Origin of the sequence: [Clostridium] saccharolyticum WM1, assembly GCF_000144625.1 — a bacterium.
Taxonomy (GTDB): Bacteria; Bacillota; Clostridia; order Lachnospirales; family Lachnospiraceae; genus Lacrimispora; species Lacrimispora saccharolytica.
The window spans coordinates 3,455,737-3,512,356 of sequence record NC_014376.1 but is presented as its reverse complement, the minus strand read 5'-3'; the positions used below and the strand labels follow the sequence as shown (position 1 = coordinate 3,512,356).

The window sequence follows — 56,620 nt, the reverse complement described above, 5'->3', positions numbered from 1 at the left end:
GGCAAAGATATATGGCTCTGTAATGAACTGCAGGATTCCGTAAGCAACCCCGGTCATGATCCCGGCCCTAACGCCGTAAACATAGCCGATCAGGCAGATGAACAGCATGGAAAAAAGTGTGATGGAGCCTCCGAAAGGAAGAGCGGCAAATTTGATAAAGGATGTTACCATAGCCAGAGCCATGGCGCCTGAACAGTAAACAAGCTGGCGGGTCTGCAGCTTATTGGATTTGGATGATGATCTGCCAAAAAGAGGAAGAGTGAATAAAATGGCGGCAAATAAAACGATCATCAGCAGGTATCCGGCCGGCTGTAATAAGTACTCTTCGTTTTCCGCAGAGTAAGTAAGAAAAAATGACATAAAAAAACCTCCTTTGTGTGCGCAGGAGGGGACTACTGATGCTTCCTTACGCCGGCATTATCCGGTTCAAGTAGTGAGGGTTCGGTTTCTACCAATCTCAGCCAAAGGCTCCCCTAGCGTGTGTGAATTTCTATAATTTTTCTGTGAGTATAGCGCAAAAACCAAGGCTTGTCAAGCTGTATCAGGTTACTTTTAATTCTGTCCCGGAGTTTTCATTTTGCAAAAGGAACGTAGTTCTGAAATGCAGATGCTTCTGAATGGATGAACTGTGATCCAGTTGTTAATTCAGTATAAAAATGCAAATAAAGCACAACCTAGGGAAAGAAGTAAGGTTGGATAACGGGTGTTTTGACCTTGGGTTTTAGAATCAGGCGGATATGGCCGCATATCGGCCTGATTCATGAGATACAATATAGAAATATGGAGGTTGTTTGAATGACAGGCTTTATCATAGCTCTTATATCCGGGGCACTTATGAGCATTCAGGGGGTGTTTAATACAGGCGTAACAAAGCAGACCAGCATGTGGGTTTCCACAGGCTGGGTGCAGCTCACCGCATTTTTAACCTGTATCATCCTGTGGTATTTTTCCGGCAGGGAAAACGTTTCCGGTCTTTTTGACGTACAGCCCAAATATCTGCTGCTGGGCGGCATTATGGGTGCCTTCATCACCTATACGGTAGTAAGGAGTATGGCGGCCCTGGGGCCCGCCAAAGCGGCCCTGATCATAGTGGTTTCTCAGATCATTGTGGCTTATGCTGTGGAGCTGTTCGGTTTATTTGGTGTTGAAAAGGTGGGATTTGAATGGAAAAAACTCATCGGTGCAGTTGTTGCTATCATCGGAATCATGATATTTAATTAATTTGGAAATAGTGCTTGTATTTACCTATTTCTTTAGGTAGAATAGTAACATAGGCTGAAGATGGTATCCTTTTTTGGAGATTTTTGTAAGAGGAGGGATATCATGAAGTACCAAAAAGTAAAAATCGCCCTTATTGCTTTGTGTATTTTGGCGGCGGGCTTGTGCTATGGCATGAACAGTAGCCGGGAGGACAGAACCCCCGGGATCTCTTTGTCAGAGGCATCGGCTTTCCCTTACGGAGAGAATGCCGCAGGAATTCCCGCAGCAGATGATGGCAGTCCGGCAGATGGCAATCCGTCAGGAATCGGTGTCCAGGCAGCAGGCGGTGCCGAAGTTTCCGGTGGGGCCGGCCAGTCGGCATCAGAGGCGGCAGAGGACAGCTTGGAAAGTGCAGGAGAGATTATTGCCCTGCCTTTCTATGTACATATCTGCGGAGAGGTGGTTTCTCCCGGTGTTTATGAGCTTCAGGAAGGAAGCCGGGTTTTTCAGGCGATTGAGAAGGCTGGGGGATTCACAGACCAGGCCGAGGCAGAATATTTAAATATGGCAGAGCGGGTTTTTGATGGCATGAAGATCCAGGTCCTTAATAAGGAAGAAGCGGAGGCTGCAAGGACCCGGGGAGAGCTTTCTTTGCCGGCAGCTGCTTCCTCAAAGGCGCTGAAAACCAAAGTGAATTTAAATACGGCTACCAAAGAAGAACTGATGACCCTGCGGGGAATCGGAGAAGCCAAGGCTGACGATATCCTTAAATATCGGGAAAGCCGGGGCGGATTTCAGAAAATCGAGGATATTATGAAGATATCCGGCATCAAGGATGCAGCGTTTCAAAAAATTAAAGAGGACATATCGGTTTAAAATAGAGGACAGAGGTGTAGTATGGCAAGCGTTTTAGTAGTGGATGATGAAAAACTCATCGTAAAGGGAATGAGATTCAGTCTGGAACAGGACGGTATGGAAGTGGACTGTGCCTATGACGGAGAGGAAGCCATTAATCTGGCAAAGCAAAAAGAGTATGATGTAGTTCTTTTGGATGTCATGCTTCCCAAATATGACGGGTATGAAGTGTGCCAGGCCATCCGGGAATTCTCCGAGATGCCCATCATCATGCTGACGGCTAAGGGCAATGATATGGATAAGATCCTGGGTCTGGAATACGGCGCCGACGATTATATTACAAAGCCGTTTAATATTCTTGAGGTAAAGGCCAGGATCAAGGCCATTATGCGACGGAATTCCAAGAAGAATAAACGGGACAGCCAGGATGACAGCCAGGTGGTGATAGCCGGGGATTTAAAGCTGGACCGGGACAGCAGGAGAGTTTTTATTGCTGAGAAAGAGATTAATTTGACTGCAAAGGAGTTTGATCTTTTAGAGCTTCTTACCTGCAATCCAGGCAAGGTTTACAGCAGGGAGCAGCTGCTTACTTATGTATGGGGAAATAAGGCGATGGATACGGGGGATGTCCGGACGGTAGACGTTCATGTTCGGCGTCTTCGCGAGAAGATCGAACCAAGTCCCAGCGATCCCAAATATGTGCATACCAAGTGGGGCGTAGGATATTATTTCTGCAAGCAATGAAGCAGATGCGGGAATGTCTGTATCTGGTGAATGCTGCGGGGCTTTGCCCCTTGCATCCAGTAAAAAGAGGAGGATTTCAGACGGGTAACCGGAGAAATCCGCCTTTTCTTTAAATTTTGGGAAAAGAGAAATTTAAAAGACGGAGAAATGATGGAATGGAATACAGCATCAGAAGCGTAAGAAAAGAAGACATAGACCGGGTGGCCGAGGTGGAGGCTCTCTGCTTTCCGAAGGAAGAGGCAGCAGGACGGCAAGCCTTAGAACAGAGGATCAATCATTTTCCGGAAAGCTTTCTTTTGGCAGAACTTGCCGATGGGACGATCATTGGATTTATTAATGGATGCGTGACTGACGGGAATACTATTTGTGACGAGATGTTTGAAAGTCCGGATTTCCATGATCCGAAAGGGGCTTATCAAAGCGTATTTGGACTTGATGTGATAAAAGAGTGGAGAGGCCGGGGAGTTGCTGCCGCACTTATGGAGTGCCTGATAGAAGAAGCAGAGAACAGCGGCAGAAAAGGAATGATCCTGACCTGCAAGGACAGGCTGATTCCATATTATGAGAAATTCGGATACCGGAATATGGGAATGTCCGGATCTGTGCACGGAGGGGCCGTCTGGTACGACATGCGGCTTGATTTTACAGATACAGGGAAGTGAGGCACCGTCAGCATGAAACGAAGTCCCCAGGGAGAGCGGTGGAGGCGGCTTGACAATACGGCAAAAATATTTCCGGTCATAGCCAGCGAAAATTTAAGCAATGTTTTCCGTATTTCCGCGGTTTTAAAGAAAGAAGTGGATCCGGGCACCCTGCAGCGGGCACTGGAAGAGATCCTTCCCCAGTTTGAAGGATTTTCAGTGAGGCTGCGCAGGGGATTTTTCTGGTATTATTTTGAAAACAATAAACGGATGCCGGTGATCGAACGGGAGACTACCTATCCATGCAAATATATTGATCCTCACAGCAACCAGCTTTTTCTGTTCCGGGTCACTTATTTTGGAAGGCGGATCAATCTGGAGGTATTTCATGCGGTTACTGACGGCCTGGGAGCGGTAAGCTTTTTGAAGGCCCTGGTTTACCGGTATCTGGATCTTGAGCAAAATTCAAGGACAGGCCATCAGGCGGCTCAGAAAATATCTTCCAATATTTCCATGAATGTAGAGGACAGCTATGTCCGCCATTATAAAAAGACTGTAAAGCGTAAATACAGTTCCAGAAAAGCCTATCATCTGACAGGAGAGACTCTTCCTCTTGATGAGGAGAATGTTCTACACGGATATGTGGACTTAAAAATGCTGAAGACGGTGTCCAAAAGCTGCGGGGTCAGCATCACTAGATTTCTGGCGGCATCACTGATCTGGGCGATTTATCAGGAATATCTTGGTGGCAAGCCCTGTGAAAAATCCATCGGTATCAGCATTCCCATTAATTTAAGGACCTTTTTCAGCTCAGAAACAACTGCTAATTTTTTTGCAGTGACCCTTATAGACTTCCTCTCCACCAGCGAGGAACATACCTTTTCAGAGGTGCTGGAGGCGGTGAGCCGCCAGATGGATTTAAAGATCACAAAGGAAAAGATGGAGCAAATCATTTCTTATAATGTTTCCAGTGAAAAGAAGTGGTATCTGCGGATCGCCCCTCTTTTTTTAAAATGGTGTGCGTTAAACCTGGTTTTCCGAAAGAATGATAAGGCATACACTATGACTCTGTCAAACATCGGTCCAATTGAAATAGAAGAGGACTATAAAAAGGAGATCGAGAGATTTTCCATGATGATCGGTGTTTCCAAAAGACAGCCTATGAAATGTGCAGTCTGTGCCTACGAAAAAGAGGTGATTGTGACTTTTACCTCCGTATTTCAGGACACCAGGCTTCAGGACCGTTTCTTCGGCTTTCTGAAAGAATTGGAGATTCCTGTAAACTTAGAAAGCAACGGTATTCCGGACGACAGGGATGATCTTGGCATGTATCCCCAGATCCGTTATGACAGGAAGCGGCTTAAGAAACTGGTATTTACTTTTTATGGATTGCTGTTTTTTGTGGGAGCTGTTCTGGGGGTCATTAATTTTGCCACCTATTCCGGTTCTCTGTGGTCTGTGATTGCCATTGTGCTTATGGCCTATACGGCTCTTACCGTGGAATATTCCATCCTGCGCCATGCCAATCTGGCATCAAAGGTTCTTTTACAGACGGTGGGGGCCCAGGCACTTTTAGTGGCTTTGGATCATTCTACAGGTTATAATGGCTGGTCCGTAAACTACGGGATTCCAAGCACCATTCTGTTTGCGGATCTTTCGGTGGTCTTTTTGATTCTGGTGAACCGGATGAACTGGCAGAGTTATTTTATGTATCAGATTGCTGTTACGGTATTCAGCTTTATCCCTTTGATTTTATGGGCGGCCGGGCTTCTTACCAGACCGGCTCTGGCTTTTATTACTGTGATCGTGACGGTAATCATTTTAGCCGTTACCATTGTACTTGGGGACAGAAGTGTGAAAACGGAATTGAAAAGGCGGTTTCATGTATAAAAGGCGCCGGAACAAGGAGGGTGTTGTTGATGCGTCGGGGAAAAGTAAGTGTGCGGGGAAATCTTGTGAGGGATATGATGCAGAATGTAATGGAAACTTCGTTAAAACAGCCGATCCGCACCGGAGAGCTGAGAAGAAACCCGGTGGAGCCTGCATGGGTCTGTCCGGCTGGGTATGAATATGAGATCATAGAACTGGAGCATTTAAAAATGGAGTATCTCCGTCCTGTGGGAGTGGTCACGGACCGGGTGATCCTGCAGCTTCACGGCGGCGGTTACATCGGGCCTATGAAAAACATTTACCGGAGGTTTGCAGTCCGGTATTCCAAGCGAAGCTACGGCGGGGATGTGCTTACCCTTGACTACCGGGTGGCACCGGAGCATCCCTTTCCGGCGGCTTTGGAGGATGCAGTTGCAGCTTATCAGTGGCTTCTTGAGGAAAAGGGATATCGTCCGGAGCATATTGTGGTGGCCGGAGATTCTGCAGGAGGCGGATTGGGGCTGGCCCTGGGGCTGTACCTGAAGGATCATGGAATCGCCCTTCCCGGAGGATTTATTACCATGTCCCCATGGACGGACCTGACCAACAGCGGGGAAAGCTATGTGTCCAATTATGAGATTGACCCTCTGTTTGGAAATTCCACCAATAACATGCTGTACAATTCAGACTACATTGGCGGCCAGGACCCGGGCCTTCCTTACATTTCTCCGGTATTCGGGGAATATGAGGGATTTCCTCCCGTTCTCATGCAGGTAGGAAGCTACGAGGTGCTTTTAAGCGATACCCTGACTGTGGCAGATAAGCTGAAAAAAGCCGGAGTCAAGCGGCGGGTTTCTGTCTATGAGGGAATGTTTCATGTATTTCAGATGGGACTTGACTTAATCCCTGAGAGCCGGGAGGCCTGGGATGAGGTGGAATTATTTTTACGGATCCTCTTTCATATCAACGTAAAGCCCGATGGGAAAGTAGTGCGGAAGGTGAAGACAGAGCACACAAAGCCGGCAAGGGATATGGTGAAGCTTTTGATTGCCATGATGAAGAAAGAACTGGACACATCAAGGAGATACCAATGAAGATCACTCTGGTAACGGTAGGAAAAATAAAGGAAAAGTTTTATACAGATGCCATCGGGGAATACAGCAAAAGACTGAGCCGTTACTGCAAGCTGGAGATTATCCAGGTGCCCGATGAAAAGACGCCGGACTCAGCCGGTGAAGCAGTGGAAAGGCAGATCAGGGAGAAGGAAGGAGAAAGGATCCTTTCTTCCATTAAGGATGGGGCCTATATGATCGCCTTGGCCATTGATGGGGAAAACCTAGATTCGGTTCAGCTTTCAGAGAAAATAAACGGATTGGGAATCGGAGGGGTGAGCCAGATCGTGTTTGTCATCGGCGGGTCTTTGGGGCTTTCTGATGCAGTTTTAAAGAGAGCGGATTACAGGCTGAGCTTTTCTAAAATGACCTTTCCTCATCAGCTGATGCGGGTGATTTTATTGGAGCAGGTATACCGCAGCTACCGCATTATAAATGGAGAGCCATACCATAAGTGACCGCAAAACCTTGTTTCATGCAAGAAAGGATACAAGGTTTTTCTTTGTTTTACACAGATAAACTTGAAAGTTACCTGACAGTCGGTAATAATAAGAACAGTAATCAAAAGGATTGAGAAAGGAAAGGGTATATGAGCCAGAAACTTCTTCCCCCCATTCTTCCTGGGGCAATGGATGTTGTATTGGAAGATTTAGAGGAATTATTCCTCAGAAAAGACCAGGAGGAAGCGGTAACAGACGTTCTCATCAGAAATCTCCATATAACGGAGGAAGATCTTTCCCATATGCGTTTTTCCGCCGTCATATTTGAAAACTGCATATTTCAGGATTGTACCTTTGAAAAAGGGGAGTTTTCAGATGTGGTGTTTAATGCCTGCGACATATCCAACTGCAGTTTTGAGGACAGCTATTTTAACCGGGCGGAATTCCGCTCTTCCAAGGGCATGGGGGCAAAGTTCTGCGGAAATACCATGCTCCATACCGTGGTTCTTGACTGTAATTTCAGCTATGCCAATTTTGATTCTTCCAGGCTGGAACACATCCGGTTTTCCGATTGCCGGATCCAGGGCGGTTCCCTGACCCAATGCCGCTGCAAGGCGGTGGAATGGAACCGGGTAAATCTGGAAAATGCCAGTTTCTTTAAAACCATGATGAAGGGAATGGATTTTACCAGCAGTACCATACAGGGACTGACCATATCTGACGGCTGCGGGGAGGTCAGGGGCGCTGTGGTGGATTTATATCAGGCAGCTGAGCTGGCGAAATATCTGGGCATTGTCATAAAAAGCTGACCATGCAAATCTCTGATACGTTTCTGGATCAAACATGAGGTTTTACAATAAAGCTTCATATGATAGTATGATTATAATTAAGTTGCAAGATAAGCGTTGATAAAAGGAGGCGAGCTTTCTTATGATGGAACCCTCAAAGACTGCATAGCACGGGTTATGCAGTTAGAATAAATGAGAAATTGTATAGCCTCTGCTATTCCTGACAGTAAAAATATGTTTGGGAGGCAGCGATGCGCTATCAGAAAGCCAATGAAATTTTGCCGGAAGAGCTGGTGGAATTAATTCAGAATTATATAGACGGGGAATATGTATATATTCCCAGAAAACAGGAAAATAAACGAACCTGGGGACAGCAGACAGGAGCCAGAGAGGAAAGAAGACTGCGGGACCGATCCATTTATGCAGATTATGTTTCCGGTATATGCGTGAAGCTTTTGGCAGAGCGTTATTACCTGTCCGAGAAAAGCATTCAAAGGATCGTGCTTCAGGAAAAGAAAAGTAAGGAAAAACAATAGGGCGGTGCATCAGATTGAAAATGGTGCTCCGCCTTTTCTTTGTTTCATAAGAGAGGATGAGGTGGGATAACGGAAGATGGCGTGTTACAGTTGTCGAAAGAAACAATTGTAAAAATGGAGAAAAAATATGAATCACAATTTAAGAAAACAATGGATCGTTACGCCAAACCAGCTTCCCGCCATTATAAGAAGATGCCCCAAATGCGGGAAAAAGACGGAATTTATAAACAGCGGAAAATTCAGAGTCAATGCCAATGGCCGTCTCATAGATGTTTGGCTGATCTACCGGTGCGGACAATGTGAGACCTCCTGGAACATGACCGTATGGGAACGAGCGGAGGCAGGCAGGCTGGAGAAAAAGGAGTATGATGGATTCATGAAAAATGATCCGGATCTGGCAGCAAAATACGGGAATGACAGGGAGTTATTTGCCAAGAATAAGGCGGAAGCTGCCGCTTCAAAGGGAGAGTATCACGTGGTAACCGTAGATACTGCCATTCCCTGCGGAGAGGCTTACGCCACGGAAATTGACTTAAGAATCCCTTTTGGATTTGAATTGAGGGCAGATGTATTTTTAAGGAAGCAGTTGTCCGTGTCCAGAAGCAGAATAAAGAAATGGTGTGAGGACGGGCTGATTTTAAGCGGAGGCCAGGCCTTGTCTCCCAAAGGAAAAATGAAGGATGGGATGCTTTTACAGGTGAAAAAAGGGAGCCTTTTTCTGGTTGATTCTATTTTAAACCGGTCCCTTTCACCATAATTACAGTCATAAAAATGGTATATCCAATCAAAACTGCTCCTGCAGAGCCAAACATGATTCTGAAGTGCCAGGACAAGAAGAGAGCAGCCAAGGAAAAGCCGGCTGATGGTGTAGATCCGCCATTGTCTGCCGGGAAATTTGTATTTTTAAATAATTTCAGGAAAAGTACTTGACAAAAAGGAATCCTTATTATATTATAAGGATAGATATTGATAATGATTACTATTATTGAAATTAATTATCAATAAGGAGAACCGGTTATTATTAATCCGGTTTGCCATGTACCAAAGCTTCCATGCAGTTCATCTGCTGGTATCCCGGTGGTTTCACCTCCGGGGAAAGGATATGTACCGTTTCCGCCCATAGATGGAGCGGAGATTCTCATAAGTTAATCGGAATAAAAATATAATAAATCATAGGAGGGAAATCATTATGTCATTAATCGGATCAGAAGTAAAACCATTCAAAGCCCAGGCTTATCATAACGGAAAGTTTGTAGAAGTAACAGAAGGAGATTTTAAGGGGAAGTGGAGCATCATTTGTTTTTATCCTGCGGATTTTACATTTGTTTGCCCGACGGAGCTGGAAGATTTACAGAACAATTATGAGACATTTAAGAAACTGGGAGCGGAAGTTTATTCCGTTTCTACCGATACACATTTTACCCATAAGGCATGGCACGACCATTCAGAGACCATCCGTAAACTGACCTATGTGATGATTGGAGATCCATCTCATACCTTATCCCGTAATTTTGACGTATTGATTGAAGCAGAAGGACTTGCAGACCGCGGAACTTTCCTTGTTGACCCCGATGGAATCATTCAGTCCGTGGAGATCAATGCAGGAAACATCGGCCGGGATGCAAATATTCTTATTGATAAGATCAAGGCGGCCCAGTACGTAAGAAATAACCCCGGCGAAGTTTGCCCGGCGAAATGGAAAGAGGGCGGAGCCACACTGAAACCAAGTCTTGACCTGGTAGGAAAAATTTAAGGAGAGAAGATTATGATGCTGGATGCTGAAATTAAAAAACAACTGACTGAGTATCTCCAGCTTCTGGAAAATGATGTACTGATTAAAATCAGTGCAGGATCTGACCGTGTATCAAAGGACATGATGGATCTGATCCATGAACTGACCGGCCTCTCTCCAAGGATAAAGACGGAGGAGGGTAAGCTTCCCAGAACCCCCAGCTTTAGCATTAACCGTATGGGGGAAGACACGGGAGTGACGTTTGCAGGAATTCCTCTGGGTCATGAATTTACTTCTCTGGTGCTGGCTCTTTTGCAGGTAAGCGGAAGAGCCCCCAAGGTGGAAGGGTATTTAATCGACCAGGTGAAACGCATACAGGGGGAGCATCATTTTGAAACCTACATCAGCTTAAGCTGCCATAATTGCCCGGAGGTGGTGCAGGCTCTTAACTTAATGAGCATTTTAAATCCCGGTATCACCCATACCATGATTGACGGCGCTGCTTTTAAAGATGAGGCGGAACGTAAAAATGTCATGGCCGTTCCTACGGTATACTTAAACGGCGAGGTTTTTGGCAGCGGGCGCATGACCCTGGAAGAGATATTGGGGAAATTAGGAAGTGCCCCTGATATATCAGAATTTGAGAAGAAAGAGCCTTTTGATATACTGGTCATCGGAGGGGGCCCTGCAGGAGCCAGTGCAGCCATTTATGCGGCGCGCAAAGGCATTCGCACCGGTATTGTTGCCGAACGCTTCGGCGGTCAGGTAAGAGAGACGCTGGGGATCGAGAATCTCATCAGTGTGGCATATACCGAAGGTCCTGAATTTGCAGAAATCCTGGAGCAGCATGTAAAAAATTATGAAGTGGATATTATGGATTCCCAGCGTGCCGTACGCCTGGAAAGAAAAGAACTCCTTGAGGTAGAGCTGGAAAACGGTGCTGTCTTAAAAAGCAAGGCAGTGATCCTATCTACAGGCGCCCGGTGGAGATATGTGGGTGTACCGGGAGAGGCGGAATTTAAGAATAAGGGAGTTGCTTATTGTCCTCATTGTGACGGCCCCCTTTATAAAGGAAAGCAAGTGGCAGTCATCGGAGGCGGCAATTCCGGCATTGAAGCGGCAATTGATCTTGCTGGGATCGCCGGCCATGTGACAGTTCTTGAATTTATGCCTGAGCTGAAGGCGGATTCCATTCTCCAGAAGCGTCTTTACCGTCTGCCCAATGTGACAGTGATAAAGAACGTTCAGACAAAAGAAATTACCGGCACAGACAAGGTTAACGGCATTTCCTATATGGATCGTGAAACAGGAGAAGTCCATCACCAGGAGCTGCAGGGTGTGTTCGTTCAGATCGGCCTTACGGCCAATACGGACTGGCTGGGAGAAACCGTTGCACGCAGTCCCATGGGAGAGATTATTGTGGATCACCGCAATGCCACCAATGTACCCGGAGTTTTTGCGGCAGGAGACTGCACGGACAGTGCTTATAAACAGATCGTTATTGCCATGGGATCCGGAGCCAGCGCAGCTTTAAGTGCTTTTGACTATTTAATAAGAAATTGATATCAGATGCTGTTTCCTGCCGGCCAGTCCGTGGGAAACAGCATCTTTTTGAGAAAAAGCTGCATTCCCAAACCTTGACATGTCCTGTCTGTAACAGTATAATTTAACTATGCTGCTGGAACATGACTGGAGTGATGATTATGCAATATGGTGCACTGGAGCAGATGCTCATAAACTCAATCAAAGAAGTACAGATTAAATTAGGATATGAAAAAGAACCGATCCGTTTCTACTATCCCCTGCATGCACTGATGAACATACTGAAGATCTCCGAAGGTTCTGACGAAGAAATAAAAGCCGCAATGGAAGGTTTTAAGAAATCCGTAAAAGAACGCCTGGGAGACATCAGAATCACTAAAAGCCAGGAACGTTTTTGCTTTGAGATTCCCCCGGAAGGTGTAGAATACGTATATTATCATGGAAAGGATAGCGGTTTTTTAAAAGAATTCATTGAAACCGTAGAAAATCCTCATACTACTTTTGAGGATATATGGAAGGTTTTTAATAAATATGGGGATGGAAAGGTTACTTGCCTGAAATCTCAGGAAGAAGATTTTGATTACATTATATTTTTTGAAGATCCTTCCCTGGATAATTACCGGTATTATATCAAATTTCATGAAAATCATGTCACATACCACAGATTCTTATCCGAGGATGCAGCGGATATGGGCATATAACGATAATCGATCAGGAGAAAAACAATGCAGAGAAAAAAGTGGATCGTAACCATGCTTACAGGTCTGGCATTTATGGCCTCTCATCAATTAACTGCAAAAGCGGATACAGCCCCTGAACTGACCGTTCCTCTTGTGGCCCCTCCGCCCCTGGAGTGGCAGACCGGTCCCGGGGCCGGTCCGGGAAAGGAATTTTCCCAGACAGCACCGGAATTTCAATCAGGATCAGGTGAACAGGTAGTGGCTTATGCAAAGCAGTTTCTTGGAAACCCTTATGTATACGGAGGGACAAGCCTTACATCAGGTGCTGACTGCTCCGGGTTTGTAATGAGCGTTTATAAACAATTTGGGATAAACCTGCCCAGGACCTCTGAGGCCCAGGGTAAAGCAGGCATAGATGCGGGCGGAATAGAAAATGCCCAGCCAGGGGATCTGATCGTATACATAGGCCATATCGGCATTTACACAGGACAGAACCAGCTCATTCATGCAAGCGGACCAGAGGACGGGATTAAGATATCCACTGTGGATTTTAGACCTGTGGTTTCAGTAAGAAGAATCATAGGGAATTAAATAAGGTTATCTTTGAGCTTATCAGGGTGTTTCATGAAACTCATCCGGGATAAGCTCTTTTTCGTATATGGATTTTTCTTTTATCAAATGGGTTTTATTCACATCTAGGAATAAGTTCTGTTTCTTGTAATCCCCATGAATATCCGGTTATAAGCTGTTTTAGAAGCCAGAAGTTTTTCAGTCATAATTTGTCCCACCTCACATATATTGAGGTAAGAGGAGGGATGAAGGTGGAAAGGAAAGACGAGCTTATCAATATATTTTCCAGGAGCATAAGAGATATTTTAAACCGGGTGACTGTTGATTTTGATGAGGTTCAGGAAATCAGGCTCCGGGTTGCTGCTCCTCTTTTAATGGTATACCGGAATGAGGAGTATTATGTGACTCCCAGAGGTTCCCTGAGCATGGAAGGAAAGGACGCCTATACAGTCTCTAAAAATGAGCTTAAGGAAACCATGGAGTACATGAGCAACTATTCCCTGTATGCCTTTGAAGAAGAGATGAAGCAGGGGTTTATTACCATTCAGGGAGGCCACCGGATCGGTATCGCCGGAAAGACCATTTTAGATGAATCCGGGATTAAAGCCATGAAATACATATCCTTTATCAATGTCCGGCTGTCTCATCAGGTCAAGGGCTGCGCTTCCCAGGTTCTGCCTTATTTATATGAGGAAGGGAGAGAGATCTATCACACGCTGATCATTTCCCCTCCAAGATGCGGGAAGACCACCCTGTTAAGAGATATGATCCGTCAGGTTTCCAATGGTACTGAGGATCATACAGGCCTTACCGTGGGGGTGGTTGACGAACGTTCTGAAATTGGGGCCTGTTATCAGGGGGTCCCTCAGAATGAACTGGGAATCCGTACCGATATTTTAGACTGCTGCCCGAAAGCAAAAGGGATGATGATGCTCATCCGGACCATGTCTCCCAGAGTGATCGCTGTGGATGAGATCGGAAGCCGGGAAGATTTAGAGGCAATGGAATACGTGATGAACTGCGGCTGTAAGCTGATCGCCACGGTACATGGTAATTCCATTGACGATTTAAAGCAGAAGCCGGTCTTAAGAAAGCTGGTGGAGGAGCGGATTTTTGAACGATATATCGTTTTAAATAATCTGGGAAGAATCGGGAACATCGATCAGATTTATGACTCCAGAGGAACTCAGCTCTACAAAGCCCAGGTTCATCAAATGGGAATTCAGTGGGACAGGCGGGAGTGTGTTGCTTATGGATAATACGTGGCTGCGGATCGTGGGAGCTGTTCTGGTCATTTTATCAAGTTCCGGTCTTGGGTTTTTTATGGCGGCCCAATGGAACGAGCATTTAAAGACTGTGGAAAAGCTCCGGAAAATGATTTTTTTGCTGAAAGGCGAGATCGTATATGCCAATTCCCCTCTGCCGGAGGCCTTTGAACGTACCGGCAAAAAGGCGGTGGGAGAGCTGGGGGCTTTGTTTGAAAATGTGTCGGAGCGGCTTTCCGGACAACAGGGAGAATCCTTTTATACCATCTGGCAGGAGGAGATCGACAAGCTTCCCGGGGAGGTCTGTTTGTCCAAAGAGGACAAACAGAATTTAAAGGGTCTTGGAGAACATCTTGGTTACTTGGACATGGACATGCAGGAGCGGAACATCCTTTTGTACCTGGAACAGTTGGATCTGACCATTGGTTATTTGAGAAAACATAAGCAGGAAAGAAGCCGCCTTTATACCAGTCTGGGTATTATGGGCGGTTTATTCCTAACAATTGTTATGTATTAAGGAGGATAGCATGGGGGTCAATTTGATTTTTAAAATTGCAGCAGTTGGAATCCTGGTTTCCGTCATCTGCCAGGTATTAAAACACAGCGGACGGGAAGAACAGGCATTCTTAACAAGCCTTGCGGGGCTGATCCTGGTGCTGTTCTGGCTGGTGCCTTATATTTATCAGTTGTTTGAATCCATTAAAAATCTGTTTGCATTGTAGGTGAGCGTCTTACAGGCATACCCTTATGTCCTGGAAGGCAGGACAGGAAAGAGGAAAACATGACCGTAGTTACCATAGCCATAACAGGAATCGTGGCAGTGCTTTTAGCGGTTTCCTTAAAAGGAATGAAGGGGGAATATGGGACCTATCTGGTCATGGCGGCAGGCTTTTTTATCTTCTTTTACGGAATGGGAAAGCTTACCACCATTCTGGATACCATGAAGGAGATCCAGACCTATATTAAGATTAACAGCATTTATTTATCCACTCTGATCAAAATGATAGGAATTACCTATATTGCGGAATTTGCAGCCGGGATATGCAAGGATGCCGGATACGGTGCCGTGGGAACCCAGATCGAAATATTTGGAAAGCTGTCTGTTCTGGCTGTCAGCATGCCGATCCTCCTTGCACTTATTGAAACACTTCAGGTGTTTTTATCATGACGGGAGGGGGAAGGACCATGAAAAGAACCGCTTTTATGCTGCTGTGTCTTTTGATCGTGCTGTTTCTTTCTACGGACAGCCTTGGAGCAGAAAGCTCCTACGGGCAGGAAGCAGAGACTTCCGAAGCCAATCTGGACCTGGATCAGTATGATTTAACGGATATTCAGAATTTTCTGGACCAGGCTAAGGGAGAACAGGGCATGAAGCTTTCCTTTCAAGAACTGATGAAGGATCTGATGGCCGGAAATTTAAACCAGGTCATGGGACAGGCTGGAAAAGCCATGAAAGACTTATTGATGGGTGAGATAAAAAACAGCGGTCATATGATGGGACAGATTATGGTGCTTGGGATCATTGGGGCGGTGTTCTCTAACTTTTCCAGCGTGTTTACAGGAAGCCAGATATCGGAAACCGGATTTTTTGTCACCTATCTGCTGCTGTTCACTTATCTGGCAGCCAGCTTTTTTACCAGCGTTACCATTACAGGGAATGTGCTTGGGCAGGTCTTTGATTTTACCAGGGTACTGATGCCGGCCTATTTCCTGGCAGCGGCGTTTGCAGGGAGCAGCGCTTCTGCGGCGGCCTCCTACGAATTTACTTTATTTATCATTACTGCCGCCCAGTGGCTTTTAGGGCAGGTGCTTTTAGCCCTTATAAGAGTTTATGCTCTTTTGGTTATGGCAGGCCATATTGCAAAAGAGGACATGCTTTCAAAGCTGACTGAGCTTTTGGAACAGGTGGTTTCCTGGAGTTTAAAGACTCTGGTAGGGGTTGTGCTGGGATTTCATCTCATTCAGTCCATGGTACTGCCCTATGTGGATTCCATGAAAACAGGAGCGATCCAGAAGCTGATCGGAGCCATTCCGGGAGTTGGCCAGGGCGTAAATTCCGTCGCCCAGATGGTGCTGGGGTCAGGGGTGCTTATTAAGAATACCATAGGAGCAGCCGGCATTATCATACTTCTTATCCTATCTGTGATTCCGCTGATCAAGCTGGTGGTGCTGATGGTTTTATACCAGTGTGTTGCCGCTCTCCTTCAGCCGGTCTGTGATAAAAGGATCGTTACCTGTATTTCCGACATGGCAAAGGGCCACAGGATGCTGCTTTCCGTAGCAGCTTCAGGAGTGATTCTCTTTGTTGTAACCATAGCGCTAGTATGCGCTTCCACCAATGTGACCTATTTTACCGGGTGAATGACATGGAAGAATTGTTTAACTGGATACGCAACATAACCTATTACCTGATTTTCATAACGGTAGTGGGCAATCTCCTGCCGGATAAAAAGTATGAAAAATACATAAAGTTATTTGCCGGCATGGTACTGATCCTTTTGGTGTTAAAGCCCGTTACTGGAGGATTAAGGCTTGATGATACTCTGGCTTACTATTTTGAGGCCATCAGCCTTAAAAAGGAAGCTGGAGAGCTGACAGGCAAGCTGTCTGATATGGAAGGGAAAAGACTTGAAACCATGATCGCCAGATATGAGGAGGCAGTGGAAACGGATTTAAAATCCATGGCTGAGACAGATGGATTCGGCTGCAGGGGATCCACGGCAGAAATCGACCAGGATCAGAGAAGCAGTACCTTTGGCCATGTGGTGCGGGTGACCCTGGTCCTGGTGCCTGGCGGACCGGCGGAAGAAGCAAAGGACATTGCCGTTTCCGGAAGCAAGGCGGATCCGGTAAAGAAGGTACCGGATGTGGAAGAAGTGAAAATAACCGGATCAGAGCCAGAGAAACGTGACATGAAAGAACAGGAGGACGTGAGAAGGCTGAAGCAGGAAGAAAATTCACGGCTTTCTGGTCTTAGAAGGCGGATTGCAGAATATTATGATTTGGAGGAACAGGATATTGAAATTCAAATGGAAGATGGGAAAGGATAAATGGCTGATTTTATTGGCTGTTGGAATGATTATCCTGATCCTTACTTTTCCCTCCGGTTCGGGTATGGCTGCCAAGGTAGAACGGACAGCAGAAAGCAAAAACCAGACAGCTTTGCAGAAAGGGATTGTTACAGAGCCTGCGGATGGGGAAGCGGCTGCAGTGGCTGGAGCAGACCGGACCTACGAGGAACAGTTGGAGGCGAGGGTAAAGAAAATCCTAAAAACCGTGGATGGGGTCGGTCAGGTAGAGGTGATGATCGTGCTGAAATCTTCAGAGGAGAAGGTACTGCGTGTGGATAAGGACAGCTCGGATTCTTCCACCGAGGAAAAGGACAGCTCCGGGGGGACCAGAAAGATCAGCAGCGCAGAGCTGAAAGAGAGCACCATTCTGACCGGTTCAGGAGAAAATACATCTCCAATTGTGGAGAAGGAAATACGACCGGAAATCGAAGGAATCGTCATTAGTGCCCAGGGTGGAGGCAGCCCTACGGTAAAAGCTGAAATTTCCAGTGCCATGGAAGCATTATTTAACCTGCCCCCACATAAAATAAAAGTATTAAAGAGGGTGGAATAAAAAGGAGTGTCATGTATGAGAAGTTGGAAAACAAGCAATGAGCCCAAAGTCCCTAAAACCCCAAAGAAAATGGATATGAAGAAACTTTTCCGAAGAAACCAGATTATTATCACCACATTGGCCGTTATGATAGCTGCTGCTGGATATTTAAACTATGCCGGAAAGCAGGAGGCTGCTTCAGGGACGGACGTCTATGAAGCGGGAATGACTGATATTTCTGAGGAAGATATTTTAGCGGAAAACCAGTCCCTTACCGGAAGTGAAGCAGGCCAGGAGATCGCAAGCCTTGACCAGGATGCGGAAGATATCGATAAGCTGGCGGCAAGTGAAACACAGGCAGCTGCGGAAAGTGACGGATCCGTAGACCTGGCGGCAAATGAGACACAGGCGGCCCAGACCGGCCTTGACAACCCTGGGGAAGCAGTGCTTACCAGCGGAATGAACGTATCAGAATACATATCCAGCGTACAGTTAAACAGAGAGCAGGTAAGGGCAAAGAACAAGGAAACCTTAATGAACTTAATTAACAATCCAAACATTGAGGAAGCGGCAAAGCAGCAGGCCATCCAGGAAATGATCGAAATGACGGCAGTTTCAGAAAAAGAAAATGCAGCAGAGACCTTATTGCTTGCCAAAGGCTTTGCAGATCCGGTGGTCAGCATTTCCAGCGGGAAAGTGGATGTGGTTATTAATGCTTCCAGCATTACAGATCCTCAGCGGGCTCAGATTGAGGACATCGTAAAGCGGAAAACAGAAGTTGGGGCTGAGAGTATTGTGATCACCCTTATGAAATTGGAAGAGTAAAAAGCCACGGCAAATGTTACATTTCAGCCATGCCATTCATAACTTGGCGGATAGAATTTATTTTCGAAAGGTTACAGATATGCAGCCAAATTATTCATGCCGGGCATTCGCCTTATAGAAGCATTTTCGCAATTTCTGCTTAGTGAGCAAGCTCCCACGCACAAACTGTGCAAACGCTTCTGCATGACTAACTGTAACTTGCAAACTGTGGACAGTTTTGCTATAATGATTCCAGAACCCAGAAATAGGAGTACAGGAGGGAATTGCTGTGGCAGAAGTGGAAAGCAGAAATACTCACAAAGTATATGAAAAAGATAAAATAGGCGAAGTACAGATTGCAGATGATGTGGTAGCCATCATTGCAGGTCTTGCTGCAACCGAGGTAGAAGGTGTAGATTCCATGGCAGGCAACATCACCAATGAACTGGTGGCGAAGCTGGGCATGAAAAATTTATCCAAGGGCGTTAAAGTAGAGCTGACGGAAGAGCATGTGTCTGTAGACTTATCCTTAAACATCAAATACGGTTACAGCATACCTGCTGTCAGTGAGAAGGTCCAGGAAAAGGTACAGAATGCCATTGAAAACATGACAGGATTAACGGTTCTGGATGTAAACATTCGGATTGCCGGTGTTGCAATGGAAGAGAATAAATAGATTTTGATAAGTCTATCGCGGGGGGCGAACTGGGAAATGGTTCATACCCCCCGCTTTTCTTTGTGTATAAATGAGTAAAAATTTATTGTAATGAGATGGCACAGGATTTATAATGAACCCGGAATATATCAAAGGCTTCTTAAGGGACAGGTGTTTACATGTATGATGACTGATAGGGAGAAGTACCACTACTCATTAAAAGTAATGATTTTAATTGGTCTCGTAGTTTCAGTAATTATGGGAGTATTCGCTTTAAATATTTATTATTTCAGGGAGGTGGAAAAAAGCCTCATAGAACAGACCTACCAGGATTTGAAAAAGGAGAATAACGAAACGGTTGTCAGCCTTCAGAGAATGGTCCAGGAACGGTTTGGCATGCTGGAGGTATTTTCTGCATACTGTGATCTGCCGGAAGGACAGGAAATAGAAAAATGGCAGAAGGATTTAGAGCCGTTTGAAAGGGAAGGCTTGCGGTTCGGGGTTTCGGATAGCCGGGGAATCATGTATTATGGAAACCATGAACCAAGAGATGTTTCTTCACGCAGCGATTATCAAAGGGCATTAAGCGGAGAAAACAGCGTTTCCAGACTTCCTTCCCAGGAGTTTGACGGCCAGGGAGGAATTGTCCTGATGGTTCCAGTAATACGGGATGGTCATGTGAATGGAGTGGCCTGCATGGAGTATACCGGAGCAGATCTGGGGAAATATCTTAAAAGTACAGGATTCAGCAAATATGGGGCCAATCTGGTTTTTACAAAATCAGGAGAAATGGTGGTCCCCAGCCCTGGATTTGAAAAATATACTACAATTTATGAGATGCTGAAACCCATGGAATTCCGGAGCGGACAGTCCCTGGAGCAGATGGAACAGGCGGTGGGGAGCGGACGTTCCGGTTATGTAGCTTACGGCAGCAATGGCAGCAGGGAGCTGCTTTATTACCAGCCTGCGGGAATCGGGGACTGGATGGTAGCTTCCCTGGTGGAAACAGAAGGTTATAAGAGAACGCTTCACAAAATCTGGGGGCTGTCTGAAAGCTTTATTACAGGTACGACCTCCTTGCTTGTTTGCACTTTTTTATTTATTGTTTATATGCTTTATCTGCGGAAAAAGGAATCCAAACGGGCGCAAAAGGATTCTTTGACAGGTGTTTATACCAGAGAAACGGCCAGAAAGCTGGTGGAACAAGGGCTGAAAGGCGGGGGGAAGAAGCGGTTTTACGCCTGTATGTTCCTTGATATTGATGATTTTAAGAAGATCAATGACACCTTCGGACATCACAGGGGAGATTTGGTCTTAACCCAGGCAGGTCAGATCTTAAACGATTGTACAAGAGAAGAGGATGTGATCGTGCGCTTCGGCGGAGATGAATTCTGCATCTGGCTTTACGGTGCCAGCGGAAGGAAACAGCCGGAGGCCATTGCAAAACGGATTTTGAATGCGTTTCATTTATCAGGAACCATCCATGCAAGCATTGGAATCACCCTGGTAGGGGAAGAGGAAACGGAATACGATGCCATATTAAAACGGGCGGATCAGGCCTTGTACCAGGCAAAGAGAAAGGGCAAAAATCAGTATGCTGTCCAGCTTTAGTTTCCTCATTAGAACTTACCTCTCCTTGAAAGTCCTCAAAATTTCAGGTATAATGAAATTTAAATGTTTATAACTACAAAAGGAGAAAAGCATGAAAAAGCTTAGACTGGGAATTATTGGGAACGGTTATCTTGGAGGTATCATAGCCGGTGCATGGAAAGACGGTTTGCTGCCGGAGTATGAACTGGTGGGGATCGTGGGAAGGACAAAGGAGAAGTCAGATGCCCTGGCAGAGGAGATGGGATGCATTTCCTGCTCCGGGATTGATGAATTGCTGGAATTAAAGCCGGATTACATCGCAGAGGCAGCATCAGTCGCTTCGGTCAGGGATATGGCGGAAAAGGTCTTATGTAAGGGCTCTAACCTTATCGTACTGTCCATCGGGGCTTTTGCAGATAAAGAATTTTATGAAAAAGTGAAAGAAACGGCTCAAAAGCATAATACCAGAGTGTACATTGCCTCAGGAGCTGTAGGCGGCTTTGATGTGCTCCGAACGGTTACCCTCATGGGAGAGGCCACTGCCGGGATCGAGACCAGGAAGGGCCCCAAGTCCTTAAAGAATACCCCTCTGTTTGAGGAACGTCTGATGACTGACAAGGAACGTTCCGAGGTATTTGAGGGCAACGCAAAAGAGGCCATCGGGCTTCTTCCTACAAAGGTGAACGTTGCAGTAGCAACCTCTCTGGCTGCAGTGGGGCCGGAGAAAACAAAAGTGAACATTCACAGCGTACCGGGAATGGTGGGCGATGACCATAAAATTACAGCCGAAGTGGAAGGAGTGAAGGCAGTTGTGGATATTTATTCAAGTACCAGCGCCATTGCCGGCTGGAGCGTGGTAGCCGTGCTGCAGAATATTGTATCCCCGGTTGTGTTTTAAAGGAGGAAAAGAAGATGTTTGAAAAGTTGGTTGCCATTGAACCGGTTAGTCTGGTGGAAGAAGCAGAGAAGGAACTTTTCCGCTATGCAAAACAGGTGGTGATGTATGAAGATATTCCCGGGAATGAGGAGGAAATCATAAGAAGGATCGGGGATGCGGATGGGGTGCTATTAAGCTATACATCCAAAATAAGCCGGTTTGTCTTTGAAAGATGCCCAGGTATTCAGTATGTGGGGATGTGCTGCAGCCTGTATTCCAAGGAAAGTGCAAACGTGGATATTGCTTATGCAGAAGAGCACGGGATTACAGTTTTGGGGATCCGAGATTACGGCGATGCGGGCGTAGTGGAATATTCCATTTGTGAACTGGTTCGGTTTCTTCACGGATATGACAGACCCATGTGGAAGGACATGCCTGTGGAGATCACCGGATTAAGGACCGGGATCATTGGTATGGGTGTCTCCGGGGGTATGATTGCTGATGCCTTAAAATTTCTGGGTGCGGATGTTTCCTATTACAGCAGAAGCCGAAAGCCGGACCGGGAGGAAAAAGGAATAAAATACCTTCCCCTGGATGATCTTTTGGAGAACAGTGAGGTTGTGTTTACCTGTCTGAACAAGAACGTGATCCTTCTACATGAGGAGGAATTTCAGAAGCTTGGAAATGGAAAGATCCTCTTTAATACTTCCATTGGGCCGGCCTTTGAGCCGGAGGATTTGAAAAACTGGCTGGAGGCCGGAGACAACTTGTTTGCCTGCGATACGGCTGGAGCGATGGGAGATGCCGCCGGGGAGCTTTTCCTGCATCCAAAGGTATTCTGTGTCAATGCTTCAGCCGGCAGAACCAGACAGGCCTTTGGTCTTTTAAGTGAAAAGGTGCTCGATAATATCAGAAGGTTTTTGGAGAACAGGAAAGTTTCTATTGTATAAAAAACCCTGTTAAGGTATAATAATTCCAAATGTCCAGAAAATCACCAATAGGAGGACCATGGGAAATGACCAGAAGTAAAATGCGCGAACACTGCTTTAAAATGCTCTTTTGTGCGGATTTTTATCCGGCAGAGGAGAAAACCGGGCAGCTTATCCAATATTTTGAGGAACCGAAAGAGGATGACTTAAACGCCGACGGCGTAGAGGAGATCATCCATGATGTAGACATGAGTGAAGAAAATGCTGCTTATTTAAGGGAAAGGGCAGAGTCCGTAATGGCCAGGATCCCGGAACTGGATTTAAAGATTAACGAGGTCGCCGAAGGGTGGAAGACCAAGCGTATGGGGAAAGCGGAACTGACGATTCTCCGTCTGGCCCTTTATGAGATCTTATTTGATGAGGATGTGCCGGAAAAAGTAGCCATCAATGAAGCGGTAGAACTGGCTAAAAAGTACGGCGGGAATGAAGCTCCGGCTTTTATTAACGGAGTTCTGGCAAAGCTGGTGTAATTTATGGCAAGTGTGTATTCCGTTACCCAGGTCAATGCCTATATTAAAAATATGTTTGCCCAGGATTTTGCATTGAACCGGATTTCCATTAAAGGTGAGGTATCCAACTGCAAGTACCACACTTCCGGCCATATTTATTTTACCTTAAAGGATGGAACGTCTTCCATGGCAGCGGTGATGTTTGCCGGTCACAGGAAGGGTCTTGCTTTTAGGCTGGAGGAAGGGCAGCAGGTGGTGGCAAAGGGCAGCGTGGAGGTGTATGAGAGGGACGGAAGATATCAGCTCTATGCTCAGGAGATCACAAAAGAAGGAATCGGTGATTTGTTCGAACGGTTCCAAAAACTGCGTGATGAACTGGAAGAGATGGGGATGTTTTCCCCTGAATATAAGAAACCGATACCAAAGTATGCAAAAACCGTAGGAATCGTGACGGCTCCGACGGGAGCTGCCATTCGGGATATCATGAATATCTCGGCCAGACGCAACCCCTATGTGCAGCTTTATCTTTACCCGGCCCTGGTTCAGGGAGAGAATGCAAAGGAAAGCATTGGAAAGGGGATCCGGATCCTGGATCAGATGGGACTTGATGTCCTGATCGTAGGGCGGGGCGGCGGTTCCATTGAGGATTTATGGGCATTTAATGAGGAAGCTGTGGCAAGGGCTGTTTTTAACTGCACCACTCCGGTGATTTCTGCCGTGGGCCACGAAACCGATGTGACCATTACCGATTATGTGGCGGACATGCGTGCACCTACCCCTTCTGCGGCGGCCGAGCTTGCGGTATTTGATTATGGCCTGTTTCAGGAACAGACAGGACTCTATGGCAACACGCTGTTAAGGACCATGGAAAGAAAGCTGGAACGCTGCCGCTATCATGGGAACCAGTATGCCTTAAAACTGAAATTATTTGACCCGAAGCGCCGCATCCATGAGAGCCGGCAAAGGCTTGTGGACATCGAGGACAAGCTTAAAAGCCTGATTTTATCCAGGACTGCCGCAGAACGGTCAAGGGCAGAAGAAAGCAGGTTCCGTATGCAGCAGCTGATAGAAAAACAGGCGGTAAGGGACAGGCACAGGCTGGAGCTTCTCATCAGCCGTCTGGATGCACGGTCCCCTTTAAAAAGAATTGGGGGCGGGTACGGCTATGTGACCGATGAAAAAGACAAGAGGATTGATTCCGTTAAGCAGCTGCATACCGGAGACAGGATAGGAGTAAGACTTCGGGATGGCGGCATAGAGGCAGTGATTTCCAGTATTGCCCGGGCAAAATCCGGTTTGTCTGGCACCTTTCCTGGCGAAGAGGCCGGAGACCGGAAGGATAGTGAATAAGGAGAACCGGATTTATGGCGGCAAAAAAAGAAAAGACCATTGAAGAAACATTTGGAGAGCTGGAAGAGCTCATTAAGAAACTGGAAAGCGGAGAAAGCTCCCTGGAGGAATCCTTCCAGTATTATGAGACGGGCATGAAGCTGGTAAAGTTCTGCAATGAAAAAATAGATAAGGTAGAAAAAAAGATTATCGTCTTAGAGGAAAATGGTGAGGAACATGAACTTTAATGATATGTTGTCTGCCCGAACAAAGGAAGTAGGGCTTGTTGTGGAAACTTACCTTCCTCCGGTGGAGGGCTATCAGAGTACGGTACTGGCGGCGATGGATTACAGCGTCCGGGCAGGAGGAAAGAGACTTCGCCCCATGCTGATGGAGGAAACCTACCGCCTGTTCGGCGGCAATGGAAAAGAGATTGAGCCTTTTATGGCGGCGATGGAGATGATTCATACCTCCTCCCTGATCCACGATGACCTTCCCTGTATGGATAACGATACCCTGCGGCGGGGACTTCCTACAGCATGGGTGAAGTTCGGCTATGACATGGCGGTGCTGGCAGGAGATGGCCTGCTGATTTATTCCATGGAGACAGCAGCAAAAGCCCTTTCCATGACGGACAGGCCGGATCTGGTAGCCAGGTGCATGGGAATTTTAGCTGAAAAAACAGGAATCCATGGAATGATCGGCGGGCAGACCGTTGACGTGGAGCTGGCAGGAAAACCCATTCCAAAGGAAAAGCTTCATTTCATTTACCGGCTGAAAACAGGAGCGCTTTTAGAGGCATCCATGATGATCGGCGCCCTTCTGGGCGGAGCCGACGAAAGACAGCTGAAGCTGGTGGAGAACATGGCTTCCTGTCTGGGAATGGCATTTCAGATTCAGGATGATATCCTGGATTTAACCAGCAGTGCGGAAGTTCTTGGAAAGCCTGTCCACAGTGATGAAAAGAACCATAAAACCACCTATGTAACCCTGGAAGGAATAAAAAAGGCAAAGCAGGATGTGGAGATGATTTCAGAAGAGGCGATTTCCTGCCTCCATGAGCTTCCCGGACAGAATGAATTTCTGGAAGCGCTCATCCGGATGCTGGTGAACCGGGAAAAGTAAGACAAAGGATCTGATAAAATATGATACTGGAATTAATAAACGGGCCTGAGGATATTAAAAAGCTGTCAAAGCAGGAACTTGATATTTTAAGCCAGGAAATCCGTGACTTTTTGGTAGGAAAGATAAGTGTTACAGGCGGTCATCTTGCTTCCAACTTAGGAGTGGTGGAACTGACCATGGCCATCTATCTGGCCTTTGACCTTCCAAAGGATAAAGTTATCTGGGATGTAGGACATCAGTCCTATACCCATAAAATATTAAGCGGCAGAAGAGAGGAATTTGACGATCTGCGGCAATACGGAGGCATAAGCGGCTTTCCAAAGAGAAAGGAAAGTCCTTGTGATGCCTTTGATACCGGCCACAGCTCCACTTCCATTTCTGCCGGCCTGGGACTGGCCCAGGCAAGAGATGTTCTGGGAGAAGATCATTTTGTAGTATCCGTCATCGGAGACGGAGCCTTGACCGGCGGCATGGCCTATGAGGCTTTAAACAATGCAGCCAGAATGAATAAGAATTTTATCATCATTTTAAACGACAATAACATGTCCATCTCAGAAAATGTGGGAGGCATGTCTACCTATTTAAACAGCATCCGGACCGGAGAAGGATATCTGGACTTAAAAAGGCATGTGACCAATGTACTGTCCAGGATTCCGGGGATTGGCGAACAGATCATTGATAAGATCAGCAGGACGAAGAACGGAATCAAGCAGCTTCTCATTCCCGGTATGCTGTTTGAAAATATGGGGATCACCTACCTTGGTCCTGTGGACGGTCATAATGTAAAGGCATTGTCCAGAACCCTGCGGGAAGCAAAGAAGCTACCTCATACCGTTCTGGTCCATGTCATCACCCAGAAAGGCAAGGGGTATGCCCCGGCAGAGAGAAACCCCTCCAAGTTCCACGGAGTGGAGCCTTTTAATATAATTACCGGGGAACCGAAAAAGAAGAAAAAAGATCCCAGCTATACCGATGTGTTTTCCAAAGCCATCTGCCGTCTGGCGGAACAGGATAAAAGAATCGTGGCGGTTACGGCGGCCATGCCGGATGGAACAGGTTTAAAGAGGTTTTCCCGCCTGTACCCTGACCGCTTTTTTGACGTGGGTATTGCAGAGGAACATGCAGTGACCTCGGCGGCCGGAATGGCAGCAGGTGGCTTAAAGCCGGTTGTGGCTGTTTATTCCTCCTTTTTGCAGCGCAGCTTTGACCAGATCCTTCATGATGTTTGCATCCAGAACCTGCCTGTGGTATTTGCCATAGACCGAGCAGGCCTTGTAGGCAGCGACGGGGAGACTCATCAGGGGATTTTTGACTTATCCTATTTGACTGCAATTCCTAATATGAGCGTATTTGCACCGAAGAATTTATGGGAGCTTATGGATGGGCTGGAATTTGCCTTGTCCTACAACGGTCCGTTTGCATTGCGTTATCCAAGAGGAGGGGCCTATCAGGGCTTAAAGAATTTTCGGGCTCCCATTGAATACGGCAAGGGAGAGATGATTTACGAGGAATGTGATATTGCCCTTCTTGCGGTGGGAAGCATGGTGAGCACGGGAGAGCATGTAAGGCAGAAGCTGAAGGCAGAGGGCTGGAATTGTACCTTGGCCAATGGCCGCTTTGTAAAGCCCTTTGACAGAGAGCTGGTGGACCGGCTGGCAAAGAAGCACTGGCTGATTGTCATTATGGAGGAAAATGTCCTTCAGGGAGGATACGGACCTGGAGTTTCCACTTATATCCATGAGCATTACCCCCATGTAAAGATCATGAATATCGCCCTGCCTGATTCCTATGTGGAACATGGCAACGTATCCCTGCTTCGGAAAGGACTGGGAATTGACAGCGATTCCATCATATGGAGGCTGAAAAAAGAATATCTGGATATGGAACGCCAGAACGCGGAGTGGAAAAGATTGAAATAATGAGCGTTTTTCTTCGTTCATCAGAAACATATTATAAAGATAAAACAGGGGAAATGGAAAAGGAATGAAAGAACGTTTGGATGTGCTTTTAGTAAAGCTGGGACTGGCCGAATCCAGGGAAAAGGCAAAAGCGGTCATTATGTCCGGGATCGTCTACGTAGACGGGGAAAAGGAGGACAAGGCCGGCACCACATTTGAAGAAAATGCAAATATCGAAGTAAGGGGAAACACACTGCGGTATGTAAGCCGGGGAGGCTTAAAGCTTGAAAAGGCCATGACACAGTTTGGACTGAGCTTAGAAGGCAGGGTGTGCATGGATGTTGGTTCATCCACCGGTGGATTTACGGATTGCATGCTCCAGAACGGAGCAGCCAAGGTTTATGCGGTGGATGTGGGCCATGGCCAGCTTGCCTGGAAGCTGCGGAATGACAAACGGGTGGTTTGCATGGAAAAAACCAATATCCGTTATGTGACTCCTGAGGATCTGGCAGACCCGATTGAATTTTCCTCTATCGATGTTTCCTTTATTTCCCTGACAAAGGTATTAGGACCTGTTAAAGCCCTTCTCACGGATGAAGGAGAGGTGGTCTGCCTGATAAAGCCCCAGTTTGAGGCCGGCCGGGAAAAGGTGGGAAAAAAAGGCGTGGTAAGGGAAAAGTCCGTCCATCTGGAGGTGATCCGGATGGTGATTTCCCATGCAGCCAGCATTGGCTTTGAAGTGCTTCATCTGGAATATTCTCCGATAAAGGGGCCGGAAGGGAACATTGAATATCTTCTGCATTTAAAAAATCACCGTTTAGACGAAGCATGTCCGGAAAGAGACCCAGACCCGGAGAAAGTTGTAAAAGAGGCCCACGGGGCTTTGACAGGACGCGAGAGCGGCCAGTTACAAGCAAGCAGCGAAGCGGATTGCGATTGTTCTGGCAGGTAAGGAGATTTTATGAAGTATTTTTATGTGATCATGAACCCTGACAAAAAGGGTGCCAGAGAGACTGCAAACGCCATTCGCGATTACCTTACCGGTCATGGGGCAGTCTGCCTGATCGGAGGGGAAGGCCGGGATAAACGTCATGAAAAGAGCCATTATACGGATGCTGCCATGGTGCCGGAGGAAACGGAATGTCTCATTACCTTAGGGGGGGACGGAACCCTGATACAGGCGGCCAGAGATTTGGCAGGACGAAATATTCCCATGATGGGGATTAACCGGGGAACCCTTGGGTACCTGACCCAGGTATCCCGCACAGAGGACATCAATGACGCTCTTTCCGCCCTTCTTGCCAATGATTATAAGCTGGAAGAACGGATGATGCTGGAAGGCAGCATTTACCGGAAGGGAATGGCTGTCTGTCAGGATATTGCCTTAAACGAGATTGTCGTAGCCAGAAGTGACAATTTAAAGATGCTGCAGTTTAAGGTTTATGTAAACCAGGAGTACTTAAATGAATACCGGGCAGATGGACTCATAGCAGCAACGCCTACCGGTTCCACTGCCTACAATCTTTCCGCAGGAGGGCCGATCATTGTTCCGGATTCCAAAATGGTGGTCCTGACACCAATCTGTTCTCATGCTCTGGGGGCAAGGAGCATCGTCCTTTCCGCTGACGACTGGATCCAGATTGAGATGACTGGAAAAGGGGGCGTATGCCAGGCAGCGGTATTTGACGGAGATACTACCACGGAGCTTTATCCCGGCGATTGCATAGAGATTCGCCGGTCTGAGATTAAGACCATTCTGATAAAGCTGAAAAACATATCATTTTTAGATAACCTGCGCAACAAGATGGCTGGTATATAGGGAGGGGCACTATGAAACTGGAACGACACAGCAAAATTGTGGAACTCATCGGAAAATACGAGATCGAAACCCAGGAGGAGCTGGCGGATTATTTGAATCAGTCCGGCTTTGCAGTCACTCAGGCTACGGTTTCCAGAGACATCAGGGAATTGAAACTGACTAAGGTTCAGTCTGAGTCTGGTAAACAAAGGTATGTGGTGCTTCAGAACCAGGGCTCTTTCAGCGATAAATTCATCCGGATCCTTCGGGACGGCTATTTATCCATGGACATGGCACAGAACATTCTGGTTATAAAGACCGTATCCGGTATGGCCATGGCGGTGGCGGCAGCCCTTGATGCCCTTCATTTCAGTGAAATGGTGGGCTGCATTGCAGGGGATGACACCATCATGTGCGCCATTCGGAGCTCTGATGATACCATTCTCATGATGGACAAACTAAAAAAACTCATTACGGGATAAAGGAGGCCGCCATGCTTTCAGAATTACACGTAAGGAACTTAGCCCTGATCGAAAAGGCAGATGTGGAGTTTGGACAGGGCTTTAATGTGCTCACCGGCGAAACCGGAGCCGGTAAATCGATTATTATCGGTTCTGTTACCATTGCCCTGGGGGGCAAAACGCCAAAAGATATTATTCGAAAGGGCGCGGAATACGCCTACATTGAGCTGATCTTTTCGGTCAGGGATCTGGAGAAAGTCCGCCTGTTAAAGGAAATGGACGTTTATCCCGATGGAGACGGTACGGTGATTATTTCAAAAAAGATCATGCCCTCCAGAAGCTTGAGCAAAATCAATGACGAAACCGTGACCGCAGGGAAGCTGCGGGACATTACGGGTCTTCTCATCGATATTCATGGACAGCATGAACATCAGTCTTTACTCTACAAATCAAAACATCTTGAGATTCTGGACCGCTACCAGGAGAAAAAGTCCCATGAACTAAAAGAGAATATTGCAGTTACATATGGGGAATATGTCCGGTTAAAGGACCGCCTTTCCTCCTTCCGTCTTGATGAAGAGTCCAGGCTCAGGGAAATGGACTTTATCCGCTATGAGATAGAAGAGATTGAAAATGCCAGATTAAAGGAAGGGGAAAAGGAGGAACTGTCTTCCAGATACCGTCTGTTTTTGAATGCAAAAAAAATAACCGAAAGCCTTTCCATCGCCTATTCCGCTGTTGACTCGGATTTCATCAGCCGGGCTTTAAAAGAGGTGGAGTCAGTTGCTTCCTATGATGACAGGCTATCCACCATCAGGGACCAGCTTTTTGACGCGGACTCCATCTTAAGCGATATCAACCGGGAAATAACCTCATACATGGATGATCTGTCCTTTGATGAAGAGGAATACAGTCAGATGGAAGAGCGGCTTGATGTGATCCATAATCTGGAAGCAAAGTACGGGGGAAGCCTGGACCAGATTTTTACCAATCGAGAAGAAAAGCAGAATCGCCTGGAAGAGCTGGAGGATTATGACGGTGCAAAAAAAAGGACGGAGGAAGAGTTTTATAGAGTTTCGGACCGGCTGGAGCACCTTTCGGAGCGTTTATCCGAAATGAGAAAACATACGGCCAAGGAACTGACGGAAAAAATAAAGGAAGGGCTGAACGACTTAAATTTCATTGATGTGGAATTTTCCATGGAGTTTTCACGCCTTGGCCACTATACGGCAGGGGGCTTTGACGAAGCGGAATTTTTGATCTCCACCAACCCTGGAGAGCCGTTAAAGCCCTTGGGAATGGTGGCTTCCGGCGGAGAACTGTCCAGGATCATGCTGGCCATTAAAACGGTGCTGGCAGATACGGATGACATTCCAACTTTGATTTTTGATGAAATCGACACCGGAATCAGCGGACGTACGGCCCAGAAAGTGTCGGAAAAGCTGGCTTACATTGCCGGGAACCATCAGGTGATCTGCATCACTCATCTGCCCCAGATCGCAGCTATGGCAGACTGCCATTACGAGATTGCAAAAGCAGTGGAAGAAGGCCGGACGGCCACCTCCATACACCGGTTAACCGGGGAAGAGGTGATAGAGGAGCTTGCAAGGCTTTTAGGAGGTGCCGAAATCACCCAGGCGGTGAGAGCCAATGCAAGGGAAATGAAGCGGCTGGCAAAAGAAGGCAGATAAACTGGCAAAGGGTGCGTGTTTTCAGCGATTCCGGCAGCTTTGTTTCAGGGAACATAACACATCTGGCAAGACTGATCCAGCCTTTGATGATGGAGCAGGCTTTGTCAAACTTATCCCTTACGGGTTCGGTTCTGATTTTTTGTGCGGGCCTGAATCTTATCTGGGGAAGATGATAAGGGGAGCCAATTTGCTCCCGGCCATTTTTTTGGCCGTTGCCTTTGCTTTTCTTTTTTAGAGCCTTTTTCCGGCTGCAAAGCTGATTGCAGACGGATTCCCGGTACGGAAACGGAGAGGAAGGATAAGTGGCATCCCTGTGAAAGACAGTCATCTGGCGCATGAATTTTTGCGTCAACCGCCTGTCTTTTATTTATATTAAAACGCTTTCCGGCAGGACCGGTCCGGCGGAGTGTTCATAACTAAAATGAGACAATAACCTGACAAAATATAACACAAAAAGGAGATCACCCAGCAATGTCACAAGCAAAAAAAAAGCGGGATATTACCCCGGAGCTGATAAAACGCTTTTCTGTTTACTTAAGGGAACAGGAGAAAAGCACTTCCACCATTGAAAAGTATAAACGCGACCTTGCGGTTCTATGTAATTTTTTGGGAGATGTGCCGATTACCAAAAGTGCCCTGATCGATTGGAAGGAATATCTGACAAGGAATTATGCCGCTGCCAGTGTCAATACCATGCTGGCGGCAGTCAATGCATTTTTGAATTTCGCCGGCTGGATAGATTTAAAGGTCAAGCCTTTGAAAATACAGAGGAATTTATTTTGCCGGGAGGAGAAAGAGCTTACCCGCAAAGAATATCTGCGTCTGGTGCAGGCGGCTGAGAGAGAAGGCAACCAGCGTCTTTCTCTTGTCATTCAATCCATCTGCGCCACAGGCATCCGGGTTTCTGAGCTGCAATTCATCACCATGGAAGCAGTGCAAGCGGGGCGTGCAGATGTGAACTGCAAAGGCAAGACACGGACCATATTTCTGCCTGAAAAGCTGCGGCGGGCCCTGATCTCATATGCCCGGAGACAAAAACGAAGCTTTGGGCCTGTTTTTGTCACAAAAACAGGCAAGCCCCTGGATCGTTCCAATATCTGGCGGGACATGAAAGACCTTTGCAAAAGTGCGGATGTGAAGCCGGAAAAAGTATTTCCCCATAATCTGCGCCATCTGTTTGCCCGCATTTATTATACCCTGGAAAAAGACCTGTTTCGGCTGGCGGATATCCTGGGCCATTCCAATATCAATACTACCAGGATCTATACCGTGGAAAGCGGTACAGTTCATGCACAGCAGATTGAACACATGCGTCTAGTGATCACATAATTTCGATTTTGTTGTAACTGTTTCCAAAATTAGACAAGTATCGACATGATTATATATCATCCGCGCGGAAAATGGCAAGTGTTTCACATAAATAATCATAAATAAAGCGTAATCAAATGACAGATGACTAATGTTTTTAGAATTTTATGTACGAAAACCAGGCTGGTGAAGGTCTTTTTTTTAACCAGCCTGGTTTTCGTACGTTTATCTGCATTTTTCATTATGAAATATTGTAAGGCAGTGTGGATTTCTTCAGCGTTACAACAAAATCGAAATTATGTGATTCACCATACGAAGGGAGGAAAGCAGAGGGAGGGGGATCGATACAGGTCTCACGGAGGTTCCTTTTAAAAGGATAAATAGAGGAATGAAAGAAAGTACTGTTAGGAGGGTAAATTTTATGAAGAAATGGTTCAGCAACTTAAAAATCGGCGGTAAGATCATTAGCGGTTTCCTTCTTGTGGCGCTGATTGCCGGCATAATAGGAATTGTGGGGATTGTGGGCCTGGAACGCGTGGGCGGGTCCTACAATGTTGCTTATTCGGATACAGTTACGGCATTGGAATGTATGGAGAGGGTCAGCGCTTCTTTTCAGGAAGTGCGGACAGACCTTTTGGAGATGGTGCTGTCCAGTGACAAAGCGGATAAGGAAGCCTGTGTGGAAGCCTTGACACGTCACAAAGGAATCATCGATGAGAACTTGTCCAAATACAAGGCAGCTCTTGAGAAATACAATGCAGAGGAAGTAGAGGAGGAGCTGAAACTGATATCCCGGCTTGAGACCGCCCTGAATGATTTTACAGAAGAACGCAATCAGTTTATCAGCAGTCCTGCTGCCATGGACCCGGACCGCCGCGGGGAAGCCTATACCTTATTAAGTGATGGAGGCGAGCTCCACACTATGGCTCAGACTGTGGAAGAGAGGATTGCCAATCTGGTCAGTTATAACCAGAATTATGCAAAGCAGCAGATCACCAGCAATGATAAGCTGGTGGTAAGCGTCAAGCTTATTATGTTTATAGGCGTGCTTATGGGCGTGCTTTTGGCGGTGCTGGTCGGGTTCATGATTGCCCGCGGCATATCTAAGCGGATCGCCCTGATGGTAAAGGCTGCTGACAAGCTGGCCTGCGGAGAGGTCAGTGTCAATATTGACGCAAGCTCAAAGGACGAGATCGGTGTTCTGGCCCAGACCTTCCGCCGCATGTCAGGTACATTAAAGCTGATGATAACCGATGCTTCCTATCTGCTGGGCGAATTGGCAGATGGTAATTTTACAGTACATACCCAAGCAGAAGAAAGCTATGTGGGAGACTATTTATCTCTGCTGGATTCCATGCGGAAAATGAGGGACAGGCTCAGTAATACCTTAAAGTCCATTGATGTGGCGGCTGACCAGGTAGCAACAGGCTCTGATCAGGTATCCAGCGGAGCGCAGGCTCTCGCATCAGGCTCTACGGAGCAGGCAGCTTCCGTAGAAGAACTGAGTGCTTCCATAGAAAGAATTGCGGAGCAGGCTGCGGAGAATTCAGCCACGGTGGAGCTGGCATCAAAATCCGTGAATCAGGCCGGTGAAAACGCAAATGCCGGAAATGTACATATGAAGCAGCTTACGTCCGCAATGGCTGACATCGGCACTGCTTCCGATCAGATCGCCAGCATTACAAAGGTTATTGAGGACATTGCATTCCAGACCAATATTCTTGCCCTGAACGCTGCCATTGAAGCGGCCCGTGCAGGCAGTGCAGGAAAAGGCTTTGCGGTGGTAGCAGATGAGGTCCGCAATCTTGCAGCAAAATCGGCGGAAGCAGCAAAGCAAACCAGCGATTTGATTCAGGCTTCTGTGGCCACAGTGGCAAAGGGAGCGGAAATCAGCGCCAGGACCGCACAAATCCTGCAGGATGTGGGAGTGAGTGCCTCTAAGGTAACGGAAAGCTTCGGAAAGATCCAGAAGTCCTCTATCGAGCAGGCAGCTGCAATCAAGCAGATCAAACAGGGACTTTTCCAGATCTCCACCGTTGTACAGACCAATGCTGCCACTGCAGAAGAAAACTCCGCTACCAGCGAGGAGATGTCTGCACAGGCCGCAGCCTTGCGGGGTGAGGTTGGAAAATTCAAGCTGACAGAAGTCATGGGCCTTTCTTCCATGCGCCTTACCAGGAGCCGGAAACAGAATCTGTCCCCAGTATGGGTCTTTTACCGGAAAAATATTGATTTCCATCCGTCACAAGGTTTTCCTCTTTCTGTTTTTTATCTGTTTTTATGCAGAATAATTAAAAATGACTTTTAAAGGACATAAAGTAACGGTCTGACGGGTGGTGTGTTGCCCGTCAGATTTTTCATGTAAGCGGAACCACATGGTTTCGGAGTGTTTCAGTCTATCATGCAGTACTGGCTGGCCGTATCAATGGCCTGACCTCATTTTTAAGGTACATACACCAATTTAAATTCTTCACATACCACCGGCATATCTTCATCAAATTGTTTTCCTTCTTCTGACAAACATTTTTTAAAAAATTCCACATGTACTTTTCTCCAATATTCCAGCGAGCCATCACCCTCCCCTTCCTTGGCGGCGTGTTCTTCCTTAACCTCTCGAAAAGGAACAATAGATACATTTATCGTTTGAATAATGCATACTGCTTCGTCCTTTGAATCCAGGATGACGCTATAGTCTCCAGCTTTTGGAAGTGCTTCGTTTTCTGCCTCGTATAAGGGATAGGCAGAGGATGTTCCTGTTTTCATTCCCTTTAATACCAATTCTGCCAACTCATCGGCAAAAGCGCCAAACGCCCAGGATTGATATTCTGTTACCGTGATCTGGTTTTGAGCCGCAAATTGATTCCACATCTGTTGGGCATTCATTTTATTTTCTCTCCTTATATCAAAGCATTCATTCATGATAAAAAATATAAATTCACTTCATATCATCTTTCATTTTATTATAGAATTATACGATAGTTCCGGCTGGCATTCCACATAAATTTGCTGACATCCCCAATGGGCAGCCATTTGAAGGAATTTTCAATAAAAACTTAAGAAACGTTTTTCTACTATTTAATTATAAACCATTAAAAAGTGGAGATTATTAAAATAAGTGAAAAGAAAATTACACTATATTCATTTTTTTAGGATTGAATTCGGATTATTCATTCGGAACAGCAAAAGGAAGAAAAAAAGATTTCCAAACTGTTACGATCGCTGCCACCCAAAGAAAATAGTTACAACTAAAATATGACAGTGTGATTTAATCAATTTCTCACATACTAAGAAAGGAGCAAAAAATTGTCTCCTTTCATTCACCTAAGGAGGTATGCGAGATGGAAAAAAATAAAATTCATAAGATTATTATAAGAGCATTCTGGATCAGCCTGATCTTTTGCATCGGATTTTCCTGGTTCTATATGAAGCGGGTAATTCCTGACAAATTAAATATTGTTGCACAGGAAGAAGAACAGTTTCATTTCTCCATGCCTTTTGATGTGACGCTGTATTCCGACAGCGAGGAAGTGGTATTAAACAATGGATCAAATATCCCTTCCGATCAGATCCATCTTCAGGTAAACCAGCCGTTTTCCCTATATTCGGAAAATCAGGGAAGCTATAAACTGGGACTGAAGCTTTTTGGATGGATTCAATTAAAAGACATACAGGTGAATGTAGTGGATACCAAATATGCCGTTCCATGCGGAACTCCTATTGGGATCTACTTAAAATCTGACGGTATCATGGTAATCGGTACCGGAGATGTAACAAAAAAAGACGGAATGGTGGTGGAACCGGCATTTGGGATTCTGCAGTCAGGCGATTACATTGAAGCCATCAATGGAACACATTTAAAGGATAAGGAAACCCTGATGAGTGAGCTGAGTAAAATAGGCCCTTCCGAAGCTCTGTTAAAGGTAAGACGGAACGGGGAGCTTATTGACGTAAAGATGAATGCCACAGAGGCGGAAGACGGAACTTATAAGCTGGGAGTCTGGGTCCGGGATGATACCCAGGGTATTGGCACCATGACCTACGTGGATATGAACGGACAATTCGGCGCCTTGGGCCACGGAATCAGTGACAGCGATACCGGCAATGTAGTTCAGATTACCGATGGTTCACTTTACGAGACAGCGATTCTTGGAATTGAAAAGGGAACCTTTGGAAAGCCGGGAGTAATGAGCGGCATCATCTATTATGGTCCCGGCTCCACTCTGGGGACCATTACCGCCAATACGGAAGAAGGAATTTTTGGAACCGTCAATGACAGGTTTAAGCAAAGCCTTGCTCAAGATGCCATTCCCATCGGCTACCGGCAGGATGTGAAGAAGGGTTCAGCCCATATCCGAAGTGATGTATCCGGAAAAGTCCGGGATTATGAAATTGAGATACAGCGTGTGGATTATTCCACCACTCATAAAAGCAAGGGCATGGTGATCAAGGTAACGGATCCGGATCTTTTGGCTCTTACCGGCGGGATCGTACAAGGCATGTCAGGAAGCCCTATTATTCAGGATGGCAAACTGATCGGAGCTGTGACCCATGTGTTCATTCAGGATTCCACAAGAGGATACGGGATTTTCATTGAAAACATGATTAATCACTGAGACTGACATCAAAGAAAGAAAAGAACAGGAACGTAATGATCTGCGGCGCCGTTCTTTTCTTTTTCACATTTTGCAATTTTTCAATAGTTACGATAGAATTTAGGGGAAGAGCTGAAAAATCCGGTGTTTTTCACAAGAAATATACTGAATTATTCCGTTTAACCGTCAAAATGTTGTAATTAAAGTTACAGAAAATGCCATATTTTATAAATTATGCTTTTCATCGTAATTATAATGTGTTAATATAGAAATTGTGGGATTTAAAAAAATCGTGACTTTTTTTTGCCGACAAGGAGTTTCAATTTTCAACACCGGCATAAAAATGGAAGGGTTGATAGGGATACGGATCAGGGTAGGCCCTTTCGACCTTCAGCGCATGGAAGGAAAAAAATATTCCGGAAATCAGCTTGTAAGCAGTACTTTTTGTCGAATAATGCGATAGAATCCCATTGCGGCATGAGCCAAGGCAAGACTATAATGGCTTTACACTAGTTTTAATCTATTTTGAAGAATCAGAAGGAGAGTACCAATATGTCAGAAATCAGTATTGCGATTGCGGATGATAACCTGCAGACATTAAATCTGCTGAACGATATACTGGAGGGAGAGGAGGATTTCCACGTTGTTGGAAGAGCGGATAATGGCGAAGACGCTTATAACATGATCCTCAAAACAAATCCGGATGTTGTCTTATTGGATGTGATTATGCCGAGAATGGACGGAATTACGGTAATGGAGCGCGTAAGGGGGAACGGTGCAGTTACAAAGATTCCGTCATTTATCATGGTCACTGCGGCAGGAAGCGAGAATATTACGGAAGATGCGTTTCGGATGGGAGCAAATTACTACATAATGAAGCCGTTTAATAAGGATATTATCGTCGACAAGGTACGAAGAGTAGGACAGAGAAAGTCGAAGACACCAAACATTCAGGGGATGAAAAAAGTAAAGCCTTATGTCAATAAAACGGAGTACATGGAACAAAACCTGGAAAATGATGTCACACAAATGCTTCATGAAATAGGCATTCCCGCACATATTAAAGGATACCAGTATTTAAGGGATGCCATTGTCATTTCCGTACAGGACCAGGAAATGCTCACCTCTGTCACAAAGATACTCTATCCTTCCATTGCGAAGAAACATCAGACAACTCCCAGCAGGGTGGAACGGGCCATCCGCCATGCCATAGAGGTAGCCTGGAGCAGAGGTAAGATGGATACCATCAATGAACTGTTCGGGTATACGGTAAGTACCGGCAAAGGAAAGCCTACGAATTCTGAATTTATTGCTCTAATTGCTGATAAGATAAGGCTGGATTATAAAAAACTTTCATAATTTGTAACTTTTGATACTTCCTTATTTCCTTAAAATGCTGTATACTAAATGAAAATCTACAATGTCCCAGGGGGAAGATGATAAGGGAGGTTATTGGATGAAGAAGATATTATTCGTTGCATCAGAGGCAGTTCCTTTCATAAAAACCGGAGGGCTCGCAGATGTTGTGGGTTCCCTTCCCAAATGCTTTGATCAAGAATTCTTTGATGTGAGAGTCATGATTCCCAAATACCTTTGCATCAAGGAAGAGCTTAGAAACCAGATGACCTATGTGGATCATTTTTACATGGATTATCTGGGACAAAGCAGGTATGTAGGAATTCTGCAGTATGTACATGAGGGAATTACCTTTTATTTTATTGATAACGAAGGATATTATAATGGTTCCAAGCCTTATGGAGACTGGTACAATGATCTGGAAAAATTCTGCTTTTTCTCCAGAGCCGCCTTATCAGCCCTTCCTGTGATAGGATTTCAGCCGGATGTTGTTCACTGTCATGACTGGCAGACAGCCCTTATTCCTGTTTTATTAAAGGACCGATTCCATGAAGGGGAGTTTTTCCAGAGCATAAAATCCGTGATCACCATTCACAATTTAAAGTTCCAGGGCGTATGGGATGTGAAGACCATACAGAAGTTTACCTGCCTGCCGGATTACTATTTTACTCCGGATAAGCTGGAGGCTTATAAGGATGGCAATCTGTTAAAGGGCGGGATTGTTTACGCCGATGCCATAACCACGGTCAGCGATACTTATGCGGAAGAGATTAAGATGCCGTTTTACGGGGAGGGCCTTGACGGCCTTATGCGTGCGCGGGCCGGCAGCCTAAGGGGAATTGTAAACGGAATCGATTATGAGGAATTTGATCCGGAAACCGATCAATATATAGAAAAGAATTACAATTTAAAGAATTTCCGCAAGGAGAAGGTGAAGAATAAACGGGCTTTGCAGCAGGAGCTGGGGCTAAGTCAGGATGATAAGAAGTTTATGATCGGCATCGTTTCCAGGCTGACAGACCAGAAGGGACTGGATCTGATTCAGTGCGTGATTGATGAGCTGTGTCAGGATGATATACAACTAGTAGTTCTCGGTACCGGGGAAGAACGGTATGAGAATTTGTTCCGCCATTATGCATGGAAATACCAGGATAAGGTCTCGGCCAATATTTATTATTCCGAGGCTATGTCCCATAAGGTCTATGCAGCCTGTGATGCCTTTCTTATGCCATCCCTGTTTGAACCCTGCGGATTAAGCCAGCTTATGGCTCTCCGATACGGCACCGTGCCCATTGTGCGGGAAACCGGCGGTTTAAAGGATACGGTAGAGCCTTATAACGAGTTTGAGAACCGGGGAACCGGCTTCTCCTTCGCCAATTATAATGCTCATGAGATGCTGGGAATTATCCGGTACGCTAAAATAGTTTATTACGATAAAAAACGGGAGTGGAATAAAATCATTGACCGTGCCATGACAAAGGATTACTCATGGAAAACGTCAGCCATGAAGTATCAGGAACTGTATGATTGGCTGATTGGCTGTTAAGCCGTTCATTCATAAGGAAAGAAGCGATTGAATTAAGATGGAAAATATGCATTTAACCAGGGAAGAAAGAGAAGAAGCGTTCCGATGGGCAGAAGATTCTTCCTGGGTGGAACGGGAAGATTACCGTGAGGATCCCGATTATATGGATTGTGTAAAGGATATCATCGACAGTCCGGTATTTCAATCCATGGATCAATTTATGCAGCATGGGGACACAACCTGTAAGGCTCATTGCATTAAGGTATCCTATATGGGCTACTGTATCTGCAGGAAGTTTAGCTGGGAATATGCAGAGGTTGCCAGAGCCGGCCTTCTTCACGATTTGTTTTTGTACGACTGGCATACGCATGCAAAGGAAACCGGGGAGCACTTCCATGGTTTTACTCATCCCCGGACTGCATTAGACAATGCGGTAAAATACTATGAATTAACAGAGAAAGAGAAAGATATGATTTTGCGCCATATGTGGCCGCTGACCCCCATCCCCCCAAAGAGCCGGGAGGGAATGGTGATTATTTATTCGGATAAATTTTGCGGTCTGGTTGAGACCGTGGCCAGGATCAAGCGTTGGATCTTATTCGGTTTTGGAAAGAAAAGCGCTGCATAAGACGGAGGAAACCATGACATTTTGGGAAGATTTACTTGGGAATCAGGTTCTGATCACTGCAGTTGCCGGCTGGCTGGTGGCACAGGTTTTAAAGACAATCATTGATCTGGCCCTTAATAAAAACTTTAATCCGGAGAGGCTTGTGGGATCTGGGGGAATGCCCAGTTCTCATTCCTCAACGGTATGCGCGTTAACGACCGCCGCCATATACCGTTATGGCGTCGGTTCTTTTGAGTTTGCGGTTAGTGTTGTCCTATCCATGATAGTTATGTATGACGCCATGGGTGTGCGCAGGGAAACAGGAAAGCAGGCAAAGCTGTTAAACAGCATCCTGCTGGAAAATCCATTTGAGCTGAATGGGGAAATCCTCCAGGAAAGACTAAAGGAATATGTGGGACATACTCCTCTCCAGGTAGCTGCAGGAGCTATCCTAGGGATTTTATTGGCACTTTTTATGGCACAGTTTTATTAAATATTGCAGAAAGTTTTCTGGGAATCGTAAGAAAATAGCCCTTGATTTCTTAAGATATCCATATTATACTTTAACAAGTTAAAAAATTGTTAAAATTGGAGGTAAAAATGGATATGTCAATTTATCACAGGATAAACTGTTTTTTCCTGTTCAGCTTTCTTGGATACCTTCTTGAATGTGCCGTACTCAGCTATGAGAATAAAAGGCCTGTGCTGAATCGAGGATTTGGACATGGACCGTTCTGCATCATATATGGTTTTGGTGCCACGGGCGCGTTGATCCTGCTTAAACCCCTTTCCGGCAATCCGGTTCATCTTTATTTCGCTGCTATGGCTATGGCTACCTTTATGGAGCTTGTGACAGCCCATATGATGATAAAGCTGTTTGGCTCCTTTTGGTGGGATTACAGCCGGAAGCTGTTGAACTACAAAGGGATCATTTGCCTGGAAAGCAGCATTGCATGGGGATTTTTGGGGATATTTTATTTCCGTTTCCTTAACGGATTTGTTAATCAGATGGCAGGTATGATTCCGGAGAACTTGGAACGATTGGTGGCAATGAGCCTTTTGATTTTTTATCTGGCTGATTTCATATACACCATGAGAATACAGCTTCGGGGTGATTGTGACGATGATGATACGTCCATGATCGGGCGTTTAAAAGTATATTAATGAGTGGCGGGATTCCATACGGGTCCCGCTTATTTGCTTGCAGGTATTCTGCCAAATCATAAAAGGCAGACCCAATGATAGTGAGTTAGACAGAGAGGTTTGAGATGGATAAGATAGAAAAGCTTGTGTTGGCTTCCGCATCTCCAAGAAGGAGAGAATTACTGGCTCAGATCGGAATCAGGCCGGAAATTGTACCAAGTACCATTGAAGAGAAAATCACCACAGACGTGCCGGAGGAGGCAGTGGCAGAGCTGTCCCGGCAAAAGGCAGAGGATGTAGCCGGCTGTCAGCAGTCTGGGACTTTTGTCATCGGCGCGGATACTGTAGTTGCTGCAGGCGGTGAGATCCTTGGTAAGCCGGCCACTCACCAGGAAGCGTTCCGGATGATTTCCATGCTGGAAGGAAGGACTCATCAGGTATATACAGGGGTTACCCTGGTGTATTGTGGACAGAATGGAAAAAAGGTCAGAACGTTTGTGGAAAAAACCGATGTTCATCTGTATCCCATGTCCCAGGAGGAAATCAAAGCCTATACCGACGGAATAGAACCCATGGACAAAGCCGGAGCCTATGGGATACAGGGAAAATTTGCAGCTTTCATTAAAGGGATTGACGGGGATTATAATAATGTAGTAGGATTGCCTGTAGGACGTGTGTACCAGGAGATGAAGCTGATGTTTGAACAGGAGGATAAGGTATGATTAAACTGATTGCATCGGATATTGACGGGACGCTGGTGACGGATGGAAGCCACGAGCTGAATCCGGAACTTTATGATGTGATTTTAAAGCTGCGTGCAAGGGGAATCCAGTTTGCAGCTGCCAGCGGCCGCCAGTGGCTCAGCATCGAATCCATATTCGGTCCCATTAAGGAAAAGGTGTTCTACCTTTCTGATAATGGCGCTTATGTAGGCTGCCATGGAAGAAGCCTGTTTATCAACACCATAGACCGCAAAACGGTCATGGATATGGTACAGGATGTACGGAATATGGAAGGACTTGATGTACTGCTCAGCGGACCTGATGTGATTTATGCAGAAACGGATAACCAGGAATTTCTGGATTGGATCATCAATGGCTACCGCTTCCACGTAAAGAGGGTGGAGGATTTAACCAAGGTGGATTCAGAGTTTATAAAAATTTCCGTATACCGCAAAACAGATGTGGAAGCCCATACCAGAATCTTAAGAGAAAAGTATGAGGACAGCCTGAAAATAACCATAGCAGGAGACATGTGGATGGATTGCATGAAGCCGGGAATCAATAAAGGACAGGCAGTGAAGCTTCTTCAGGACAGCCTGGGAATCAAGCCGGAGGAAACCATGGCTTTTGGTGATCAGTTAAATGACGTGGAAATGCTGAAACAGGCCTATTACAGCTTTGCAGTGGGAAATGCCAGGGAAGAAGTAAAGGCTGCAGCAAGATTTCAGACGGATACCAACGTAAACGACGGGGTATTGAAAATACTGAAGCTGCTTTAAGCAGTATAAAGAGAGGGATGCTCATGAAAGGCCAACTTAAGATTGGGGGAAGAGTCCTTCTGGCTGCTGCGGTGACAATTATCATGCTGTCAGGCTGCAGAGCCGATATCCCCCTTATTTCTGAAACTTCGTCAACAAAGGCATATTCGCTGCCCCAGTCCATGGTGATCGTAGCCACAGAGAGGAACCGGTATCAGGAGATTTATACCAGCCAGATCTGGGGAGTGGATTTACCCGACGGACAGACCTTTGAAACCTATCTGGTGGATCAGGTAAAGGAGTTTCTTCAGGAAATGAAAATGATGAATCTCCTGGCCAGAAATAAGGGAGTCACCCTGACCAGCGCAGAAAAGGAAGAGGTCCGTAAGGCATCAGAGGAATTTTTTTCTTCCCTGACAAAGGAGGACATCTCTTACATGGGGGCTGCCGAAGAGGATGTGAGGACTATGTATGAGGAGTACTATCTATCCAATAAGGTAGTGGATGAACTGACAAAGGACATGAATCTGGAGATCAGCGACAGCGAGGCAAAGGTGATCGTGGTAGAGCAGATTGTCATGTCCGATGAGGCAGAGGCAGGGGAAGTGCTTTTAAAGGCGGGATCGGAAGGCGCTGATTTTTCCGCACTTGCCAGGGAATATTCAGAGGATGGTTCCGTTGAGAGGAAAGTAGGAAGAGGGGAGGATCCAGGTCCTTTTGAGGATGCGGCCTTTTCTCTTTCTGCTGGGCAGATCAGCCAGGTGGTGGAGAACAAGGGCAAATACTATATCATACGGTGTGTCAATGATTATGATGAAGACGCTACCCAGGAGAGGAAAGCAGGGCTATACCAGAAACGGAAGAAGGAAGCCTTTGATCAGATTTATTCCCAGTTTAAGCAGGAAAATCCGGTCACCTTCAGCAATGAAATATGGAAAGATGTAAAATTCTCCAAGGATGACAGGACGACTACCACCAACTTTTTTGAAATTTACAGAAAGTATTTTTCTGATTAACCAAAGGGGAAGGATGGGGTAAAATACAGATGAAACCGGAAGAATATGAAAGAAAAAGAGGGCACAGCCGCAGGCGCAGAAGAAACCGCAGCCGGGAGATCCTTATGGGATTTCTGCGATTTTTCCTTGCACTGCTGCTGCTGGCCGGCCTGACCGTCGGGGGCGTGTTTGGGTACCGTTACTGGGAGGGAAGCAAAACCAATGAATCGCTTTTGGAAACCAGCCGGGAAGTGGTGCCGGAGACTATGGGAGAATCACAATAAGAGAAAGGGGAAATCAGAGCGCTGATTTCCCCTTTTACGTGTAATGCAAATAGAATACAATTAAGCCTGAAAAAATGCTTCTGTCAGCTTCACAAGTGCTTCCTGGTCCTTTGCTCCCATAACCTCCCTTGCAGAGTGCATGGCCAGTATGGGCACGCCGGCATCCACCGTTCTCATGGTAAGCAGGGCGGAAGAGATGCTTCCCAACGTGGAGCCGCCTTTTACATCAGAACGGTTGGAGAACTTTTTATAAGGAATATGATTTTTACGGCAGATCCCCTCAATGACCCCGGTGCTGGAAGCATCGGTGGCATATGCCTGGCTGGAGGCCAGCTTAATGGCGACCCCGTCTCCCATGAGGATCTGGTTCTTAATGTCGCATTTTTCCCCGTGATTGGGGTGAATGGCATGGGCCACATCCAGAGATAGCAGAAAGCCATTCATCAGAATATTCAAAAAGGTTTCCCTGGAGTACCCCAGGGATAAGCATATCTTTTCAAGAATGCGTTCCATAAGGGCAGAAGCAGCCCCCTGCTTGGTGTGGCTTCCGATTTCTTCATTGTCATATAAGGCGATGACATGGAGACCGTTTTTGCAAGGCCCGGCCGTGATCCCGTTTAAGCAGGCCTGTACTGATGTCAGGTTATCCAGACGGGGAGCTGAGTAAAATTCATTCTGCAAACCCAACAGGGTTCCTTTCTCCCAGTTATAAATGCAGATTTCATAATCCAGAATATCTTCTTTTTTCACACCAGCCTCTTTTGCCAGGGCTTCCAGGAAAAAATCTTCTTTGCTTAACTCATCGGTGATTCTGGCAATGAGGGGAAGCATGTCAACCTGAGGATTGATGGCAACTCCGTCGTTGGCATCCCGGTTCATGTGGATCGCCAGGTTAGGGACCGTAAGGAGGGGACGTGAAAAGTCCACTAGTATGGTTTCCGGCATCATGGGAGAGGGGCCGGCTACACAGACCTTTCCTGCCATGGATAAGGGTCGGTCAAACCAGGTTCCTAAAAGGGGGCCTCCATATACTTCTACATTAAGTTTTCCGTATTCCAGTGATGTGACTTCAGGGGAGGGCTTCACCTTCAGGCAAGGCCAGTCCGTATGGGAAGCTGCCAGTTTAAGAGTCGGAATGACGTCCAGTACCTCCCCGACGGAAAATGCGATCAGGGTGGAATCAAAAACATTTATGTAGTATGATCCGCCTCGTGTTAACTCCCAGGGCTCAGCCAGGGGCAGTTCCTGAAAACCGGCGGATAAAAGCTGGTCCGCTGCGGCCATAATGCAGTGGTAGGGAGAAACTGACGCGGCGATCAGTGTTTCTAACTGTTCCATATGATTCATATGATTTCCTCTTTTCTGCCCTCGTATTTTGGGCATAATGGTATATGGGGGCTAAGACCCCAGTGATCCGTACCCCGTTTTGCACTGCTCATTGCTTTTGTGAATAGTATACCACAGAAAATCCCGGTTTGGAATACTGGAAACGAGCAGGGAGCAGTCTTTGCGTGCTTCTTTCCGTCCATTAGTATGAAAAAAACAGGGGAATCCTGCGTTGACAGTCTGGGAGGATCCGGTGTATAGTTAACGGATAAAGATAAGAAAATGGGGAGAATTTGCCATGACCGCACTGAAAATTGAGGAGATCAGAACCTTTACCTCCAAGCTGTTCGTAGGGGAAATCTTTGACCAGTTCCTTGCGAAGGAAGCTGTTATTGCTACCTTTAATACGTTTACCATAGACGGAACCATACGCACCGCATATTACTCCAAGGATGAACAGGAGGAAATGAACCTCGGCCAGCTTTCTACCTGGGCCATGATGAAGCCCTTTTGTTTTTCCCTAATCAAAGGAAAACGACTTCCCGTCAGCTTCCGTATCATCCTGCAGATGTCCAAGGAAGGAACTGAGCGTTTTTTGGCGTCCCGCCAGATTCCCCTTGCCCCTGATCAGGTGAAAGGGCTGTACTTAAATATCCGCTATGAGGAAGACAAGCTTTCCTGCGTAACAGGAACCTCTGTTTCCATATTTACCCTGGATAAGACCCTGGATGAAGAATGGGACCAGGCCATGAAGGGATTTTTAAAGAGAAATGAGATTCCATTTCTGGAGGAATAAAATTATTAGCACTCAACTTATATGAGTGCTGATTTTCTATTGACATTTCCATAACAGCGTATTAAAATATTCTATGCAAGGATCGCTGAACGAATTGCGGTTTATACAAAATTGAGAAAATTCCATGGAAACATGGAACTGAAATAGAAAAAAGAGTAAGGAGTGTTCTGATATGGCAAAAACAGGAAGTTTAACAATTAACAGCGAAAATATTTTTCCCATCATTAAAAAATGGTTGTATTCCGACCATGACATTTTCTACCGCGAGCTTATTTCCAATGGCTGCGATGCCATTACAAAGCTTAAGAAACTGGAAATCATGGGAGAATGGCAGAAGCCTGAGGATCTGGATTTTAAGATTGAGGTCATCACTGATTCCAATGAAAAATCCATTACCTTTAAAGACAACGGCCTTGGTATGACTATGGAGGAAGTGGATGAGTACATTAACCAGATCGCTTTTTCCGGCGCGCAGGATTTCCTTGAGAAATATAAGGACAAAGCCAATGAAGATCAGATCATCGGCCATTTCGGCCTTGGATTTTATTCCGCATTCATGGTAGCAGACAGGGTCACCATAGATACCCTTTCCTATAAAGAAGGAGCTGCTGCGGTCCACTGGGAGTCAGACGGCGGAACGGAATATGAGATGGAAGAGGGGAACAAGGCAGAGTTTGGAACCACCATTAAGCTGTATCTTAATGAGGAAAGCCTGGAGTTCTGCAACGAATACCGGGCAAAAGAGGTTCTTGACAAATACTGTTCCTTTATGCCGGTGGCTATTTATCTGACCAGTGCATCTGCTGAGCCTGAGTATGAAACCATTGAAAAAGAGGAACTGACCGATAAGGACACCGTGGTAGAGACCATTGTGGAGGAAGCAAAGACCGAGGAAAAGGAGAATGAAAAGGGAGAAAAGGAAGTTGTTGAAGTATCTCCTGCAAAAGAAAAATATAAGATCAAAAAGCGTCCGGTACCTGTCAACGATACCAATCCCCTGTGGAACAAACATCCCAATGACTGCACGGTAGAGGAATACAAGTCCTTCTACCGCAAAGTGTTCCATGATTATAAAGAACCTTTATTCTGGATCCACTTAAATATGGATTATCCCTTCAACTTAAAGGGGATTCTTTACTTCCCCAAGCTGAACTTAAATTATGACAGCCTGGAAGGAACCATTAAGCTGTACAACAGTCAGGTATTTATTGCGGATAATATTAAGGAAGTGATCCCGGAATTCCTGATGCTGTTAAAGGGCGTAATTGATTGCCCGGATCTTCCTCTTAACGTATCCAGAAGCGCCCTTCAAAACGATGGGTTTGTGAAGAAGATTTCTGATTACATCACAAAGAAGGTTGCAGATAAGCTGACCGGCATGTTTAAGACGGACCGAGAAAATTATGAGAAATACTGGGATGACATCAATCCATTTATAAAATTCGGTTGCTTAAAGGATGAAAAGTTCGGGGAAAAGATCAATGATTCCCTTATCTTTAAGAATCTGGAAGGCAAGTATATGACCCTGTCCGATTGTCTGGAGGAGAATAAAGAAAAGCACGAGAACAGTATCTTCTATATCTCCGATGAAAAAGAGCAGAGCCAGTACATCAACATGTTTAAAGAGGCAGGCCTTGATGCAGTTTATCTGACCCATAACATTGACAGTCCGTTTGTAGGTTATCTGGAGCAGAAAAATGAGAATATTAAATTCTTATGCATAAATTCTGATTTATCTGACATCTTTAAGGAAGAGGTGAAGGAAGAGGACAAGGAAGCCATGAAGGCAGATACAGAAGCTCTGACCCAGTTGTTCCGTAAGGCCTTGGACAAAGAGCATCTGGAGGTAAAGGTTGAGAAATTAAAAAATGAAAATGTGTCCTCCATGATCACTGTATCGGAGGAATCCCGCCGTATGCAGGAAATGATGAAGATGTATACCATGCCAGGCATGGATCCTTCCATGTTTGGGGCTGGAGGGGAAACTCTGGTGCTTAATTACAACAATAAGCTGGTGCAGTATGTGCTGGGACATAAGGACGGAGCCCACACAAATGCCATCTGTGAGCAGCTTTATGATCTGGCAGCCTTAAGCCATGGTTCCATGTCACCGGAGCGCATGACCAAATTTATTGCCAGAAGCAATGAGCTGATGCTTGTCATGGCAGAGGTGTAAAACCCGGAATTCTTTGATTGAGGGATATCTTTTTTCTGCTATTTGTGCTATATTAGATGCAGCGATTTTAACCGGCAGGGAGGAAATACCTTATGGAGGACCTGCTACGCCTGGACGGGCTTTTATCATATGTCTGTCTTAATAGCACGGGCATTGAAAGGAGAAACTGTGATGAGGGAAAAGACCATGTGGATAAGGAAAGGGGTACTGCGCCTGATGCTGGCTCTTATGCTTGGCATAATAGCAGGTGGAGCACCTGGGGCAGCAATGGTGTCCCATGCGGAGACTGCCGCTGTTTCAGAGGCGGCTGTACCGGCAGAAGGAGCCTCTGAGGATAGCGGTATGCCCTTTTTATTAAGCTTTTTTGGAGGGATTTTACTTCTGATACTGTTTGTTGTTGTGGTTGCCGTGGCTACAAGTGTAAGCACGGTGGGAGCAATCAATGGGCAGGATGAAGAATAAGATCCGGCGGCAGGCTAAGGACTTGTACTTTGGTAATTTCTGGTACAAGTCCTTTTGTATTATCGGAAATTGGAGAAATATAAGAATCTTTCTCAATGCCGGTATTTGGTGTTAAATTATTCTATTGACATCCGGGTCTGCTTTCTCTATAATATATGGTAATGAATACTACATGATAAGTTTCGTGCCAGGAGGAAGGATAGAGATATGAGCTATAAAATCATTGGGGACAGTTGCCTGGATCTTACGGCAGAATTAAAAAAGGATCCTCACTTTCAGATAATTCCCCTTATATTGCAGGTGGGGAATGTTCAGGTAATCGATGACGAGACCTTTGACCAGAAAAGCTTTCTGGAGCTGGTGAAAAGCAGCAGTGAGTGTCCCAAAACGGCATGTCCCTCACCAGAGCTGTTTAAAGAGGCCTATGAGTGTGAGGAGGACCAGGTTTTTGTGATCACTTTGTCCGAGCATTTAAGCGGGAGCTATAACAGCGCGGTTTTGGGAAAAAAGCTTTACGAAGAAGAACATGGGAACAACGGGAAAAAGATCGCGGTACTGGGTTCGGATTCTGCCTCAGCAGGGCAGTTGAATATCGCTCTTTACGTCCAGTCTCTTTGCCAGGCATCCCTTCCATTTGAAGAGATCGAAGAGAAGGCTAGGACCTTCCTTAAGAATATGAAGACTTATTTTGTTCTGGAAAGTCTGGACACCTTAAGAAAGAATGGACGCCTCACAGGGCTTCAGGCCTTTTTTGCCACTGCCCTCAATATCAAACCTGTTATGGGATCAGATGCCGGCGTGATCATTAAGCTGGACCAGGCCAGGGGGATTAACAAGGCTCTGGCCCGCATGGTGGATCTTGCCCTCAAGGAAGGCGGAGATACCAGAGACAAAGTTTTGGTCATTTCCCACTGCAATAACCCGGAGCGGGCGGAGCATGTGAAGCAGGAGATGATGAAGCAGGCGCGTTTCAAAGATGTGATTATCGCAGAAACGGCCGGAGTTGCTACCGTATATGCCAATGACGGCGGAATCGTTATGACCCTTTAAAAAGTGTTTACCGGACTATGATGTTAACATGCACATAAAAAAGAGATGACTAGGTGCGGCTGTAATAAATGGTGCAGGCATAACTGGTTATATTTATACTTTTGCTTCCGCAAAGTGTAAATATGACCAGTTTTTTATGTTGTGGGAAAAATAAAAGTATTCTGATATGCTGTATAAAAAAAGAAAAATATATTTTTATTGAAAAAAGTTAGAGTAAAAGATATAATATATAAAAATACTATTTTTGAGGGACCAATGGAAAAAGAACAGTTTTTATATAAAAAGGTTTATCTGGATTTAAAGAATAAGATCCTTACGGGAGAGTTGACGGAAGGAGCGTGTCTGCCCCAGACTGGAGAGCTGGCATCTGAATATGGAGTCAGCACCATCACCATTACCAATGCCTTGAATGCTCTGAGAACCGAAGGTTACTTAAACCGCATCAAGGGCAAGGGAAGCTTTATCCAGCTTCCGGCCAGGGACGTTGAGACGTTTGAGGACAGCTTTGATGGGTCAGGGGAGCAATGTGAGATCCGGGCCGGAGATAAAATGCTGGGTCTTGTCCTGGAGCATGTTTCCTCCTGTTTCGGACTTGACATGATGTATGCGATGGATGCCATAGCGGCTGAGGCCGGCTATAAGCTGTGCGTTCGCTTTTCTTACGGCGAAAGGGAAAAGGAAACGGAAGAAATTGAATTTTTAAAGGAGCTGGGGGTCAGCGGTATCATTGTTATGCCATGCCATGGACTTTATTATAATACGGAAATTCTAAAGCTTGTCATAGAAGAATTTCCCATGGTTTTGATCGATAAGAACATGGAGGGAATCCCTGTCCCATCTGTAAGAACAGACAATCATCTTGCCATGAAGGAGCTGGTGGACCATCTGGTCCGTAAAGGGAATAAAAAGATCGGATTTATTACTTTTTCGGAAAACGGGACTTCTTCCTTAAAGGACAGAAGAAAAGGGTTTCTGGAGGCAATAAGGGCTGCAGGAATGGAACACATGAAGGAGTGCTGCCTGGAAGGCTCTGAAAAGATTAAAATCTATTCTGATGATTTTGACTCAGGGATTAAGGAGATGATTGATCAGTATTTTAATGAGAATGAGGATTTAGATGCGGTCATTTGTGCCGAATATGGAATTGCAAGATGGCTTGGTAACCGAAAGGGAATAACAGTATGCTGTATTGACGAGGATTATTTGTCTCCCGGAGGCCCGAAGTTCACTCATATAAGGCAGAATGAAAAGAAAATTGCTTTTGAAGCCATTGACATCCTGTTAAAGCAGGTGGAAAAAGATCTGTCTTGCAGCCAGATGGACTGCCTGGTACCAGGGATATTTTGCGAGTGCTAAAATATATATTTGTTTCTTTCATATCGATGAAGCCCAAACAGCAGAAATTGCTGTTCTGGGCTCCTTTTTTAATGTTGGTGATATTGCATAAATAAATAATACAAATTATGTATTTTAGTTACAAAATAACGATATGCAGTTGAAAATAAAAATTCCGTATGGTATTATGAATGCATAAAACATATATTTTAATTAAAATATATGTAAAAGTTGCGTAAATATGGTTTACAAAATATAAAATATAATATAATATGGTTTTGTAAGCCCGATATGTGTCATGTGGAAAGGAGAAATAATGAAAAAAAGTAGAGTCATGTCAATGCTTGCGGCCGCCCTTATGGTAGGTTCCATCACTGCCTGCGGTACCCAGGAAAGTGCAGGCATGAAAGACAGCCAGACAGAGAAAAGCCAGACAGAAGAAATCAAAAAAGAAGAAGGCAAGACAGGAGCAGGCAGCCAGGAAAGGAAAGAAGCAGGGGGCAGCGTAAAAATCATTTCGGCCAACACAGGAGGCAAAGATGAGGCGGAGATGAAGCTTTTTGCAGAGGCCCTTTCCCAGGCAACAGGTCTTACGGTGGAAATTGAAAAACCTGCATCGGATTATGATAAAGTTCTCATGCAGAAACTAAGCGGCGGCGAAACCTATGATCTGATTTATGTCACGGCAAGCCAGTATGCCAATCTTGCAGATCAGGGAGCCCTGATGGATATTACGGACCGGGTGAAAGACTCTGAGATTCTTACAAAAAATGTTGATCCGGCAGAATGGAAGGATATTACCATTGGAGGAAAAATCTATGCAGGCTTCAACAAAAAGGAGATTCACCGGGTGGTGGCCCTTAACAACACGCTCCTTAAGAAGGCGGGAATTGATTATAAGAAGATCGAGCCTACCATGGATGGATATTATGATGTGATGAAGAAGTTAAAGAACAGCAGTCAGGTCCCTGATTTTTATCCCTTTGACGCTATTTTATCAGAAACCTATGATCTGCAGCCCTGGATGGCAGCAAAGGGGTTAAAAGACGGTGTGGTTCTTGATGACGCCGGAAAAAAATATGCACCCTATGCAGAGGACGAGGCAGCACCAGTGTGGGAATGGTTTAAAAAGCTATATGACAATGGTCTTCTGGATCCCTCTTCCTTTGTTGATAAGACAAAGGATATGAGAGCTAAGATGGGGGCTTCCTCTCAGAAAACAGCGGTGACAACCGATTGGACGGCGTGGGTTGGTTTACATAATGCAAACGCTAGGGCAGGCGGAATCTCTCCCGAAGATTATGAGATCGTCTCTCTTCCCGGCCTTAAGACACCGGATGGAAGCTATATGCTGGTCAAAGGAAGCGCCAGTTTGTTTGCAGTACCGGCCAATGCAGAGAACCCTGACGGAGCCATGAAGGTTTTGGAATATTTTGCAACTCAGGAAGGAGGAAACCTTCTTTCAACCGGAATCTTAGGCCATGACTATACCGGTACTGAGGGCAAGTATGAATTGACGGAAACCGGTACCCAGCATGGCAATGATCATGGAGCCCCTTTCCCTATCTACAAGGATTTTAAACCGATTTTCGGATTTAATCCTGGAGTGGAGGAAGCGTTAAGCTACAGCAGCTATGCGTCCATTGACATGATCATTCCCAATGAAAAGGATTACAAGGAAATCGTAGGCAAATGGGGAATCAAGATTATCAAGGGAGAGGTTTCCGCTGCTGAGGGTCTTGCGGGCATGAGAAAAGAGCTTGTGGACCGGAAAGTGACCGACCGGTAAACACATTTTTCCATAAAAGACAGGAGGCATCGGTTTGAAAGGACAGCTTAAGAAAAAGATATTGCGCTATAAGGAAATCTATCTGCTGCTGGTCCCCGTTCTTATTTACTTTCTTGTATTTTCTTATTATCCTCTGGTATTGGGGATTTTAAAAAGCTTTCAGAAGGTAAAACTTCTGGGAGGATATGAGATGGCAGGGATTCATAATTATAAGGAGATATTCGGGGATAGGCAGTACAGGCAGGCATTTGTCAACAGCCTGGCAGTAGGCGGAGGAACCTTTCTTTTGCAGTTTGTATGGGGACTTATGATCGCGGTATTGCTCAATGAAATCAGGAATAAGGCGGCAAAATCCCTGTTCCAGACGGTTACTTACATCCCGTACCTTCTGTCCTGGTCCGTGGTGGGAGGATTGTGGATCTCCATTTTATCCCCGGCGGGCATGGTAAACGGCATCATGAAAGTCATGTCAGGCGGCGGCTATGCTCCGCTGGTTTTTATGTCAGAGGGACGTTACGCCAGATTTATCATGATTTTTACTGGCGCATGGAAGGGGGCCGGCTATTTTGCGGCCCTGTTCCTGGCGGCCATGATCGGAATTGATTCGGCCCTGTATGAATCTGCAAGAATGGATGGGGCCACAAGAATCAGGCAGATCCGCTACATTACCCTGCCGGTCATTGTACCAACGATGAAGGTGGTGGCGGTGCTGTCGGTTATGGGGATCCTGCGGAATTTTGACCAGATTTTCGTTATGATGAATGCTTCCATCAGCGACAAGGTGAAAAATCTTCTGGTTCTGATCTATGAGCAGGGCATCATCCAGTTTAATGTGGGAACCGCTACGGCGGCTGCCACCGTGGTTTTGTTCGCCACCCTGCTGATCACTTCGGCAGTCAGAAGGATGCTGAAATATGATGAGATTTATTCCTGATGGAAAGGGCTGAGATATGAAGGATAATTTAGGTAAAAACAATTTGACAGGTTTTTGGAATGTGCTTTTTTTGCTTTTGACGGCGTTCATTTTTCTTACCATGTTTCTTCCCATGTGGAATGTATTTGTGGTATCCACCTCAACGGCCCTTGATTCTTCACAAAGCGGGATCAAGCTGTGGTGGTCTAAATTCAGTGTGGAAGGCTTTTTCTATGTATTCCGGGTGACGAAAATGGCAAGGCCATTTCTTAATTCTCTTCTTATTACTACAACGGGTACCGTGATCCAGGTTCTTTTGTCGGCCCTTGCAGGTTATGTTCTCATACAAAAGAGCCTTCCTTTAAAAAATTATATCTCCTCCTTTATCATGCTCACTATGATGGTGCCTGGGGACTTAACTCTGATATCGGTTTACCAGTTAAATAAGCAGTTATCATTGTTAAATACTTATCAGGGACTGGTTTTAAACGGCCTGGTGTCAGGCTTCAGTATTATGATGATGAGAAATTATTTTGAGACGGTTCCTTATTCTCTTGCGGAATCAGCCAGAATGGATGGGGCAGGGGAACTTAAAATTTTCGGAAGCATTTACATGCCCATTTCTCTTCCGGGATTTGCAACTGTATTTTTCATGGAATATGTGGCCAGATGGAACTCCATCATGCTTCCCGCAACCTTGATCACTGATGAGAAGAAGTATACCCTTCCACTGATGCTGAAGCAGATGATTATGTCTGTGGATTCCACTTCCGGGACGGCGGCAACTCCGGATAATGCCATTATGGCGGCCATCGTGATATCCACCTTGCCGCTGCTGATCATTTATCTATTTGCCCAGGGGTTTCTTCTGGAGGGAATCAATATGGGAGCCGTTAAGGGCTGACGGAGGATTAATATGAAGGAAAAAACCATTACAGTTCAAAGGGTGGCTGCAAAGGCGGAGGAAGGATTGTATTTAATGGTTCCTTTTTCCGTACCGGAAGAGGCGGCCTCCATGGAGCTGTCATACGAATACGACCGTAAGAATAATATCATAGATTTCGGCCTGTTAAATGAAACGGGGGAACTGATCGGCTGGTCAGGCTCCAACCGGAACCAGATTTTCCTCTCTGATGGCAGGAGCTCGGATGGATTTGCATCGGTTCCAATAAGGCAGGGAGAGTGGAACATACTTCTGGGAGCTTATCAGATCCAGGAACAGGGAGTGGAAATTACATATAAAGTCACATTTCATGTAAAAGGCATGAGGCTGCTGAAAGGAGACACCCACCTTCATTCCACAGGCTCCGATGGAAATATGTCCGTGGAGGAGCTGGCCCTTGGGGCAGAGCGGGAAGGGCTGGATTTTTTGTTTGTTACGGATCATAACAATTATGCCCATAATAATTGGCTCCGCTCCACGGAACAGGTGACCATGATCCCTGGGGTAGAGTGGACCCATTACAAAGGGCATATGGGAATGCTGGGGAGGAAACGGCCGTTTCGAAGCTTTCTTTCAAATTCATTGGGAAGGACCGTGGAAATCCTTAAGGAGGCAGGGGATAGCGGGGCTTTTCGGGTAATCAACCATCCCTTTTGCCGCTGGTGCGGCTGGAAGTGGGGGCTGGAGCAGGTTCCTTTTGATGGGGTGGAGGTATGGAATGGAGGTTTGGAGCCGGAAAGCAACCAGGACTGCTTAAGCTGGTGGGATGAAAGGCTTAAGGAAGGAAAAAAAATTCCCATAACAGGAGGAAGCGATTTCCATAAATATGAGCCGGGAAGGATGCCTGCCTCTCCATGTACCTGTGTTTACGCCATGTCAAATTCCGCTGAGGATATACTGGAAGGTCTAAAAAAAGGTCATTCCTATCTGTCCATTTCGCCGGAAGGTCCCATGATGGAAGCCTGGGCCGGAGACCGTCTCATGGGAGATGATATCCATAGGGGATTTATAATACGGTTCACGTTCTGGAACTTAAAAAAGGGGGATGTGATTTCTCTGGTTTCCAAGGAACGCAGAGAAGAGATCCCCTGTGATTCAGACCGGCTTTCCATGGAAAGAAAGGCGGGAGAGCCGGGGTATCTCCGTGTGGAGATCAGGCGGAGCCTTATTCCGGGTTATCCTCAAACGACGGTGCTTCTTTCCAATCCTTTTTATATAACCGGTGATAAGGTTGAAAGAAAAAACGTCTTTTAACCTTGAATTTGCGGATCAGATTAGGAAGGCATATCTGCTTGAT

Annotated in this window: 60 protein-coding genes and 1 riboswitch (1 of these 61 cut by a window edge); of the genes, 57 read left to right on the top strand and 3 right to left on the bottom strand. The window is 45.9% G+C overall.

The window, feature by feature from the left end; genetic code table 11:
* Window positions 1-360, bottom strand: partial view of an energy-coupled thiamine transporter ThiT gene (thiT, locus tag CLOSA_RS16380; protein ID WP_013273866.1) — the 5' portion only. The gene continues 312 nt to the left of window position 1, outside the view; 360 of the gene's 672 nt are visible here — the first part of the coding sequence; it begins with the start codon at window positions 358-360; its stop codon lies beyond the left edge, outside the window.
* A gap of 26 nt (window positions 361-386) precedes the next feature.
* Window positions 387-485: riboswitch (TPP riboswitch) on the bottom strand.
* A 310-nt stretch (window positions 486-795) separates the two neighbouring features.
* Between thiT and CLOSA_RS16375 the strand changes: the two genes are divergently transcribed.
* The 38 genes from CLOSA_RS16375 to CLOSA_RS16190 all read left to right on the top strand — a co-directional run bounded on the left by CLOSA_RS16375 (window position 796) and on the right by CLOSA_RS16190 (window position 34,859).
* On the top strand, window positions 796-1,221 hold the full coding sequence (locus CLOSA_RS16375) for a DMT family transporter (protein ID WP_013273865.1): 426 nt from the start codon (window positions 796-798) through the stop codon (window positions 1,219-1,221).
* A gap of 102 nt (window positions 1,222-1,323) precedes the next feature.
* A complete protein-coding gene (locus tag CLOSA_RS16370; protein WP_013273864.1) occupies window positions 1,324-2,076 on the top strand; it encodes a helix-hairpin-helix domain-containing protein in 753 nt (250 codons plus the stop codon).
* 21 nt (window positions 2,077-2,097) lie between these two features.
* A complete protein-coding gene (locus CLOSA_RS16365; RefSeq protein ID WP_013273863.1) occupies window positions 2,098-2,799 on the top strand; it encodes a response regulator transcription factor in 702 nt (233 codons plus the stop codon).
* Window positions 2,800-2,954: 155 nt separating this feature from the next.
* On the top strand, window positions 2,955-3,461 hold the full coding sequence (locus CLOSA_RS16360; RefSeq protein WP_013273862.1) for a GNAT family N-acetyltransferase: 507 nt from the start codon (window positions 2,955-2,957) through the stop codon (window positions 3,459-3,461).
* A gap of 12 nt (window positions 3,462-3,473) precedes the next feature.
* A complete protein-coding gene (locus CLOSA_RS16355) occupies window positions 3,474-5,330 on the top strand; it encodes a DUF6320 domain-containing protein (protein WP_013273861.1) in 1,857 nt (618 codons plus the stop codon).
* A gap of 29 nt (window positions 5,331-5,359) precedes the next feature.
* Complete coding sequence (locus tag CLOSA_RS16350; RefSeq protein ID WP_013273860.1) at window positions 5,360-6,403, top strand: alpha/beta hydrolase; 1,044 nt, start codon at window positions 5,360-5,362, stop codon at window positions 6,401-6,403.
* Complete coding sequence (gene rlmH, locus CLOSA_RS16345) at window positions 6,400-6,879, top strand: 23S rRNA (pseudouridine(1915)-N(3))-methyltransferase RlmH (protein WP_013273859.1); 480 nt, start codon at window positions 6,400-6,402, stop codon at window positions 6,877-6,879. The genes CLOSA_RS16350 and rlmH overlap by 4 nt, the downstream gene beginning before the upstream one ends.
* Window positions 6,880-7,010: 131 nt before the next feature.
* Entirely contained in the window at window positions 7,011-7,670 is a 660-nt protein-coding gene (locus CLOSA_RS16340) for a pentapeptide repeat-containing protein (RefSeq protein ID WP_013273858.1), read from the top strand.
* A gap of 230 nt (window positions 7,671-7,900) precedes the next feature.
* The gene (locus CLOSA_RS16335; RefSeq protein ID WP_013273857.1) at window positions 7,901-8,185 is read left to right on the top strand and encodes a CD3324 family protein; all 285 of its coding nucleotides are present in this window, start codon (window positions 7,901-7,903) and stop codon (window positions 8,183-8,185) included.
* Window positions 8,186-8,312: 127 nt separating this feature from the next.
* A complete protein-coding gene (locus tag CLOSA_RS16330) occupies window positions 8,313-8,942 on the top strand; it encodes a DUF1062 domain-containing protein (protein WP_013273856.1) in 630 nt (209 codons plus the stop codon).
* A gap of 432 nt (window positions 8,943-9,374) precedes the next feature.
* Complete coding sequence (gene ahpC / locus CLOSA_RS16325) at window positions 9,375-9,938, top strand: alkyl hydroperoxide reductase subunit C (protein ID WP_013273855.1); 564 nt, start codon at window positions 9,375-9,377, stop codon at window positions 9,936-9,938.
* Between the two features lie 12 nt (window positions 9,939-9,950).
* Window positions 9,951-11,480 (top strand): alkyl hydroperoxide reductase subunit F, encoded by a 1,530-nt coding sequence (gene ahpF, locus CLOSA_RS16320; protein WP_013273854.1) that lies wholly within the window; start codon window positions 9,951-9,953, stop codon window positions 11,478-11,480.
* Window positions 11,481-11,620: 140 nt separating this feature from the next.
* Window positions 11,621-12,160 (top strand): DUF3877 family protein, encoded by a 540-nt coding sequence (locus CLOSA_RS16315; RefSeq protein ID WP_013273853.1) that lies wholly within the window; start codon window positions 11,621-11,623, stop codon window positions 12,158-12,160.
* Window positions 12,161-12,184: 24 nt separating this feature from the next.
* Complete coding sequence (locus tag CLOSA_RS21860; RefSeq protein WP_013273852.1) at window positions 12,185-12,730, top strand: C40 family peptidase; 546 nt, start codon at window positions 12,185-12,187, stop codon at window positions 12,728-12,730.
* A 230-nt stretch (window positions 12,731-12,960) separates the two neighbouring features.
* On the top strand, window positions 12,961-13,968 hold the full coding sequence (gene spoIIIAA, locus CLOSA_RS16305; RefSeq protein WP_013273851.1) for a stage III sporulation protein AA: 1,008 nt from the start codon (window positions 12,961-12,963) through the stop codon (window positions 13,966-13,968).
* On the top strand, window positions 13,961-14,491 hold the full coding sequence (locus CLOSA_RS16300) for a stage III sporulation protein AB (RefSeq protein WP_013273850.1): 531 nt from the start codon (window positions 13,961-13,963) through the stop codon (window positions 14,489-14,491). The genes spoIIIAA and CLOSA_RS16300 overlap by 8 nt, the downstream gene beginning before the upstream one ends.
* 10 nt (window positions 14,492-14,501) lie before the next feature.
* Window positions 14,502-14,696, top strand: a complete 195-nt coding sequence (spoIIIAC, locus tag CLOSA_RS16295) for a stage III sporulation protein AC (protein ID WP_013273849.1) — start codon at window positions 14,502-14,504, stop codon at window positions 14,694-14,696.
* A 59-nt stretch (window positions 14,697-14,755) separates the two neighbouring features.
* Window positions 14,756-15,142: a stage III sporulation protein AD gene (gene spoIIIAD, locus CLOSA_RS16290; RefSeq protein WP_013273848.1), complete on the top strand. Its 387-nt coding sequence runs from the start codon at window positions 14,756-14,758 to the stop codon at window positions 15,140-15,142.
* Window positions 15,143-15,159: 17 nt separating this feature from the next.
* Window positions 15,160-16,335, top strand: a complete 1,176-nt coding sequence (locus CLOSA_RS16285) for a stage III sporulation protein AE (protein ID WP_013273847.1) — start codon at window positions 15,160-15,162, stop codon at window positions 16,333-16,335.
* Window positions 16,336-16,340: 5 nt separating this feature from the next.
* Window positions 16,341-17,024, top strand: coding sequence for a stage III sporulation protein AF (locus CLOSA_RS16280; RefSeq protein WP_041708676.1), 684 nt, complete (start codon window positions 16,341-16,343; stop codon window positions 17,022-17,024).
* The gene (locus CLOSA_RS16275; protein ID WP_041708675.1) at window positions 16,972-17,598 is read left to right on the top strand and encodes a stage III sporulation protein AG; all 627 of its coding nucleotides are present in this window, start codon (window positions 16,972-16,974) and stop codon (window positions 17,596-17,598) included. Before CLOSA_RS16280 ends, CLOSA_RS16275 begins: the two co-directional genes overlap by 53 nt.
* Window positions 17,599-17,613: 15 nt before the next feature.
* On the top strand, window positions 17,614-18,402 hold the full coding sequence (locus tag CLOSA_RS16270; protein WP_013273844.1) for a SpoIIIAH-like family protein: 789 nt from the start codon (window positions 17,614-17,616) through the stop codon (window positions 18,400-18,402).
* 268 nt (window positions 18,403-18,670) lie between these two features.
* Window positions 18,671-19,057, top strand: coding sequence for an Asp23/Gls24 family envelope stress response protein (locus CLOSA_RS16265; RefSeq protein ID WP_013273843.1), 387 nt, complete (start codon window positions 18,671-18,673; stop codon window positions 19,055-19,057).
* 162 nt (window positions 19,058-19,219) lie between these two features.
* Window positions 19,220-20,647, top strand: coding sequence for a sensor domain-containing diguanylate cyclase (locus CLOSA_RS16260; protein WP_013273842.1), 1,428 nt, complete (start codon window positions 19,220-19,222; stop codon window positions 20,645-20,647).
* 91 nt (window positions 20,648-20,738) lie between these two features.
* Entirely contained in the window at window positions 20,739-21,524 is a 786-nt protein-coding gene (locus tag CLOSA_RS16255) for an aspartate dehydrogenase domain-containing protein (protein WP_013273841.1), read from the top strand.
* A 14-nt stretch (window positions 21,525-21,538) separates the two neighbouring features.
* Window positions 21,539-22,453 (top strand): D-isomer specific 2-hydroxyacid dehydrogenase family protein, encoded by a 915-nt coding sequence (locus tag CLOSA_RS16250; RefSeq protein ID WP_013273840.1) that lies wholly within the window; start codon window positions 21,539-21,541, stop codon window positions 22,451-22,453.
* A 65-nt stretch (window positions 22,454-22,518) separates the two neighbouring features.
* Window positions 22,519-22,962: a transcription antitermination factor NusB gene (nusB, locus tag CLOSA_RS16245; RefSeq protein WP_013273839.1), complete on the top strand. Its 444-nt coding sequence runs from the start codon at window positions 22,519-22,521 to the stop codon at window positions 22,960-22,962.
* 3 nt (window positions 22,963-22,965) lie between these two features.
* Window positions 22,966-24,291 (top strand): exodeoxyribonuclease VII large subunit, encoded by a 1,326-nt coding sequence (xseA, locus tag CLOSA_RS16240; protein WP_013273838.1) that lies wholly within the window; start codon window positions 22,966-22,968, stop codon window positions 24,289-24,291.
* A 14-nt stretch (window positions 24,292-24,305) separates the two neighbouring features.
* Entirely contained in the window at window positions 24,306-24,518 is a 213-nt protein-coding gene (gene xseB / locus CLOSA_RS16235) for an exodeoxyribonuclease VII small subunit (RefSeq protein WP_013273837.1), read from the top strand.
* On the top strand, window positions 24,508-25,395 hold the full coding sequence (locus tag CLOSA_RS16230) for a polyprenyl synthetase family protein (RefSeq protein WP_041708673.1): 888 nt from the start codon (window positions 24,508-24,510) through the stop codon (window positions 25,393-25,395). Before xseB ends, CLOSA_RS16230 begins: the two co-directional genes overlap by 11 nt.
* Window positions 25,396-25,415: 20 nt before the next feature.
* Window positions 25,416-27,314 carry a 1-deoxy-D-xylulose-5-phosphate synthase gene (gene dxs, locus CLOSA_RS16225; RefSeq protein ID WP_013273835.1) on the top strand — a complete coding sequence of 633 codons (1,899 nt, stop codon included), beginning with the start codon at window positions 25,416-25,418 and terminating at the stop codon, window positions 27,312-27,314.
* Between the two features lie 64 nt (window positions 27,315-27,378).
* Window positions 27,379-28,245: a TlyA family RNA methyltransferase gene (locus CLOSA_RS16220; RefSeq protein ID WP_013273834.1), complete on the top strand. Its 867-nt coding sequence runs from the start codon at window positions 27,379-27,381 to the stop codon at window positions 28,243-28,245.
* Window positions 28,246-28,254: 9 nt separating this feature from the next.
* A complete protein-coding gene (locus tag CLOSA_RS16215) occupies window positions 28,255-29,112 on the top strand; it encodes an NAD(+)/NADH kinase (RefSeq protein WP_013273833.1) in 858 nt (285 codons plus the stop codon).
* 11 nt (window positions 29,113-29,123) lie between these two features.
* Complete coding sequence (argR, locus tag CLOSA_RS16210; protein ID WP_013273832.1) at window positions 29,124-29,573, top strand: arginine repressor; 450 nt, start codon at window positions 29,124-29,126, stop codon at window positions 29,571-29,573.
* An 11-nt stretch (window positions 29,574-29,584) separates the two neighbouring features.
* Complete coding sequence (gene recN / locus CLOSA_RS16205) at window positions 29,585-31,243, top strand: DNA repair protein RecN (RefSeq protein ID WP_013273831.1); 1,659 nt, start codon at window positions 29,585-29,587, stop codon at window positions 31,241-31,243.
* A gap of 86 nt (window positions 31,244-31,329) precedes the next feature.
* Window positions 31,330-31,416 carry a hypothetical protein gene (locus CLOSA_RS23710; RefSeq protein WP_408643011.1) on the top strand — a complete coding sequence of 29 codons (87 nt, stop codon included), beginning with the start codon at window positions 31,330-31,332 and terminating at the stop codon, window positions 31,414-31,416.
* A gap of 298 nt (window positions 31,417-31,714) precedes the next feature.
* On the top strand, window positions 31,715-32,572 hold the full coding sequence (locus tag CLOSA_RS16195; RefSeq protein ID WP_013273830.1) for a tyrosine-type recombinase/integrase: 858 nt from the start codon (window positions 31,715-31,717) through the stop codon (window positions 32,570-32,572).
* Between the two features lie 400 nt (window positions 32,573-32,972).
* Window positions 32,973-34,859, top strand: a complete 1,887-nt coding sequence (locus CLOSA_RS16190; protein ID WP_013273829.1) for a HAMP domain-containing methyl-accepting chemotaxis protein — start codon at window positions 32,973-32,975, stop codon at window positions 34,857-34,859.
* 134 nt (window positions 34,860-34,993) lie between these two features.
* Here the strand turns inward: CLOSA_RS16190 and CLOSA_RS16185 are convergent, their stop codons facing one another.
* On the bottom strand, window positions 34,994-35,434 hold the full coding sequence (locus tag CLOSA_RS16185; protein WP_013273828.1) for an ASCH domain-containing protein: 441 nt from the start codon (window positions 35,432-35,434) through the stop codon (window positions 34,994-34,996).
* Between the two features lie 455 nt (window positions 35,435-35,889).
* Here CLOSA_RS16185 and spoIVB point away from each other — a divergent pair, with 455 nt between their 5' ends.
* From spoIVB to CLOSA_RS16135, 10 genes are all read left to right on the top strand, one after another.
* Window positions 35,890-37,164 carry a SpoIVB peptidase gene (gene spoIVB, locus CLOSA_RS16180; RefSeq protein WP_013273827.1) on the top strand — a complete coding sequence of 425 codons (1,275 nt, stop codon included), beginning with the start codon at window positions 35,890-35,892 and terminating at the stop codon, window positions 37,162-37,164.
* Between the two features lie 531 nt (window positions 37,165-37,695).
* A complete protein-coding gene (gene spo0A / locus CLOSA_RS16175; RefSeq protein WP_013273826.1) occupies window positions 37,696-38,502 on the top strand; it encodes a sporulation transcription factor Spo0A in 807 nt (268 codons plus the stop codon).
* A 97-nt stretch (window positions 38,503-38,599) separates the two neighbouring features.
* The gene (glgA, locus tag CLOSA_RS16170) at window positions 38,600-40,045 is read left to right on the top strand and encodes a glycogen synthase GlgA (RefSeq protein WP_013273825.1); all 1,446 of its coding nucleotides are present in this window, start codon (window positions 38,600-38,602) and stop codon (window positions 40,043-40,045) included.
* A 37-nt stretch (window positions 40,046-40,082) separates the two neighbouring features.
* Window positions 40,083-40,652 (top strand): HD domain-containing protein, encoded by a 570-nt coding sequence (locus CLOSA_RS16165; RefSeq protein ID WP_013273824.1) that lies wholly within the window; start codon window positions 40,083-40,085, stop codon window positions 40,650-40,652.
* A 13-nt stretch (window positions 40,653-40,665) separates the two neighbouring features.
* Window positions 40,666-41,124 (top strand): divergent PAP2 family protein, encoded by a 459-nt coding sequence (locus tag CLOSA_RS16160; protein ID WP_013273823.1) that lies wholly within the window; start codon window positions 40,666-40,668, stop codon window positions 41,122-41,124.
* A gap of 113 nt (window positions 41,125-41,237) precedes the next feature.
* A complete protein-coding gene (locus CLOSA_RS16155) occupies window positions 41,238-41,795 on the top strand; it encodes a putative ABC transporter permease (RefSeq protein WP_041709344.1) in 558 nt (185 codons plus the stop codon).
* A 104-nt stretch (window positions 41,796-41,899) separates the two neighbouring features.
* On the top strand, window positions 41,900-42,496 hold the full coding sequence (locus tag CLOSA_RS16150) for a Maf family protein (RefSeq protein ID WP_013273821.1): 597 nt from the start codon (window positions 41,900-41,902) through the stop codon (window positions 42,494-42,496).
* On the top strand, window positions 42,493-43,275 hold the full coding sequence (locus CLOSA_RS16145; protein ID WP_013273820.1) for an HAD family hydrolase: 783 nt from the start codon (window positions 42,493-42,495) through the stop codon (window positions 43,273-43,275). Before CLOSA_RS16150 ends, CLOSA_RS16145 begins: the two co-directional genes overlap by 4 nt.
* A 23-nt stretch (window positions 43,276-43,298) precedes the next feature.
* Window positions 43,299-44,270 carry a peptidylprolyl isomerase gene (locus CLOSA_RS16140; RefSeq protein ID WP_013273819.1) on the top strand — a complete coding sequence of 324 codons (972 nt, stop codon included), beginning with the start codon at window positions 43,299-43,301 and terminating at the stop codon, window positions 44,268-44,270.
* Between the two features lie 29 nt (window positions 44,271-44,299).
* Window positions 44,300-44,533, top strand: a complete 234-nt coding sequence (locus CLOSA_RS16135) for a hypothetical protein (protein ID WP_013273818.1) — start codon at window positions 44,300-44,302, stop codon at window positions 44,531-44,533.
* 60 nt (window positions 44,534-44,593) lie between these two features.
* On the opposite strand, the gene CLOSA_RS16130 is transcribed toward CLOSA_RS16135, so the two are convergent.
* Window positions 44,594-45,880 carry a M18 family aminopeptidase gene (locus tag CLOSA_RS16130; protein ID WP_013273817.1) on the bottom strand — a complete coding sequence of 429 codons (1,287 nt, stop codon included), beginning with the start codon at window positions 45,878-45,880 and terminating at the stop codon, window positions 44,594-44,596.
* A 277-nt stretch (window positions 45,881-46,157) separates the two neighbouring features.
* On the opposite strand from CLOSA_RS16130, the gene CLOSA_RS16125 reads away from it, so the two are divergent.
* The 9 genes from CLOSA_RS16125 to CLOSA_RS16085 all read left to right on the top strand — a co-directional run bounded on the left by CLOSA_RS16125 (window position 46,158) and on the right by CLOSA_RS16085 (window position 56,577).
* Window positions 46,158-46,655, top strand: a complete 498-nt coding sequence (locus tag CLOSA_RS16125; protein ID WP_013273816.1) for a DUF5721 family protein — start codon at window positions 46,158-46,160, stop codon at window positions 46,653-46,655.
* Window positions 46,656-46,827: 172 nt separating this feature from the next.
* Window positions 46,828-48,831, top strand: coding sequence for a molecular chaperone HtpG (htpG, locus tag CLOSA_RS16120; RefSeq protein WP_013273815.1), 2,004 nt, complete (start codon window positions 46,828-46,830; stop codon window positions 48,829-48,831).
* A 171-nt stretch (window positions 48,832-49,002) separates the two neighbouring features.
* On the top strand, window positions 49,003-49,293 hold the full coding sequence (locus tag CLOSA_RS16115; RefSeq protein WP_013273814.1) for a hypothetical protein: 291 nt from the start codon (window positions 49,003-49,005) through the stop codon (window positions 49,291-49,293).
* 207 nt (window positions 49,294-49,500) lie between these two features.
* Window positions 49,501-50,343 carry a DegV family protein gene (locus tag CLOSA_RS16110; RefSeq protein ID WP_013273813.1) on the top strand — a complete coding sequence of 281 codons (843 nt, stop codon included), beginning with the start codon at window positions 49,501-49,503 and terminating at the stop codon, window positions 50,341-50,343.
* Between the two features lie 255 nt (window positions 50,344-50,598).
* Window positions 50,599-51,699: a GntR family transcriptional regulator gene (locus tag CLOSA_RS16105; protein WP_013273812.1), complete on the top strand. Its 1,101-nt coding sequence runs from the start codon at window positions 50,599-50,601 to the stop codon at window positions 51,697-51,699.
* Window positions 51,700-51,994: 295 nt separating this feature from the next.
* Window positions 51,995-53,467, top strand: a complete 1,473-nt coding sequence (locus CLOSA_RS16100) for an ABC transporter substrate-binding protein (protein WP_013273811.1) — start codon at window positions 51,995-51,997, stop codon at window positions 53,465-53,467.
* Between the two features lie 34 nt (window positions 53,468-53,501).
* Complete coding sequence (locus CLOSA_RS16095; protein WP_013273810.1) at window positions 53,502-54,401, top strand: ABC transporter permease subunit; 900 nt, start codon at window positions 53,502-53,504, stop codon at window positions 54,399-54,401.
* Window positions 54,402-54,417: 16 nt separating this feature from the next.
* Window positions 54,418-55,284 carry a carbohydrate ABC transporter permease gene (locus CLOSA_RS16090; protein WP_013273809.1) on the top strand — a complete coding sequence of 289 codons (867 nt, stop codon included), beginning with the start codon at window positions 54,418-54,420 and terminating at the stop codon, window positions 55,282-55,284.
* Window positions 55,285-55,296: 12 nt separating this feature from the next.
* On the top strand, window positions 55,297-56,577 hold the full coding sequence (locus CLOSA_RS16085) for a CehA/McbA family metallohydrolase (protein WP_013273808.1): 1,281 nt from the start codon (window positions 55,297-55,299) through the stop codon (window positions 56,575-56,577).
* Window positions 56,578-56,620 lie beyond the last annotated feature (43 nt).

Bases quoted from the DNA above. Each gene is read 5' to 3' on its own strand.
- CLOSA_RS16375 (WP_013273865.1), top strand. From the start codon at position 796: ATGACAGGCTTTATCATAGCTCTTATATCCGGGGCACTTATGAGCATT.
- CLOSA_RS16370 (WP_013273864.1), top strand. From the start codon at position 1,324: ATGAAGTACCAAAAAGTAAAAATCGCCCTTATTGCTTTGTGTATTTTG.
- CLOSA_RS16365 (WP_013273863.1), top strand. From the start codon at position 2,098: ATGGCAAGCGTTTTAGTAGTGGATGATGAAAAACTCATCGTAAAGGGA.
- CLOSA_RS16360 (WP_013273862.1), top strand. From the start codon at position 2,955: ATGGAATACAGCATCAGAAGCGTAAGAAAAGAAGACATAGACCGGGTG.
- CLOSA_RS16355 (WP_013273861.1), top strand. From the start codon at position 3,474: ATGAAACGAAGTCCCCAGGGAGAGCGGTGGAGGCGGCTTGACAATACG.
- CLOSA_RS16350 (WP_013273860.1), top strand. From the start codon at position 5,360: ATGCGTCGGGGAAAAGTAAGTGTGCGGGGAAATCTTGTGAGGGATATG.
- rlmH (WP_013273859.1), top strand. From the start codon at position 6,400: ATGAAGATCACTCTGGTAACGGTAGGAAAAATAAAGGAAAAGTTTTAT.
- CLOSA_RS16340 (WP_013273858.1), top strand. From the start codon at position 7,011: ATGAGCCAGAAACTTCTTCCCCCCATTCTTCCTGGGGCAATGGATGTT.
- CLOSA_RS16335 (WP_013273857.1), top strand. From the start codon at position 7,901: ATGCGCTATCAGAAAGCCAATGAAATTTTGCCGGAAGAGCTGGTGGAA.
- CLOSA_RS16330 (WP_013273856.1), top strand. From the start codon at position 8,313: ATGAATCACAATTTAAGAAAACAATGGATCGTTACGCCAAACCAGCTT.
- ahpC (WP_013273855.1), top strand. From the start codon at position 9,375: ATGTCATTAATCGGATCAGAAGTAAAACCATTCAAAGCCCAGGCTTAT.
- ahpF (WP_013273854.1), top strand. From the start codon at position 9,951: ATGATGCTGGATGCTGAAATTAAAAAACAACTGACTGAGTATCTCCAG.
- CLOSA_RS16315 (WP_013273853.1), top strand. From the start codon at position 11,621: ATGCAATATGGTGCACTGGAGCAGATGCTCATAAACTCAATCAAAGAA.
- CLOSA_RS21860 (WP_013273852.1), top strand. From the start codon at position 12,185: ATGCAGAGAAAAAAGTGGATCGTAACCATGCTTACAGGTCTGGCATTT.
- CLOSA_RS16300 (WP_013273850.1), top strand. From the start codon at position 13,961: ATGGATAATACGTGGCTGCGGATCGTGGGAGCTGTTCTGGTCATTTTA.
- spoIIIAC (WP_013273849.1), top strand. From the start codon at position 14,502: ATGGGGGTCAATTTGATTTTTAAAATTGCAGCAGTTGGAATCCTGGTT.
- spoIIIAD (WP_013273848.1), top strand. From the start codon at position 14,756: ATGACCGTAGTTACCATAGCCATAACAGGAATCGTGGCAGTGCTTTTA.
- CLOSA_RS16285 (WP_013273847.1), top strand. From the start codon at position 15,160: ATGAAAAGAACCGCTTTTATGCTGCTGTGTCTTTTGATCGTGCTGTTT.
- CLOSA_RS16280 (WP_041708676.1), top strand. From the start codon at position 16,341: ATGGAAGAATTGTTTAACTGGATACGCAACATAACCTATTACCTGATT.
- CLOSA_RS16275 (WP_041708675.1), top strand. From the start codon at position 16,972: ATGATTTGGAGGAACAGGATATTGAAATTCAAATGGAAGATGGGAAAG.
- CLOSA_RS16270 (WP_013273844.1), top strand. From the start codon at position 17,614: ATGAGAAGTTGGAAAACAAGCAATGAGCCCAAAGTCCCTAAAACCCCA.
- CLOSA_RS16260 (WP_013273842.1), top strand. From the start codon at position 19,220: ATGATGACTGATAGGGAGAAGTACCACTACTCATTAAAAGTAATGATT.
- CLOSA_RS16255 (WP_013273841.1), top strand. From the start codon at position 20,739: ATGAAAAAGCTTAGACTGGGAATTATTGGGAACGGTTATCTTGGAGGT.
- CLOSA_RS16250 (WP_013273840.1), top strand. From the start codon at position 21,539: ATGTTTGAAAAGTTGGTTGCCATTGAACCGGTTAGTCTGGTGGAAGAA.
- nusB (WP_013273839.1), top strand. From the start codon at position 22,519: ATGACCAGAAGTAAAATGCGCGAACACTGCTTTAAAATGCTCTTTTGT.
- xseA (WP_013273838.1), top strand. From the start codon at position 22,966: ATGGCAAGTGTGTATTCCGTTACCCAGGTCAATGCCTATATTAAAAAT.
- xseB (WP_013273837.1), top strand. From the start codon at position 24,306: ATGGCGGCAAAAAAAGAAAAGACCATTGAAGAAACATTTGGAGAGCTG.
- CLOSA_RS16230 (WP_041708673.1), top strand. From the start codon at position 24,508: ATGAACTTTAATGATATGTTGTCTGCCCGAACAAAGGAAGTAGGGCTT.
- dxs (WP_013273835.1), top strand. From the start codon at position 25,416: ATGATACTGGAATTAATAAACGGGCCTGAGGATATTAAAAAGCTGTCA.
- CLOSA_RS16220 (WP_013273834.1), top strand. From the start codon at position 27,379: ATGAAAGAACGTTTGGATGTGCTTTTAGTAAAGCTGGGACTGGCCGAA.
- CLOSA_RS16215 (WP_013273833.1), top strand. From the start codon at position 28,255: ATGAAGTATTTTTATGTGATCATGAACCCTGACAAAAAGGGTGCCAGA.
- argR (WP_013273832.1), top strand. From the start codon at position 29,124: ATGAAACTGGAACGACACAGCAAAATTGTGGAACTCATCGGAAAATAC.
- recN (WP_013273831.1), top strand. From the start codon at position 29,585: ATGCTTTCAGAATTACACGTAAGGAACTTAGCCCTGATCGAAAAGGCA.
- CLOSA_RS23710 (WP_408643011.1), top strand. From the start codon at position 31,330: ATGATGGAGCAGGCTTTGTCAAACTTATCCCTTACGGGTTCGGTTCTG.
- CLOSA_RS16195 (WP_013273830.1), top strand. From the start codon at position 31,715: ATGTCACAAGCAAAAAAAAAGCGGGATATTACCCCGGAGCTGATAAAA.
- CLOSA_RS16190 (WP_013273829.1), top strand. From the start codon at position 32,973: ATGAAGAAATGGTTCAGCAACTTAAAAATCGGCGGTAAGATCATTAGC.
- CLOSA_RS16185 (WP_013273828.1), bottom strand. From the start codon at position 35,434: ATGAATGCCCAACAGATGTGGAATCAATTTGCGGCTCAAAACCAGATC.
- spoIVB (WP_013273827.1), top strand. From the start codon at position 35,890: ATGGAAAAAAATAAAATTCATAAGATTATTATAAGAGCATTCTGGATC.
- spo0A (WP_013273826.1), top strand. From the start codon at position 37,696: ATGTCAGAAATCAGTATTGCGATTGCGGATGATAACCTGCAGACATTA.
- glgA (WP_013273825.1), top strand. From the start codon at position 38,600: ATGAAGAAGATATTATTCGTTGCATCAGAGGCAGTTCCTTTCATAAAA.
- CLOSA_RS16165 (WP_013273824.1), top strand. From the start codon at position 40,083: ATGGAAAATATGCATTTAACCAGGGAAGAAAGAGAAGAAGCGTTCCGA.
- CLOSA_RS16160 (WP_013273823.1), top strand. From the start codon at position 40,666: ATGACATTTTGGGAAGATTTACTTGGGAATCAGGTTCTGATCACTGCA.
- CLOSA_RS16155 (WP_041709344.1), top strand. From the start codon at position 41,238: ATGTCAATTTATCACAGGATAAACTGTTTTTTCCTGTTCAGCTTTCTT.
- CLOSA_RS16150 (WP_013273821.1), top strand. From the start codon at position 41,900: ATGGATAAGATAGAAAAGCTTGTGTTGGCTTCCGCATCTCCAAGAAGG.
- CLOSA_RS16145 (WP_013273820.1), top strand. From the start codon at position 42,493: ATGATTAAACTGATTGCATCGGATATTGACGGGACGCTGGTGACGGAT.
- CLOSA_RS16140 (WP_013273819.1), top strand. From the start codon at position 43,299: ATGAAAGGCCAACTTAAGATTGGGGGAAGAGTCCTTCTGGCTGCTGCG.
- CLOSA_RS16135 (WP_013273818.1), top strand. From the start codon at position 44,300: ATGAAACCGGAAGAATATGAAAGAAAAAGAGGGCACAGCCGCAGGCGC.
- CLOSA_RS16130 (WP_013273817.1), bottom strand. From the start codon at position 45,880: ATGAATCATATGGAACAGTTAGAAACACTGATCGCCGCGTCAGTTTCT.
- CLOSA_RS16125 (WP_013273816.1), top strand. From the start codon at position 46,158: ATGACCGCACTGAAAATTGAGGAGATCAGAACCTTTACCTCCAAGCTG.
- htpG (WP_013273815.1), top strand. From the start codon at position 46,828: ATGGCAAAAACAGGAAGTTTAACAATTAACAGCGAAAATATTTTTCCC.
- CLOSA_RS16115 (WP_013273814.1), top strand. From the start codon at position 49,003: ATGAGGGAAAAGACCATGTGGATAAGGAAAGGGGTACTGCGCCTGATG.
- CLOSA_RS16110 (WP_013273813.1), top strand. From the start codon at position 49,501: ATGAGCTATAAAATCATTGGGGACAGTTGCCTGGATCTTACGGCAGAA.
- CLOSA_RS16105 (WP_013273812.1), top strand. From the start codon at position 50,599: ATGGAAAAAGAACAGTTTTTATATAAAAAGGTTTATCTGGATTTAAAG.
- CLOSA_RS16100 (WP_013273811.1), top strand. From the start codon at position 51,995: ATGAAAAAAAGTAGAGTCATGTCAATGCTTGCGGCCGCCCTTATGGTA.
- CLOSA_RS16090 (WP_013273809.1), top strand. From the start codon at position 54,418: ATGAAGGATAATTTAGGTAAAAACAATTTGACAGGTTTTTGGAATGTG.
- CLOSA_RS16085 (WP_013273808.1), top strand. From the start codon at position 55,297: ATGAAGGAAAAAACCATTACAGTTCAAAGGGTGGCTGCAAAGGCGGAG.